The 54,796-nt window shown below is 56.9% G+C and carries 59 protein-coding genes, 1 tRNA gene, 1 other RNA gene and 1 other annotated feature (1 of these 62 only partly in view); of the genes, 26 read left to right on the top strand and 35 right to left on the bottom strand.

Annotated elements, in window-relative coordinates; genetic code table 11:
* Positions 1-76: 76 nt before the first annotated feature.
* Together glnK and amtB are read left to right on the top strand one after the other, a co-directional pair.
* Complete coding sequence (gene glnK / locus FKM52_RS15640) at positions 77-415, top strand: P-II family nitrogen regulator (protein ID WP_141177085.1); 339 nt, start codon at positions 77-79, stop codon at positions 413-415.
* 33 nt (positions 416-448) lie between these two features.
* Positions 449-1,732: an ammonium transporter AmtB gene (gene amtB / locus FKM52_RS15635; protein WP_141177084.1), complete on the top strand. Its 1,284-nt coding sequence runs from the start codon at positions 449-451 to the stop codon at positions 1,730-1,732.
* A 57-nt stretch (positions 1,733-1,789) separates the two neighbouring features.
* Here the strand turns inward: amtB and tesB are convergent, their stop codons facing one another.
* Entirely contained in the window at positions 1,790-2,650 is an 861-nt protein-coding gene (gene tesB / locus FKM52_RS15630) for an acyl-CoA thioesterase II (RefSeq protein ID WP_141177083.1), read from the bottom strand.
* A gap of 214 nt (positions 2,651-2,864) precedes the next feature.
* On the opposite strand from tesB, the gene FKM52_RS15625 reads away from it, so the two are divergent.
* Positions 2,865-3,425, top strand: a complete 561-nt coding sequence (locus tag FKM52_RS15625; RefSeq protein WP_141177082.1) for a YbaY family lipoprotein — start codon at positions 2,865-2,867, stop codon at positions 3,423-3,425.
* A 29-nt stretch (positions 3,426-3,454) separates the two neighbouring features.
* On the opposite strand, the gene FKM52_RS15620 is transcribed toward FKM52_RS15625, so the two are convergent.
* Positions 3,455-3,766, bottom strand: a complete 312-nt coding sequence (locus FKM52_RS15620; protein ID WP_160250596.1) for an MGMT family protein — start codon at positions 3,764-3,766, stop codon at positions 3,455-3,457.
* Positions 3,767-3,975: 209 nt separating this feature from the next.
* Here FKM52_RS15620 and ffs point away from each other — a divergent pair.
* An RNA gene (ffs, locus tag FKM52_RS15615) (signal recognition particle sRNA small type) lies at positions 3,976-4,072 on the top strand.
* 43 nt (positions 4,073-4,115) lie between these two features.
* Here ffs and FKM52_RS15610 read toward each other — a convergent pair.
* From FKM52_RS15610 to FKM52_RS15600, 3 genes are all read right to left on the bottom strand, one after another.
* The gene (locus FKM52_RS15610) at positions 4,116-4,334 is read right to left on the bottom strand and encodes an HHA domain-containing protein (RefSeq protein ID WP_141177081.1); all 219 of its coding nucleotides are present in this window, start codon (positions 4,332-4,334) and stop codon (positions 4,116-4,118) included.
* Positions 4,335-4,359: 25 nt separating this feature from the next.
* Positions 4,360-4,743 (bottom strand): Hha toxicity modulator TomB, encoded by a 384-nt coding sequence (tomB, locus tag FKM52_RS15605; protein ID WP_141177080.1) that lies wholly within the window; start codon positions 4,741-4,743, stop codon positions 4,360-4,362.
* A gap of 147 nt (positions 4,744-4,890) precedes the next feature.
* Positions 4,891-5,244, bottom strand: coding sequence for a hypothetical protein (locus FKM52_RS15600; protein WP_141177079.1), 354 nt, complete (start codon positions 5,242-5,244; stop codon positions 4,891-4,893).
* Positions 5,245-5,395: 151 nt separating this feature from the next.
* Between FKM52_RS15600 and FKM52_RS15595 the strand changes: the two genes are divergently transcribed.
* Positions 5,396-5,698, top strand: coding sequence for a hypothetical protein (locus FKM52_RS15595; protein WP_141177078.1), 303 nt, complete (start codon positions 5,396-5,398; stop codon positions 5,696-5,698).
* Positions 5,699-6,268: 570 nt separating this feature from the next.
* On the opposite strand, the gene FKM52_RS15590 is transcribed toward FKM52_RS15595, so the two are convergent.
* Together FKM52_RS15590 and FKM52_RS15585 are read right to left on the bottom strand one after the other, a co-directional pair.
* Positions 6,269-9,418, bottom strand: coding sequence for an efflux RND transporter permease subunit (locus FKM52_RS15590; RefSeq protein WP_141177077.1), 3,150 nt, complete (start codon positions 9,416-9,418; stop codon positions 6,269-6,271).
* Positions 9,419-9,435: 17 nt separating this feature from the next.
* Complete coding sequence (locus FKM52_RS15585) at positions 9,436-10,632, bottom strand: efflux RND transporter periplasmic adaptor subunit (RefSeq protein ID WP_141177076.1); 1,197 nt, start codon at positions 10,630-10,632, stop codon at positions 9,436-9,438.
* A 139-nt stretch (positions 10,633-10,771) separates the two neighbouring features.
* Between FKM52_RS15585 and acrR the strand changes: the two genes are divergently transcribed.
* Positions 10,772-11,416, top strand: coding sequence for a multidrug efflux transporter transcriptional repressor AcrR (acrR, locus tag FKM52_RS15580; RefSeq protein WP_141177075.1), 645 nt, complete (start codon positions 10,772-10,774; stop codon positions 11,414-11,416).
* On the opposite strand, the gene rsmS is transcribed toward acrR, so the two are convergent.
* Both rsmS and FKM52_RS15570 read right to left on the bottom strand, forming a co-directional pair.
* A complete protein-coding gene (gene rsmS / locus FKM52_RS15575; protein WP_141177074.1) occupies positions 11,409-11,564 on the bottom strand; it encodes a pleiotropic regulatory protein RsmS in 156 nt (51 codons plus the stop codon). The genes acrR and rsmS overlap by 8 nt on opposite strands.
* 11 nt (positions 11,565-11,575) lie before the next feature.
* Complete coding sequence (locus FKM52_RS15570) at positions 11,576-11,818, bottom strand: hypothetical protein (RefSeq protein ID WP_141177073.1); 243 nt, start codon at positions 11,816-11,818, stop codon at positions 11,576-11,578.
* 125 nt (positions 11,819-11,943) lie between these two features.
* Between FKM52_RS15570 and FKM52_RS15565 the strand changes: the two genes are divergently transcribed.
* From FKM52_RS15565 to FKM52_RS15525, 9 genes are all read left to right on the top strand, one after another.
* Positions 11,944-12,336, top strand: a complete 393-nt coding sequence (locus FKM52_RS15565) for a DUF454 family protein (protein WP_141177072.1) — start codon at positions 11,944-11,946, stop codon at positions 12,334-12,336.
* A 201-nt stretch (positions 12,337-12,537) separates the two neighbouring features.
* Positions 12,538-13,089, top strand: coding sequence for an adenine phosphoribosyltransferase (apt, locus tag FKM52_RS15560; RefSeq protein ID WP_141177071.1), 552 nt, complete (start codon positions 12,538-12,540; stop codon positions 13,087-13,089).
* A gap of 79 nt (positions 13,090-13,168) precedes the next feature.
* Positions 13,169-15,175 carry a DNA polymerase III subunit gamma/tau gene (gene dnaX, locus FKM52_RS15555; RefSeq protein ID WP_141177070.1) on the top strand — a complete coding sequence of 669 codons (2,007 nt, stop codon included), beginning with the start codon at positions 13,169-13,171 and terminating at the stop codon, positions 15,173-15,175.
* Positions 14,517-14,578, top strand: a sequence feature (DnaX frameshifting element). (Overlaps the previous gene by 62 nt.)
* Positions 15,176-15,227: 52 nt before the next feature.
* Positions 15,228-15,557: a YbaB/EbfC family nucleoid-associated protein gene (locus FKM52_RS15550; protein ID WP_141177069.1), complete on the top strand. Its 330-nt coding sequence runs from the start codon at positions 15,228-15,230 to the stop codon at positions 15,555-15,557.
* Positions 15,557-16,162 carry a recombination mediator RecR gene (gene recR / locus FKM52_RS15545; RefSeq protein ID WP_141177068.1) on the top strand — a complete coding sequence of 202 codons (606 nt, stop codon included), beginning with the start codon at positions 15,557-15,559 and terminating at the stop codon, positions 16,160-16,162. Before FKM52_RS15550 ends, recR begins: the two co-directional genes overlap by 1 nt.
* A 103-nt stretch (positions 16,163-16,265) precedes the next feature.
* Entirely contained in the window at positions 16,266-18,134 is a 1,869-nt protein-coding gene (htpG, locus tag FKM52_RS15540; RefSeq protein WP_141177067.1) for a molecular chaperone HtpG, read from the top strand.
* A gap of 241 nt (positions 18,135-18,375) precedes the next feature.
* On the top strand, positions 18,376-19,020 hold the full coding sequence (gene adk / locus FKM52_RS15535; protein WP_141177066.1) for an adenylate kinase: 645 nt from the start codon (positions 18,376-18,378) through the stop codon (positions 19,018-19,020).
* A 227-nt stretch (positions 19,021-19,247) separates the two neighbouring features.
* Positions 19,248-20,207 carry a ferrochelatase gene (gene hemH / locus FKM52_RS15530; protein ID WP_141177065.1) on the top strand — a complete coding sequence of 320 codons (960 nt, stop codon included), beginning with the start codon at positions 19,248-19,250 and terminating at the stop codon, positions 20,205-20,207.
* Between the two features lie 57 nt (positions 20,208-20,264).
* A complete protein-coding gene (locus tag FKM52_RS15525) occupies positions 20,265-21,569 on the top strand; it encodes an inosine/guanosine kinase (protein ID WP_141177064.1) in 1,305 nt (434 codons plus the stop codon).
* A gap of 27 nt (positions 21,570-21,596) precedes the next feature.
* Here the strand turns inward: FKM52_RS15525 and ybaL are convergent, their stop codons facing one another.
* The gene (gene ybaL, locus FKM52_RS15520; protein WP_141177063.1) at positions 21,597-23,294 is read right to left on the bottom strand and encodes a YbaL family putative K(+) efflux transporter; all 1,698 of its coding nucleotides are present in this window, start codon (positions 23,292-23,294) and stop codon (positions 21,597-21,599) included.
* 502 nt (positions 23,295-23,796) lie between these two features.
* Here ybaL and ushA point away from each other — a divergent pair.
* Positions 23,797-25,515 (top strand): bifunctional UDP-sugar hydrolase/5'-nucleotidase UshA, encoded by a 1,719-nt coding sequence (gene ushA / locus FKM52_RS15515; protein ID WP_141177104.1) that lies wholly within the window; start codon positions 23,797-23,799, stop codon positions 25,513-25,515.
* Between the two features lie 47 nt (positions 25,516-25,562).
* Here ushA and FKM52_RS15510 read toward each other — a convergent pair whose 3' ends face one another.
* Positions 25,563-25,997: a multidrug/biocide efflux PACE transporter gene (locus FKM52_RS15510; RefSeq protein ID WP_141177062.1), complete on the bottom strand. Its 435-nt coding sequence runs from the start codon at positions 25,995-25,997 to the stop codon at positions 25,563-25,565.
* Between the two features lie 87 nt (positions 25,998-26,084).
* Between FKM52_RS15510 and FKM52_RS15505 the strand changes: the two genes are divergently transcribed.
* On the top strand, positions 26,085-26,948 hold the full coding sequence (locus FKM52_RS15505; RefSeq protein WP_141177061.1) for a LysR family transcriptional regulator: 864 nt from the start codon (positions 26,085-26,087) through the stop codon (positions 26,946-26,948).
* On the opposite strand, the gene ybaK is transcribed toward FKM52_RS15505, so the two are convergent.
* The 4 genes from ybaK to FKM52_RS15485 form a co-directional block, all read right to left on the bottom strand.
* Positions 26,945-27,424 (bottom strand): Cys-tRNA(Pro)/Cys-tRNA(Cys) deacylase YbaK, encoded by a 480-nt coding sequence (gene ybaK / locus FKM52_RS15500; RefSeq protein WP_141177060.1) that lies wholly within the window; start codon positions 27,422-27,424, stop codon positions 26,945-26,947. The two genes, FKM52_RS15505 and ybaK, sit on opposite strands and share 4 nt — an antisense overlap.
* Before the next feature lie 170 nt (positions 27,425-27,594).
* Complete coding sequence (locus FKM52_RS15495; RefSeq protein WP_141177059.1) at positions 27,595-28,398, bottom strand: TraB/GumN family protein; 804 nt, start codon at positions 28,396-28,398, stop codon at positions 27,595-27,597.
* 77 nt (positions 28,399-28,475) lie between these two features.
* A complete protein-coding gene (gene copA, locus FKM52_RS15490) occupies positions 28,476-30,995 on the bottom strand; it encodes a copper-exporting P-type ATPase CopA (protein ID WP_141177058.1) in 2,520 nt (839 codons plus the stop codon).
* 311 nt (positions 30,996-31,306) lie between these two features.
* A complete protein-coding gene (locus tag FKM52_RS15485; protein WP_141177103.1) occupies positions 31,307-31,606 on the bottom strand; it encodes a TM2 domain-containing protein in 300 nt (99 codons plus the stop codon).
* A gap of 254 nt (positions 31,607-31,860) precedes the next feature.
* Between FKM52_RS15485 and cueR the strand changes: the two genes are divergently transcribed.
* Positions 31,861-32,268, top strand: a complete 408-nt coding sequence (cueR, locus tag FKM52_RS15480; protein WP_141177057.1) for a Cu(I)-responsive transcriptional regulator — start codon at positions 31,861-31,863, stop codon at positions 32,266-32,268.
* 19 nt (positions 32,269-32,287) lie between these two features.
* Here the strand turns inward: cueR and FKM52_RS15475 are convergent, their stop codons facing one another.
* From FKM52_RS15475 to tesA, 5 genes are all read right to left on the bottom strand, one after another.
* Positions 32,288-32,767, bottom strand: coding sequence for an NfeD family protein (locus tag FKM52_RS15475; protein WP_141177056.1), 480 nt, complete (start codon positions 32,765-32,767; stop codon positions 32,288-32,290).
* Positions 32,767-33,684 (bottom strand): SPFH domain-containing protein, encoded by a 918-nt coding sequence (locus tag FKM52_RS15470; RefSeq protein ID WP_141177055.1) that lies wholly within the window; start codon positions 33,682-33,684, stop codon positions 32,767-32,769. Before FKM52_RS15470 ends, FKM52_RS15475 begins: the two co-directional genes overlap by 1 nt.
* A gap of 54 nt (positions 33,685-33,738) precedes the next feature.
* The gene (locus FKM52_RS15465; RefSeq protein WP_141177054.1) at positions 33,739-34,596 is read right to left on the bottom strand and encodes a thioredoxin family protein; all 858 of its coding nucleotides are present in this window, start codon (positions 34,594-34,596) and stop codon (positions 33,739-33,741) included.
* An 80-nt stretch (positions 34,597-34,676) separates the two neighbouring features.
* Positions 34,677-35,450 carry an SDR family oxidoreductase gene (locus FKM52_RS15460; protein WP_141177053.1) on the bottom strand — a complete coding sequence of 258 codons (774 nt, stop codon included), beginning with the start codon at positions 35,448-35,450 and terminating at the stop codon, positions 34,677-34,679.
* A gap of 36 nt (positions 35,451-35,486) precedes the next feature.
* On the bottom strand, positions 35,487-36,110 hold the full coding sequence (gene tesA / locus FKM52_RS15455) for a multifunctional acyl-CoA thioesterase I/protease I/lysophospholipase L1 (RefSeq protein WP_141177102.1): 624 nt from the start codon (positions 36,108-36,110) through the stop codon (positions 35,487-35,489).
* Between tesA and ybbA the strand changes: the two genes are divergently transcribed.
* Entirely contained in the window at positions 36,081-36,767 is a 687-nt protein-coding gene (gene ybbA, locus FKM52_RS15450) for a putative ABC transporter ATP-binding protein YbbA (protein ID WP_141177052.1), read from the top strand. The genes tesA and ybbA overlap by 30 nt on opposite strands.
* Positions 36,764-39,172, top strand: a complete 2,409-nt coding sequence (ybbP, locus tag FKM52_RS15445; protein WP_141177051.1) for a putative ABC transporter permease subunit YbbP — start codon at positions 36,764-36,766, stop codon at positions 39,170-39,172. The genes ybbA and ybbP overlap by 4 nt, the downstream gene beginning before the upstream one ends.
* 33 nt (positions 39,173-39,205) lie before the next feature.
* On the opposite strand, the gene purK is transcribed toward ybbP, so the two are convergent.
* The 4 genes from purK to ppiB form a co-directional block, all read right to left on the bottom strand.
* Positions 39,206-40,273: a 5-(carboxyamino)imidazole ribonucleotide synthase gene (gene purK, locus FKM52_RS15440; RefSeq protein WP_141177050.1), complete on the bottom strand. Its 1,068-nt coding sequence runs from the start codon at positions 40,271-40,273 to the stop codon at positions 39,206-39,208.
* Entirely contained in the window at positions 40,270-40,779 is a 510-nt protein-coding gene (gene purE / locus FKM52_RS15435; RefSeq protein WP_141177049.1) for a 5-(carboxyamino)imidazole ribonucleotide mutase, read from the bottom strand. The genes purK and purE overlap by 4 nt, the downstream gene beginning before the upstream one ends.
* A 146-nt stretch (positions 40,780-40,925) precedes the next feature.
* On the bottom strand, positions 40,926-41,642 hold the full coding sequence (gene lpxH / locus FKM52_RS15430; RefSeq protein WP_141177048.1) for a UDP-2,3-diacylglucosamine diphosphatase: 717 nt from the start codon (positions 41,640-41,642) through the stop codon (positions 40,926-40,928).
* A complete protein-coding gene (ppiB, locus tag FKM52_RS15425) occupies positions 41,642-42,136 on the bottom strand; it encodes a peptidylprolyl isomerase B (RefSeq protein WP_141177047.1) in 495 nt (164 codons plus the stop codon). Before ppiB ends, lpxH begins: the two co-directional genes overlap by 1 nt.
* A 264-nt stretch (positions 42,137-42,400) precedes the next feature.
* On the opposite strand from ppiB, the gene cysS reads away from it, so the two are divergent.
* The 3 genes from cysS to FKM52_RS15410 all read left to right on the top strand — a co-directional run bounded on the left by cysS (position 42,401) and on the right by FKM52_RS15410 (position 45,834).
* The gene (gene cysS / locus FKM52_RS15420) at positions 42,401-43,783 is read left to right on the top strand and encodes a cysteine--tRNA ligase (RefSeq protein ID WP_141177046.1); all 1,383 of its coding nucleotides are present in this window, start codon (positions 42,401-42,403) and stop codon (positions 43,781-43,783) included.
* A 205-nt stretch (positions 43,784-43,988) separates the two neighbouring features.
* Positions 43,989-44,747, top strand: a complete 759-nt coding sequence (locus FKM52_RS15415) for a DeoR/GlpR family DNA-binding transcription regulator (protein ID WP_141177045.1) — start codon at positions 43,989-43,991, stop codon at positions 44,745-44,747.
* Positions 44,740-45,834, top strand: coding sequence for an oxidoreductase (locus FKM52_RS15410; protein WP_141177044.1), 1,095 nt, complete (start codon positions 44,740-44,742; stop codon positions 45,832-45,834). The genes FKM52_RS15415 and FKM52_RS15410 overlap by 8 nt, the downstream gene beginning before the upstream one ends.
* A gap of 46 nt (positions 45,835-45,880) precedes the next feature.
* Here FKM52_RS15410 and ybcJ read toward each other — a convergent pair whose 3' ends face one another.
* Together ybcJ and folD are read right to left on the bottom strand one after the other, a co-directional pair.
* Entirely contained in the window at positions 45,881-46,093 is a 213-nt protein-coding gene (gene ybcJ, locus FKM52_RS15405; protein ID WP_141177043.1) for a ribosome-associated protein YbcJ, read from the bottom strand.
* Complete coding sequence (gene folD, locus FKM52_RS15400) at positions 46,093-46,959, bottom strand: bifunctional methylenetetrahydrofolate dehydrogenase/methenyltetrahydrofolate cyclohydrolase FolD (protein WP_141177042.1); 867 nt, start codon at positions 46,957-46,959, stop codon at positions 46,093-46,095. The genes ybcJ and folD overlap by 1 nt, the downstream gene beginning before the upstream one ends.
* A 180-nt stretch (positions 46,960-47,139) precedes the next feature.
* On the opposite strand from folD, the gene FKM52_RS15395 reads away from it, so the two are divergent.
* Positions 47,140-47,216 (top strand) — tRNA-Arg (locus FKM52_RS15395).
* 175 nt (positions 47,217-47,391) lie between these two features.
* On the opposite strand, the gene FKM52_RS15390 is transcribed toward FKM52_RS15395, so the two are convergent.
* Positions 47,392-47,607, bottom strand: a complete 216-nt coding sequence (locus FKM52_RS15390) for a hypothetical protein (protein ID WP_141177041.1) — start codon at positions 47,605-47,607, stop codon at positions 47,392-47,394.
* Positions 47,608-48,749: 1,142 nt separating this feature from the next.
* Here FKM52_RS15390 and FKM52_RS15385 point away from each other — a divergent pair.
* Positions 48,750-49,037 carry a hypothetical protein gene (locus tag FKM52_RS15385; protein ID WP_141177040.1) on the top strand — a complete coding sequence of 96 codons (288 nt, stop codon included), beginning with the start codon at positions 48,750-48,752 and terminating at the stop codon, positions 49,035-49,037.
* A gap of 168 nt (positions 49,038-49,205) precedes the next feature.
* Here FKM52_RS15385 and FKM52_RS15380 read toward each other — a convergent pair whose 3' ends face one another.
* The 3 genes from FKM52_RS15380 to FKM52_RS15370 are packed head-to-tail and all read right to left on the bottom strand — an operon-like array spanning position 49,206 to position 50,269.
* Positions 49,206-49,562, bottom strand: coding sequence for a TehB family protein (locus tag FKM52_RS15380; protein ID WP_141177101.1), 357 nt, complete (start codon positions 49,560-49,562; stop codon positions 49,206-49,208).
* Between the two features lie 25 nt (positions 49,563-49,587).
* On the bottom strand, positions 49,588-49,926 hold the full coding sequence (locus FKM52_RS15375) for a DUF1869 domain-containing protein (RefSeq protein WP_141177039.1): 339 nt from the start codon (positions 49,924-49,926) through the stop codon (positions 49,588-49,590).
* A gap of 10 nt (positions 49,927-49,936) precedes the next feature.
* Complete coding sequence (locus FKM52_RS15370) at positions 49,937-50,269, bottom strand: TehB family protein (RefSeq protein WP_141177038.1); 333 nt, start codon at positions 50,267-50,269, stop codon at positions 49,937-49,939.
* Positions 50,270-50,990: 721 nt separating this feature from the next.
* Between FKM52_RS15370 and gspS the strand changes: the two genes are divergently transcribed.
* Positions 50,991-51,353, top strand: coding sequence for a type II secretion system pilot lipoprotein GspS (gene gspS / locus FKM52_RS15365; RefSeq protein ID WP_141177037.1), 363 nt, complete (start codon positions 50,991-50,993; stop codon positions 51,351-51,353).
* Here the strand turns inward: gspS and FKM52_RS15360 are convergent.
* The 5 genes in view from FKM52_RS15360 to gspL are tightly spaced (each overlapping or abutting the next) and all read right to left on the bottom strand, a layout consistent with a single transcriptional unit that may run on beyond the window.
* Positions 51,331-52,128: a prepilin peptidase gene (locus tag FKM52_RS15360; RefSeq protein WP_246085541.1), complete on the bottom strand. Its 798-nt coding sequence runs from the start codon at positions 52,126-52,128 to the stop codon at positions 51,331-51,333. The two genes, gspS and FKM52_RS15360, sit on opposite strands and share 23 nt — an antisense overlap.
* A complete protein-coding gene (locus FKM52_RS15355) occupies positions 52,115-52,570 on the bottom strand; it encodes a general secretion pathway protein GspB (RefSeq protein WP_141177035.1) in 456 nt (151 codons plus the stop codon). The genes FKM52_RS15360 and FKM52_RS15355 overlap by 14 nt, the downstream gene beginning before the upstream one ends.
* On the bottom strand, positions 52,555-53,289 hold the full coding sequence (gene gspN, locus FKM52_RS15350; protein ID WP_141177034.1) for a type II secretion system protein N: 735 nt from the start codon (positions 53,287-53,289) through the stop codon (positions 52,555-52,557). Before gspN ends, FKM52_RS15355 begins: the two co-directional genes overlap by 16 nt.
* Positions 53,289-53,729, bottom strand: a complete 441-nt coding sequence (gene gspM / locus FKM52_RS15345; RefSeq protein WP_141177033.1) for a type II secretion system protein GspM — start codon at positions 53,727-53,729, stop codon at positions 53,289-53,291. The genes gspN and gspM overlap by 1 nt, the downstream gene beginning before the upstream one ends.
* Positions 53,726-54,796: the 3' portion of a type II secretion system protein GspL gene (gene gspL / locus FKM52_RS15340; RefSeq protein WP_141177032.1), read on the bottom strand. It continues 66 nt past the right edge of the window; the window shows 1,071 of its 1,137 coding nt (coding positions 67-1,137); the start codon falls outside the window, past its right edge; the stop codon is at positions 53,726-53,728. The genes gspM and gspL overlap by 4 nt, the downstream gene beginning before the upstream one ends.

Raw genomic sequence — 54,796 nt, 5'->3', positions numbered from 1 at the left:
TTTTATACCTGGCACAGGCCTTGCTTTGCTCCCTGCGTACTGAGTGAGAAACCAATCAATTCGGTGAGGGGAGCGTATGAAGCTGGTTACCGTAGTTATCAAGCCGTTCAAGCTGGAGGATGTGCGCGAGGCGCTCTCTTCCGTGGGCATTCAGGGGCTGACCGTCACGGAGGTCAAAGGGTTTGGGCGCCAGAAAGGCCATGCGGAGCTTTATCGCGGCGCCGAGTACAGCGTGAATTTTCTGCCCAAGGTAAAAATTGATATCGCCATCGCCGACGATCAGCTGGATGAGGTAGTTGATGTGATCGGCAAGGCCGCCTGGACCGGCAAAATCGGCGACGGCAAGATCTTTGTTGCCGAGCTGCAGCGGGTTATCCGGATTCGCACCGGCGAAACCGACGAAGCTGCGCTTTAAGCCCCGTTTCTCTCTTATGATGGGATACTCACCATGAATAAATTAATCAGCAAAGTTGTCGCGGGGCTGGCGCTGTCACCCTCATTAGCGATGGCGGCGCCGGCCGTTGCGGACAAAGCGGATAACGCTTTTATGATGATCTGCACCGCGCTGGTGCTGTTTATGACCATTCCAGGCATTGCGCTGTTTTATGGCGGTCTGATTCGCGGGAAAAACGTATTGTCGCTGCTGACGCAGGTGGCGGTGACCTTTGCTATGGTGTGCGTGCTGTGGGTGGTTTATGGCTATTCCCTTGCCTTTAGCGAAGGCAATGCGTTTTTCGGCGGGTTTAGCTGGGTTATGCTGAAAAATATCAGCCTGACCGCGTTGAGCGGCACCTTCTATCAATATATCCACGTGGTTTTTCAGGCCTCGTTCGCCTGTATTACCGTTGGGCTGATCGTTGGTTCAATTGCGGAACGCATCCGTTTTTCCGCGGTGCTGATTTTCGTGCTGATTTGGCTTACGTTCGCCTATCTGCCGATTGCCCATATGGTCTGGGCAGGCGGCTTCCTGGCGCAGGATGGCGCGCTGGATTTTGCCGGCGGCACCGTGGTGCATATTAACGCGGCGGTAGCCGGGCTGGTTGGCGCATGGCTGGTGGGCAAACGCGCCGGCTTCGGCAAAGAGGCGTTCAAACCGCATAACCTGCCGATGGTGTTTACCGGCACGGCAATTCTCTACGTAGGCTGGTTTGGCTTTAATGCCGGCTCAGCGGCGGCGGCCAACGAGATCGCCGCGCTGGCGTTTCTCAACACTGTGGTGGCGACCGCAGGCGCGGTATTAGCCTGGACTTTCGGCGAATGGACGCTGCGCGGCAAGCCTTCCCTGCTGGGCGCCAGCTCAGGATTTATCGCCGGCCTGGTTGCGATTACCCCTGCCTGTGGCTACGTTGGCGTTGGCGGCGCGTTGATTATCGGCCTGGCTGGCGGGCTGGCCGGCCTGTGGGGCGTAAGCTCGCTGAAAAAATGGTTGCGCGTTGACGATCCCTGCGACGTGTTTGGCGTTCATGGCGTCTGCGGCATTATCGGCTGTATCCTGACCGGCATTTTTGCTTCAGCTTCGCTGGGCGGCGTCGGTTATGCCGAGGGGGTGACGATGGGCCATCAGCTATGGGTACAGCTGGTTAGCGTGCTGCTGACGATTATCTGGACCGGCGTAGTGGCGGCGATCGGCTTTAAGGTAGCGGACCTGCTGGTTGGGCTGCGCGTGCCGGAAGATCACGAGCGCGAAGGGCTTGACGTTAACAGCCACGGCGAGAATGCCTATAACCAATAATGCTAAAGAAGTATTAAACAAAAAGGACGATGCCAGGCACCGTCCTTTTTTATACTATCAACTACGCTGACGCATGACGCCTTCCTGAACGGTTGAGGCGACCAGCACGCCATCCTGGGTATAAAATTCGCCGCGAACAAAGCCGCGGGCGCCGGAAGCTGAAGTGCTTTCCACGCTGTAAAGCAGCCACTGGTTCAGATCAACCTTGCGGTGAAACCACATCGAGTGGTCGATGGTCGCTACCTGCATTCCGGGTTCAAGAAACCCCTTACCGTGCGGCTGCAGCGCAACCGGCAGAAAGTTAAGATCGGAAGCGTAACCCAGCAGATATTGATGAAGGCGGGCGTCGTCCGGCATCGGGCCGTTAGCCCGTATCCAGACCTGGCGCGTTGGCTTATCCGTATGACCCTTTAGCGGATTGTGAAAGGTGACAGGTCGCACTTCCAGCGGCCTTTCGGCAAGAAACTTCGCGCGGATTTTTTCCGGAAGCATTGCTGCCAGCCGCTGTGCAATCTCAGTTTCACTGGGCAATCCGTCCGGACCCGGCGCGTCAGGCATCGCTTTTTGATGTTCAAAACCGGGTTCGGGCGCCTGAAAAGAGGCGGTCATATAGAAGATAGGCTGACCATTCTGGATAGCCGAGACGCGGCGCGCGCTGAAGCTGTAGCCGTCGCGCAGCGTTTCGACATCATAAATAATGGCCTTCTGGCTGTCGCCGGGCCGAAGGAAGTAGCTGTGGAAAGAGTGGATATCGCGATCTGCCTGAACGGTTTGTTTGGCTGCGAATAGCGCCTGGCCAACAACCTGGCCGCCGAAAACCTGGCGCAGGCCGAGGTCTTCACTCTGGCCGCGAAACAGGCCTTCCTCAAGTTTTTCCAGCTGTAGCAGGTTAAGCAAACTTTGTAATGCCTGACTCATGGGGTATTCCTCAATAACGTTACCGGCTTAGTTTGCGAGATCGGACCAGCTCCTGCAACCGCTGTGATTTGTTAAAGGAAACACTGTAGGAAATGAAAGTGGTGGGCCAGGCAAAAAGACGCAACCTGTGCCAGAATTAAGCACATACAGCGTTTTTAAGCTGTTTCGGCCAACTTTTCGCCGATACCACATTGATTAAAAGGAGAAGATATCAATGAAATTCTGGCATGTAATGAGTGGAGTGGCGCTGGCCGTTACTCTTGCAGGTTGTGCAGATAAAAGCGCGAATATTCCCGTACCGACGCCGGGCGCCGAATCGACCGGGCAATCCGTTATCGCCCAGCCGAACGTTAGCGGTTCAGTTTATATCCGCGGCAACCTGACCTTACCTGCGGATGCGGCATTAACGGTAACCTTGTCGGACGCTTCTCTGTCCAACGCACCGGCTAAAGTGCTGGCGCAGCGTGTTGAGCGCACCGAAGGTAAACCGGGGCCGTATCGCTTTGTGCTGCCTTTTAACCCGGCAGATATTCAACCAGACGCACGTATTCTCCTTAGTGCGGCGATCACCATTGATAACAAAGTCGTGCTGGTGACGGATTCGGTAAAACCAGTCATTAACGGCGGCGGAACCCGCGTTGATTTAACTCTGGTTCCCGTGCCTTCAGTCGCGGTGCCGGTAACCAACAGCAGCAACGCCGGCTCTGCCATTCCTTCTACTTCACCTACGCAGGTGACGCCATATTCATCCGCTCCGGCGCCGATAAAATATTAAGCATCCGTGGGCCAGCCCAGCTGGCCCCGTTACCACTGCCAACGATAGCGCGCCAGATCCACCTTGCCATCATCGCTAATCTCAATGCCTTCCGCCTCCAGCGCATCGCGCTGACGCAGCAGATCGTCCCCCTGTAATGAAATTTGACCGTAACGGTTAATAATGCGGTGCCAGGGCAGGCGGCTATCGGCCGGCAAACGTTTCAACAGCCCGCCAACCTGACGCGCGGCGCGAGGCGATCCCGCCAGCCGCGCCACATCGCCATAGGTCGTGACGCTGCCGGCAGGAATAGCTGCAATCACCTGCAGCACGCGTTGGGTAAAGGAATCGTTTTCCACTATCTTCTCCTGCGTTATCAAACTTTTGCATCCTGGCAAAAATGGCGCAAGGAAGAAACAGGAAAGATTATCTGCTGTAATAAAGAGGTAAGGGACCGGAAAAAGCAGCTGTTTGCTTAATAAAACATCGGTTGCCAGCCCGCGGCTTGCATTTACCGCAGGCATCATTGATAATGCCTGCGCTCTGTAACGGAGCGCGTCAATGGGGGCCCTGTTGGTTCTCCCGCAACGCTAACTTGTGAACTCGGTCAGGTCCGGAAGGAAGCAGCCGCAGCAGGTGACGCGTGTGCCGGGATGTAGCTGGCAGGGCCCCCACCATTTCCGCTCCATCCTGACTTTTCCTGACATATTCCTAACGTACAAATTTCCACACGGAAACCGGTACTTTGTCGTACAGCTTATTCATGGTTAATTCAGCCAGACGGTGATCGGCGGCTGAATAAAAAACTGCCAGCTCATCGTCAGGTAATTCATACTTATTTTTTTCAATCACACGTTCAAGCGTATCGATAGATCGGCAACGTCTTAAACGCATCAGGTAGTCAGTTTTAGTCATAAGTTTTTCTGTCATGGTTAAACCGTAATAAAAAGATCGGTTATGAAAACGAATGGCTTGGCTGTAAAGGAAGCTGGGCACATTCTTCAGCAAAAAGGTTAAACAAACGCCTGGCAGAGCGCTGCCAGCGCTGTAGATCCTGAACGTTAATGCCGTAATTACTAAACAACATAAAAGTATCGTCAAGGTAATCATCAATCTGAACGATGAGATCCTCGTCTTCAGCATGCTTTAATTTATAATTCATGGTGAAGGAAGCAATATGTTCAATAAGCTCATTCAGCTGTAAGTTGGTCGCGGAGGTAGGATCGTTAACCCAGCCATGATGGCTGTCGCCCAGCGTAGCCAAACTTTCATCGTACAGATTTTCACACAAGAAATTCAATTGGGCAATATCATGCCGTTTCGGTGAATATTCGTCCATCTTTTTTCCCTCCATACATCGACCAGTGTCTGCATGCGAAACAGCGAAAAAAGCAATTTGACTTACATTTAATATTAAAAGCCGTTAGATTATCAAACAAGTTAAATATGATGTATGTTTGTAATTTTCGGATTAGGTATTACTCAATTATAGCTCATCGGCAGTGGAAGGGCGTGTATTATCAATAACGTTAAAGGCCAAAGCGCCAGCTATTACCTCAAAATCGATCGTTTCCTGGCGGCTTTCTGTCTGGTTAATGTCAAGGCAAGCATTGAATACATTCCAGTCAAACTGGTAAAGCATTTTATATTGATGCTGGCCCTGCGCTTCCACAGAAATAACTTTTATCGATCCGGGAACTAAAAGTGCATTTTGCGCATACCACTGAAGATCCCCGACTAGTGATTTTTCTATTTTGGGAATATTCTGGATAATTATAGATTTTAATTTTAGCGTATTTTCTTCAGCTTGCAAAATATCGCAGGGTACAATTTTGCGCATTCGCCCTCCGCAACGTCTGTCATGCTCTGCGCCAGAGATGAGGCCAGTATGACAGAAGGCAGATAAAAAGAATTAAGCTATTCCCTGTTGATATGATTGGCAAACGAGCGACATAAAGGCATCAGCGTGCCGAGCAGTCTGAATTAGCTGGTTGAATTTTCTTGTATTCCTGCTCTTTAAGCAACAGAAAGTTTGCGCCGCGATTGTCATAAAAGGATACAATTTTTCATCCGCCAGCGCTGTTTTTGACGCGTTCAGGCTTAGCGTACAGCCCGACGGACGACGTTCAGGGCGCCGGATATGGGGAGGAAAGGCCGTGGCAAAACGGGCGCTGAATGCGTCTGGCGCCTTTTATACCCGTCTGGAGCGCTTTACGACACTTACAAATATTCCGAATATGGCCATGCCTGCGCGCTATTCCGTAAACTTAATGGCGCATTTCGGCAGCGCATAATGCGCTAAGTACCGGCCTGAAATTTCCCTAATTCTCCGCTTTAAAAAATGGCTATATGCTGAGTGAAAAGTGCCGCCTGTTTCCCTGGCCCTAATCCGCCTGGCCCTGCAGCAGAGCGGCGGGGAGGAAGGAATAACGAGCGCGGTATAGCAGGGAAAAAGTCCAGAGATGGCCAGGAAATCCGCAGAGTCATAACCGGGGATGGCGCAGGAGAAAGACAGAAGAGTTAACAGGGATGGCGCAGGGGGAAAGACCGGGGGCTAACAGGATGGCGCAGGGGCTAACAGAAAAGTTGCCAGGAGAAGGGCAGAAAGAGAAGTAAGACGCCGGGGCGGGGCAAGAGTAGCAGAAAAGAGGTAAAGACAGGCGGCGTCAGGGAAAAAGCAAGAAAATACGGGGCAGTAAAGCAGGCCGTCAGAAAGCGCAAAGCAGTAGAGTAATGGCTGATGAAAAAGATGGGCCGGCGGGCAAAGCTAAAACCTGAATCAGCTGCGAAAAACCGCCGCTACCGCCAATCAGATGGCGATAAAAAAGAGGCCACGTAACGTGGCCTCTGTTAAAAACGGCTAATTAATGCTGATGTTCGACAGGATGTCCCTGCTCAAGATCCTCTTTATGCTTGCTGAAGCGGCGGCGTACCACCACAAAGAAGACCGGCACGAAGAAGATAGCCAGCACGGTAGCGGTGACCATCCCGCCCATTACGCCCGTACCTACTGCGTTCTGAGCGCCGGAGCCTGCCCCGGTGCTGATAGCCAGCGGCAGTACGCCGAGAATAAAGGCCAGCGAGGTCATCAGAATCGGACGCAGACGCATACGCGTTGCTTCCAGCGTCGCTTCCACCAGGCCTTTGCCTTCTTTCTCCATCAGGTCTTTGGCGAACTCGACGATCAGAATGGCGTTCTTCGCCGACAGACCAATGGTTGTCAGCAGGCCCACCACAAAGTAAACGTCGTTGCTCAGACCACGCAGGGTAGTAAAGATCAGCGCGCCGATAACGCCCAGCGGCACCACCAGCATAACTGCGAATGGAATCGACCAGCTCTCATAGAGCGCCGCCAGACACAGGAATACCACGATCAGCGAGATGGCATAGAGCGCCGGCGCCTGGTTGCCGGAGAGGCGTTCCTGGTAGGACATACCGGTCCAGTCATAGCCAATACCCTGCGGCAGCTTAGCCGCCATCTCTTCCATCAACGCCATCGCATCGCCGGAACTGCGCCCCGGCGCCGCCTGACCGAGGATCTCCATGGAAGGCAGACCGTTATAGCGTTCCAGACGCGGCGAGCCATACTGCCAGTGCGCGGTTGAGAAGGCGGAGAAGGGCACCATGTTGCCGTTGGCGGCGCGTACATACCATTTATTGATATCGTCCGGCAGCATACGTGAATCAGCTTTACCCATCACATACACTTTTTTCACACGGCCGCGATCGATAAAGTCGTTCACGTACGATCCGCCCCAGGCAGCGCCCAGCGTGGTATTGATATCGGAAATCGATACGCCCAGCGCGCGCGCTTTTTCCTGATCGACGGTCAGCTTGTACTGCGGCGTATCTTCCAGGCCGTTGGGACGCACGCCCACTACGGTATCCGGACGCTGCGCCAGCATGCCCAGCAGCTGGTTACGCGCCTGCGTCAGCTTCTCGTGACCCAGGTTCGCCTGATCGATCAGCTCAAAGTCGAAGCCGGTAGCGTTACCCAACTCGATAATCGCTGGCAGGTTAAACGGAATCACCATGGCGTCTTTAATCGTGCTCAGCGCGCCCATGGCTCGTCCCGCAATGGCCGGGACCTTGTTTTCCTCGCCGCTACGCTCTTCCCAGGGTTTCAGACTGACGAAGGCAATACCGGTATTCTGACCGCGGCCGGCAAAGCCGAAGCCGTTAACCGTAAATACTGACTTAACGTTCTCTTTTTCCTGGTTCAGATAGTAATCGCTAATCTGATCGAGCACTTTCTGCGTACGCTCCTGCGTCGCGCCCGCTGGCAGCACGGCCTGCGTCAGCAGCAGACCCTGATCCTCTTCCGGCAGGAAGGAGGTGGGCAGACGCATAAACAGTACCGCCATACCGATAACGATTAGCAGATAGATTAAGAGATAGCGCCCGGTGCTGCGAACAATGTGTCCTACGCTGTCAACATAGTGGTCGGTACTCTTATCGAACAGGCGGTTAAACCAGCCGAAGAAGCCGGTGGTTTTGCCATGATCGCCCTGTTTGATCGGTTTCAGCATCGTGGCGCAGAGCGCCGGAGTCAGCACCAGCGCGACAATCACCGACAGCACCATTGCCGAAACGATGGTAATCGAGAACTGACGATAGATAACGCCGGTTGAACCGCCGAAGAACGCCATCGGGATAAATACCGCGGAGAGCACCAGCGCAATCCCCACCAGAGCGCCCTGAATCTGATCCATCGATTTACGCGTCGCTTCTTTCGGCGGCAAACCTTCTTCCGCCATAACGCGCTCGACGTTTTCTACCACAACGATGGCGTCATCCACCAGCAGGCCGATAGCCAACACCATGCCGAACATCGTCAGGGTATTTATTGAGTAACCGAATACACTGATAATGGCGAAAGTACCTAACAGCACTACCGGCACCGCGATCGTTGGGATCAGCGTCGCGCGGAAGTTTTGCAGGAACAGATACATTACCAGGAACACCAGCACGATCGCTTCGAACAGCGTTTTCACCACCTCAAAGATGGAGATTTTAACAAACGGCGTGGTGTCGTAGGGATAAACCACTTTCAGTCCGGCCGGGAAGGTAGGCGAGAGTTTATCCAGCGCGGCTTTCACCGCCGTCGCCGTATCAAGGGCGTTGGCGCCGGTAGCCAGCTTAATCCCCAGACCGGAGGAGGGCTGACCGTTAAAACGAGCGATGATTTCGTAGTTTTCCCCGCCCAGTTCGATGGTAGCGACGTCACGCAGCCGCACCTGTGAGCCGTCCGGATTAACCTTCAGCAAAATTTTGCCGAACTCTTCCGTCGAGGTCAGACGCGTTTGTGCAATGATCGAGGCGTTAAGCTGCTGCCCCTTCACCGGCGGCGTGCCGCCCAGCTGACCCGCCGCGACCTGGGCGTTCTGCGTGGAGATGGCGCTAATCACATCAACCGGCGTCAGCTGATAGTTATTCAGCTTGTGCGGGTCCATCCAGATACGCATCGCATACTGCGCGCCGAACAGCTGAGTGTCGCCCACGCCTGGCGTACGGCTGATGGGATCTTTAATGGTAGAGGACACAAAATCGGAAATATCGTTTTGCGTCATGCTGCCGTCTTCACTCACGAAGCCCGCCACCATCAGGAAGCTGCTGGAGGATTTTTGTACCTGGATACCCTGCTGCTGTACTTCCTGCGGCAGCAACGGCATCGCCAGCTGCAGTTTGTTCTGCACCTGCACCTGGGCGATATCCGCATCGGTACCAGACTGGAAAGAGAGCGTCAGCTGCAGGGAGCCGGAAGAATCACTGCTTGAGGACATATACATCAGTCCGTCAATGCCGTTCATATTCTGTTCGATAACCTGCGTTACCGAATCCTGCAGCGTTTTCGCATCTGCGCCAGGGTAGTTCGCATTAATCTGTACCGCTACAGGAGCAACGTTAGGATATTGCTCAATCGGCAGCTTAAGGATCGATAGCGCACCCGCCAGCATGATAATGATGGCGATAACCCAGGCGAAAATGGGGCGATCGATAAAGAACTTAGCCATGTATCAGTGGCTCCTGTTTAAGACTGAGATGATTCAGAGTGCGGCTGCGACTGCTGTTGATCTTTCGCATCCTCTGTCACTTCCTGCGGCTTAACCTGAGCGCCAGGTTTTGCCCGCTGGATACCGACAGAGATCACGCGATCGCCAGCCTGCACGCCCTGCGTAATCAGCCACTTATCGCCAATTGCCTGTTTCGCGGTCACATTGCGTACGGCAACTTTGTTATCCTGACCGACTACCATTACCGTCGCCTGGCCGGTAGGCGTACGGGTTACCGCCTGCTGCGGCACCAGAATCGCATTCGGGTTGATGCCTTCTTCCAGACGCGCGCGAACGAACATGCCTGGCAGCAGGCGATGGTCCGGGTTGGGGAAAACCGCTCTCAGCGTGATAGAGCCGGTCGTCTCGTCAACGGTAACGTCGGAAAATTCCAGCGTACCCGGCTGCTGATATGGGCTGCCGTCCGGCATCAGCAGGGTAACGTTAGCTTTGCCGTCGTTCTGTTTGATTTGACCAGACTCCAGTTCCTGTCGCAGGCGCAGGTACTCGTCGCTGGACTGCGTGACGTCCACATACATCGGATCGAGCTGCTGTACGGTCGCCATCGCCGTGGTTTGGCCGGTTTGCACCAGCGCGCCTTCGGTTACCGCGGATTTACCGATACGTCCGCTGATAGGCGACGTCACTTTGGTATAGGCGAGGTTGATGCGTGCGGTTTCTACATTGGCTTTCGCTACTTCTACCGCCGCCGCCGTCTGGCTTTGCGTGGCTACTGCCTGATCGTAGTCCTGCTGGCTGATATATTTCGTGCCCAGCAGCGGCTGATAGCGTTTAACCGTCAGGGCGGCAATGCGCGCGTTGGCCTGCGCCTGCGCTAAATCGCCTTTGGCGCTGTTGTAGGTTGCCTGATAGGGCGCCGGATCGATCTGATAGAGCGATTCGCCCGCTTTAATATCGCTGCCTTCAACAAAGTTGCGTTTCAGAATAATGCCGGAAACCTGCGGCCGCACCTCCGCTACGCGGTAGGCTGAAGTACGCCCCGGCAGCTCGGTGGTAATTTTCAACGGTTCGCTTTTTAGCGTGACCACGCCAACTTCAGGCGCCTGTTGCTGTTGACCACCCTGCTGGGATTTATCATCACATCCTGTTAGCACAAAGCTGCCTGAAAGCATCAGGACGGCAGCCAGAGGCGTTAACCCTCTGTTATTTTTCATAAATCAACCTCGATTGTTCGATATCGATTGGCCAATGGATCACAAACCGTTGAGCCATTGCTGCGTTTATATTGTGGTCATGCTATGGTACATACATTCGCAAATGTATGTAAATCCGCCGCTTGGTAAAAGCGTTACTATGGCACGAAAAACCAAACAGCAAGCTCTTGAAACACGGAATCAAATTCTTGATGCCGCCATTGCGCGTTTCTCTGAATTCGGCGTTTCGGCAACGTCTCTGGCTGATATCGCCAGGGAGGCCGGCGTAACGCGCGGCGCTATCTATTGGCACTTTAAAAACAAGACCGATCTGCTTAATGAGATCTGGGCGCAGTCTGAGTCCGGGCTGGAAGACGTTGAGCAAGAGTATCAGTCAAAATATCCTGACGATCCACTTTCCGTCATGCGTGCGGTGCTTTGCTATGTTTTTTCCGCTACCGCGCGCGATCGGCGGCGTCGCTCCCTGCTGGAAATTATTTTTCATAAGTGCGAATTTGTCGGTGAAATGCTGCCGCTGCAGATTGTGCAGCAGAACCTGTACCTTGAATGTTACGAGAAAATAGAAGAAGTGCTGGCAGCCTGTATTAAGGCGGGCCAATTACCCGCCAGGTTAAATATGCGCCGTGCGGCGATCATCATGCGCGGCTATATTACCGGCATTATGGAAAACTGGCTGTTTATGCCGGAAAGTTTTGATATTGAACAGGATGCGCCGGTACTGGTAGATGCGCTGATAGAAATGCTGAAAAACAGCCCCAGCCTGCTGACGGAGGCCACTAGCTAGCGGCGCGCAGCCGCTGCTTGTTCTCGTAGTCGCGGCGCACGATCTCCAGCGCCGCCAGGACGGTTTCAGGCGCGACATCGCTCTGCTCCAGCAGCATAATTAAATCGACGGCCAGTTTGATCTCATCAGATGCGCTTTCCAGCGACATAGGTCTGCTCCTTAACGTCGTATTATGCGCGCTACCGCAACCAGCAGCAGCGCGCCCGCCAGCGCCAGCAGCAACGCGCGTAAATGCAGGCTGGCCAGCGTACCCCAGTTAAAATAGACGCTAATATAGCCGCCCACCAGCGCGCCAATCATAGCCAGAATCAGCACCGGCAGCCAGCTGCCGCGCCCGCCCGGCCATTTGCCCGCCGCCAGGCCCACCAGTACGCCAGTGATTAGCCAGGATATTAAACCCATCGCTAGATCCTCAAACAGGTTGCTTTCAGGTAAAGGTTCTGTTGATAAAATAGCCCGCTACCGGCTGCAGCACAGCCCGTCAGCTGTGATAAAGTGATCCGGACGGCTCTTCGGCAGGATATTTCATGCGGCGCATTATATTATTAACTCTCGGCTGGTTGGCTATTTTATTGGGATCGCTGGGCGTAGTCTTGCCGCTGCTGCCCACTACGCCCTTTATTTTATTAGCCGCCTGGTGTTTTGCCCGCTCATCGCCGCGCTTTCATCACTGGCTGCTCTGGCGTTCCTGGTTCGGCGGCTATCTGCGCCACTGGCAGCGGCATCGCGCCTTGCCGCCGGGAGTAAAAGGGCGCGCCATGCTGCTGATGATTGGCACCTTTACGCTGTCGATCTGGCTGGTAAAGCTGCTCTGGCTGCGGATTATGCTGCTTGTTATGCTGGGCGCGCTGCTGTTAATGATGTGGCGCATGCCGGTCGTCGCCGGCGAAAAGCGGAAAGAAAGCGTGGACGGTGACTAAGTTTGTCCGCCGGACGTAACGATTTTTGTCCGCCTGAGCGCGCAGAGCGGCGAACGGTGTTGCATTTATCCTGTGGTTTGCTTAGATTTGTTCGTTTTCGTGCGCGGTTTCCCCGCTATCACTCTTTTCCGTCTGCGGCGCAGCCGTTCAGCGTAAGGCGAAGCTGCGCGAGTCAGTTTAGTATTTACCAGGCATCATATTATGACCGCGACTGCACAGCAGCTTGAATTTCTGAAAGACAGTATTAAAAGCGTTCCGGACTATCCGAAGCCGGGTATCCTGTTTCGTGATGTCACCAGCCTGCTGGAAGATCCGCGCGCTTTCGCTACCACCATCGACCTGTTTGTTGCGCGCTTCCGCGATCGGGGCATCACGAAAGTCGTCGGCACCGAGGCGCGCGGCTTTTTGTTTGGCGCGCCGGTCGCGCTGGGGCTTGGCGTCGGCTTTGTACCGGTACGTAAGCCGGGCAAGCTGCCGCGTGCCACCTGGAGCGAAAGCTACGATCTGGAATATGGCAGCGACCAGCTGGAGCTGCATCGCGATGCGATTAAGCCAGGCGATGTCGTGCTGGTGGTCGACGATCTGCTGGCGACCGGCGGCACCATCGAAGCCACGGTAAAACTGATCCGTCGCGCCGGCGGCGAAGTTAAAGACGCGGCATTCGTTATTAATCTGTTTGATTTAAATGGCGAAGCCCGCCTCAACGCGCTGGGCATCGAATGCTACAGCCTGGTCTCTTTCCCGGGCCACTGAGTTTCCCGCCTTCAGCCTCGCCGTAGCGGCGGGGCTGTGTTAGCATGTTCCACTGGTTTACAACACATCTCGTGAACGAATGAGTTATCAGGTCCTTGCCCGCAAGTGGCGTCCACAAGCGTTTTCCGATGTCGTTGGTCAGGAGCATGTACTGACTGCGCTGGCTAACGGCCTGTCGCTGGGACGAATCCACCACGCTTACCTTTTTTCCGGCACCCGCGGCGTCGGAAAGACCACCATTGCGCGCCTGTTGGCTAAAGGGCTCAATTGCGAAACCGGCATCACCGCCACGCCGTGCGGCGTCTGCGATAACTGCCGCGAAATCGAACAGGGGCGCTTTGTCGATCTGATCGAGATTGACGCCGCCTCGCGCACCAAAGTTGAAGATACGCGCGATCTGCTGGATAACGTGCAGTACGCGCCCGCGCGCGGACGTTTTAAAGTCTATCTGATAGACGAAGTGCATATGCTGTCGCGTCACAGTTTCAACGCCCTGTTGAAAACGCTGGAAGAGCCGCCGGCGCACGTTAAATTTCTGCTGGCGACCACCGATCCGCAAAAGCTGCCGGTTACCATTCTCTCGCGCTGCCTGCAGTTCCACCTGAAAGCGCTGGAGGTCGATCAGATCCGCCAGCAGCTGGAGTATGTGCTGCAGCAGGAAGATATCGCTGCCGAGCCGCGCGCGCTGCAGCTGCTGGCGCGCGCGGCGGATGGCAGCATGCGCGATGCGCTGAGCCTCGCCGATCAGGCGATTGCCAGCGGTGAGGGGCAGGTGACTACCGCCAGCGTCGCCGCGATGCTGGGCACGCTGGATGACGATCAGCCGCTGGCGTTAATCGAGGCGCTGGCCGCCGCCGACGGCCAGCAAACCATGACGCTGCTGCAGCAGGCGGCAAGCCGCGGCGTGGAGTGGGAAGCGCTGCTGGTGGAAATGTTGCGCTTGCTGCACCGCGTTGCGATGATTCAGCTGTTGCCTTCCGCGCTCGGCGATGAATACGCCGGCGTCGGGCAGCGGCTGCGCGAACTGGCGCGCCTTGTTCCGCCGGCGGATGTTCAACTCTATTATCAAACCATCCTGATGGGGCGCAAAGAGCTGCCGCTGGCGCCGGATCGCCGCATGGGCGTCGAGATGACGCTGCTGCGCGCGCTGGCGTTTCATCCGCAGGTAGAGATCGCCGAGCCGGTTACCCGGCCGATAATGACGCCGCAGCCGAACGTTCAGGCGCCGCCTTCCGCCGCCGCGGCATTTTCAGCGGCGGAAGCGCCGCGTGCTGCGCCCGCCGCCACGGCTGCGTCCACTGCCACGACTGCGCCCGCCGCTGGCACGGCTGCGGCCGCCACGGCTGCTGCTCCTGCCGCTGCGCCGGAAGTCGCGCTGCCGGACGCAACCAGCCAGCTGTTACAGGCGCGTACCCAGCTGCTGCGTCAGCAGGGAGCGAATAAAACAAAAAAGAGTGAGCCGGCGGCGCTAAGCGCGCGGCCGGCTGGCTCGGCGCTGGAACGGCTCGCTCAGGTTACCGAGCGCGCCAGTAAAAAACCGGCGGCGGAAAAAGCCGCGCCGTCAAAAAAAGAGGCCTATCGCTGGAAAGCGCAAAATAAGGTAGTGGAAAGCGAGGCGCGACCTGTCGCCACGCCGAAAGCGCTGCGTTCGGCGCTGGAGCATGAGAAAACGCCGGAACTGGCGGCGCGGCTGGCTGAAGAGTCGCTGCAGCGCGACGCCTGGGCGGCAGAGATCGCCGCCCTGACGCTGCCGAAGCTGGTGCAGCAGCTGGCGCTCAACGCCTGGAAAGAGCAAACGCCGCAGGGTATCGTGCTGCATCTGCGCAGCAGCCAGCGCCACCTGAACTCCGCCTCGGCGCAGCAGGTATTAACCGCAGCGTTAAGCGAGGCTGGCGGGAAGCCGGTTGAACTCTCTATCATTGAAGATGATAATCCCGCGGTGTTGACGCCGCTGGAATGGCGTCAGAAGATTTATGAAGAAAAACTGGCGCAGGCGCGTCAGTCCATCATTGCGGATAGCCATATTCAGACTCTGTGTCGCTTTTTTGATGCCGATCTGGATGAGGAAAGTATCCGCCCCGTTTGAATCGCCGCATAACGGTTAAACGCTTACGCGGCCTGAGCAAAGAGAGAAAATTATGTTTGGTAAAGGCGGTTTGGGTAACCTGATGAAACAGGCCCAGCAGATGCAGGACAAAATGCAGCAGGTACAGCAAGAGATCGCTGAAATGGAAGTTACCGGCGAATCTGGCGCGGGCCTGGTGAAAGTCACCATCAACGGCGCGCACAACTGCCGTCGCGTAGAAGTAGACCCAAGCCTGCTGGAAGATGACAAAGAGATGCTGGAAGATCTGGTTGCGGCGGCGTTTAACGATGCGGCGCGCCGTATCGCCGAAGCGCAGCAGGAAAAAATGGCTTCCGTCTCCGCCGGCATGCAGCTGCCGCCGGGCTTTAAGATGCCGTTCTGATGCAAACCAGTCCTTTGCTGGAGTCGTTAATGGAAGCGCTGCGCTGCCTGCCGGGCGTAGGCCCGAAATCGGCGCAGCGTATGGCGTTCCAGCTATTGCAGCGCGATCGCAGCGGAGGCATGCGCCTGGCTCAGGCGCTGACGCGCGCCATGTCGGAAATTGGCCACTGCGCCGACTGCCGCACCTTTACCGAGCAGGAGATCTGCACCATCTGCGCGAATCCGCGTCGCCGGCAGAACGGGCAAATCTGCGTGGTGGAGAGCCCGGCCGATATTCACGCCATTGAACAAACCGGACAGTTCGCCGGGCGCTATTTTGTGCTGATGGGGCACCTCTCCCCGCTGGACGGCATCGGTCCGCAGGATATCGGGCTGGATCGTCTTGAACAGCGGCTGGAGCAGGAAACCATTCAGGAAGTGATCCTCGCCACCAACCCCACGGTAGAAGGCGAAGCGACCGCCAACTATATCGCCGGGCTGTGCGCGCAGTCCGGCGTTGAAGCCAGCCGCATCGCACACGGCGTGCCGGTTGGCGGCGAGCTGGAAATGGTAGACGGCACCACGCTGTCTCACTCGCTGGCCGGACGGCACAAGATTAAATATTAATCACTTGCTGGCACATTCGCTTGTGCCAGCTTGAAAAAGCTTTTCCCATCCCCATCTCTTCCTCAACGTTCGATAAACCTGTTTCAGTTGAGGTAGCCAAACCATGAAAGGACAAGAGACGCGTGGTTTCCAGTCAGAGGTAAAACAACTTCTGCACCTGATGATCCATTCCCTCTATTCGAATAAAGAGATCTTCCTGCGCGAGCTGATTTCCAACGCCTCCGATGCGGCGGATAAGCTGCGTTTCCGCGCGCTGTCAACGCCCGATCTGTATGAAGGCGACGGCGAGCTGCGCGTCAGGGTTTCTGTCGATAAGGAGAACCGTACGCTGACGCTGAGCGATAACGGCATCGGTATGCGTCGCGATGAGGTAATTGAAAACCTCGGCACCATTGCGAAATCAGGCACCAAAGCCTTCCTCGAATCGCTCGGCTCCGATCAGGCGAAAGACAGTCAGCTAATCGGTCAGTTCGGCGTTGGCTTCTACTCAGCGTTTATCGTTGCCGATAAGGTTACCGTACGCACCCGTGCAGCAGGCGCGGCGCCGGAAGAGGGCGTATTCTGGGAATCCGCCGGCGAAGGCGAATATACCATTGACGATCTGACCAAAGCCGATCGCGGCACTGAAATTACCCTGCACCTGCGCGAAGGCGAAGATGAATTCCTCGACAGCTGGCGCGTGCGCAATATCATCAGCAAATATTCCGATCACATCGCGCTGCCGGTAGAGATCGAAAGCAAAGATGAAGAGAGCGATACCACCAGCTGGGAAAAAATTAACAAGGCGCAGGCGCTCTGGACCCGCAACAAATCAGAAGTCAGCGACGAAGAGTACAACGAGTTTTACAAGCATATCGCCCATGACTTTAGCGATCCGCTGATCTGGAGCCACAACCGCGTTGAAGGCAAGCAGGAGTACACCAGCCTGCTCTATATTCCGGCGCGCGCGCCCTGGGATATGTGGAACCGCGATCATAAGCACGGCCTGAAGCTCTACGTGCAGCGCGTCTTTATTATGGACGATGCCGAACAGTTTATGCCGAACTACCTGCGCTTCGTGCGCGGCCTGATTGACTCCAACGATCTGCCGCTCAACGTGTCGCGTGAAATCCTGCAGGACAACCGCATTACGCAGAACCTGCGCAGCGCGCTGACCAAACGCGTCCTGCAAATGCTCGATAAGCTGGCGAAAGATGACGCGGAGAAATACCAGCAGTTCTGGCGCGAATTTGGTCTGGTGCTGAAAGAAGGCCCGGCGGAAGATCACGCCAATCAGCAGGCGATCGCTAAGCTGCTGCGCTTTGCCTCTACCAGCAGCGAAGGTTCGGCGCAGACCGTTGCGCTGGAAGATTACGTCAGCCGTATGGTGGAAGGTCAGGAAAAAATTTACTACATCACCGCCGACAGCTATGCCGCCGCGAAAAGCAGCCCGCACCTGGAGCTGTTCCGTAAGAAAGGCATTGAGGTGCTGCTGCTCTCCGATCGCATCGACGAGTGGATGATGAGCTATCTCACCGAGTTCGATGGCAAAACCTTCCAGTCGGTCAGCAAAGCGGATGAAACGCTGGATAAGCTGGCGGATGAAGAGAACGAGGCGCAGAAAGAAGCGGAAAAAGCGCTGGAGCCGTTTGTTGAGCGCGTGAAAACGTTGCTGGGCGAGCGGGTGAAAGAGGTGCGCCTGACGCATCGTCTTACCGATACGCCAGCAATTGTTACCACTGACGCCAATGAAATCAGCACCCAGATGGCTAAGCTGTTCGCTGCGGCCGGCCAGGACGTGCCGGAGGTCAAATATATCTTTGAGCTGAACCCGGATCATGCGCTGGTGAAACGCACCGCTGATACCGAAGATGAAGCGCGCTTTGCCGAATGGGTCGAACTGCTGCTCGATCAGGCGCTGTTCGCCGAGCGCGGCACGCTGGAAGATCCGAACCAGTTTATCCGCCGCATGAACCAGCTGCTGCTGGCGTAACGCAAATGCCTTACTCAGGCCGGCCATCGCGCCGGCCTTTTGCATTTACGGATTGTCTGAAAAATGCGGCGTATGGTCTGTATCGCGCTGGTATTTGCTGATAAAGCGGTTGATGATAACCGCTGGTAACTTTTTACAGGTCGGAACGGCTTCCGGGCCGGTTTTCTTGTGGTAGCGGGGCCTTAGTGGTATGTTCTTGGCCTTCTGTTAGATCAAAGCAATTCTCAAGGGGATTTACGCAATGCGTATTATTCTGCTCGGCGCTCCGGGCGCAGGTAAGGGCACTCAGGCTCAGTTCATTATGGAGAAGTACGGCATTCCGCAAATCTCCACGGGCGATATGTTGCGTGCGGCGGTAAAAGCCGGCACGGAGCTGGGCAAGCAGGCGAAAGCCATTATGGATGAAGGCAAACTGGTGACCGATGAGCTGGTTATCGCGCTGGTAAAAGAGCGTATTGCGCAGGACGACTGCCGTAACGGTTTCCTGCTCGATGGCTTTCCGCGTACCATCCCACAGGCGGATGCGATGAAAGAAGCCGGCATCAAAATCGACTGCGTTCTGGAGTTCGACGTGCCTGACGAGCTGATCGTCGAGCGTATCGTCGGCCGCCGCGTTCATGCGCCTTCTGGCCGCGTTTATCACGTTAAATTCAATCCGCCGCAGGTGGAAGGCAAAGATGACGTGACCGGCGAAGAGCTGACCACGCGTAAAGACGATCAGGAAGAGACCGTGCGTAAGCGCCTGGTCGAGTACCATGAAATGACCGAGCCGCTGGTGGCCTACTACCAGCAGGAAGCGCAGGCTGGCAATACGCAGTACCACAAAATTGACGGCACGCGTAAAGTGACCGAAGTCAGCGCTGAGCTGGCAACCATCCTCGGTTAATAGCTGCCCCAGCTAATGGCCAGGCGTATCGTATCGATATTCCTGGCTTTTTTATTTCTTCCGCCGCATCGGCGCGCCGTCTTCCTCTTGCTCCGCTTTCCTCTATACTTTGCCGCTAAGCGCTTTCCTCTCTTGCTGGCAGCGGTGCTACCGATGAGCCAATCCGCGCCGGACAGGATAAAATAGCGGTGAGAAAGCAGTTAATCTAATTAAAACAGGGCCATACCATGAGGCAAGATAAACCCGGCGTCCTGCTGGTGAATCTGGGGACGCCAGATGCGCCAACCGCGCCGGCGGTGAAACGCTATCTGAAACAGTTCCTTAGCGACAGGCGCGTGGTCGATACGCCGCGCTGGCTGTGGTGGCCGATCCTCAACGGCATTATTCTGCCGATCCGCTCACCGCGCGTGGCGAAACTTTACGCTTCGGTCTGGATGGCGGAAGGATCGCCGCTGCTGGTTTACAGCAAACGCCAGCGTAACGCGCTGGCCGCGCAGCTTGATATCCCGGTGGAGCTGGGCATGAGCTACGGCACGCCCAGCCTGAAAAGCGCGCTGGATAGCCTGATGGCGCAGGGGGTGACCCGGCTGATCGTACTGCCGCTCTATCCGCAGTTTTCCTGTTCCACCGTCGCCGCGGTCTGGGATGGGCTAAGCGCGGTGTTTGCCGGCTATCGTTCGATGCCCGACGTTCATTTTATCCGCGACTATGCCGAACATCCGGCCTATATCGCCGCGCTGAAGGCTTCGGTGGAGCGCTCATTCGCGCAGCATGGCCAGCCGGATCTGCTGGTGCTCTCTTTCCACGGCATTCCGCAGCGCTTCGCCAATGAAGGCGATGACTATCCGCAGCGCTGCCGCGATACCACCGCTGCGCTGACGCGCGCGCTTGGTCTGAGTGAGAATAAAGTAATGATGACCTTTCAGTCGCGCTTTGGCCGCGAGCCATGGCTAACGCCCTACACCGATGAGACTCTGCGCGGCCTGCCGGCGCAAGGGGTGCGCCATATTCAAATTATGAGCCCAGGCTTTTCCGCCGACTGCCTGGAGACGCTGGAGGAGATTAGCGAGCAGAACCGGGAGTTCTTCCTGCACGCCGGCGGCGAAAAGTTTGAGTATATTCCGGCGTTGAATGACGATGCTGAACACATCGCTATGATGCTGGCGCTGGTGAACGCTCACCGCTGAGTAACGGCGGGGAGTGTGCTATCATTCTCCGCCTGTTTCATTCTGAAGCCAACAATCATGAAATTTCCCGGCCAACGCAAATCCAAACACTATTTTCCCGTCAGCGCCCGCGATCCGCTTCTGCAGCCCGTCCAGCCCGAAAGTGAAACCGGCACCAGCTGGGTAGTCGGCATCGATCAAACGCTGGTCGATATTGAGGCCAGGGTCGACAACGCCTTTGTGGCGCGCTATGGGCTCAGCGTTGGCCACTCGCTGGTGATTGAAGATGACGTTGCCGATGCGCTCTATGCCGAGCTGATGCGTGAGAATCTGATCACCCACCAGTTTGCCGGCGGCACCATCGGCAATACCATGCACAACTATTCGGTGCTGGCGGACGATCGCTCCGTGCTGCTCGGCGTGATGTGTAATAACGTGCAGATCGGCGGTTACGCCTACCGTTATCTCTGTAATACCTCCAGCCGCACCGATCTTAACTATCTGCAGGGCGTTGACGGCGCCATCGGCCGCTGTTTTACGCTGATTGGCGATAACGGCGAGCGCACCTTCGCCATCAGTCCCGGCATGATGAACCAGCTGCGCCCGGAAAGCATCCCGGAAGCGGTAATTGCCGGCGCCTCGGCGCTGGTGCTGACCTCCTATCTGGTACGCTGCAAGCCCGGCGAGCCGATGCCGGAGGCGACCATGCAGGCGGTTGCCTGGGCGAAACAGTACAACGTACCGGTAGTATTGACGCTGGGCACCAAACATGTGATCGCAGAAAATCCGCAGTTCTGGCGCGATTTCCTGCGCGAGCATGTTTCCATCCTGGCGATGAACGAAGAGGAAGGGTTCGAGCTGACCGGCTATGCCGATCCGCTACAGGCGGCGGATAAAGCGCTGGAATGGGTCGATCTGGTGCTCTGCACCGCCGGGCCTAACGGTCTGTACATGGCGGGCTATACCGAAGAGAGCGCGAAGCGCCAGACCAATCACCCGCTGCTGCCCGGCGCCATTGCGGAATTTAATCAGTATGAGTTCAGCCGCGCCATGCGCCATCAGGATTGTCAGCAGCCGCGCCGCATCTATTCGCATATCGCCCCTTATATGGGCGGGCCGGAGAAGATCATGAACACTAACGGGGCAGGGGATGGCGCGCTGGCGGCGCTGCTGCACGATATTACCGCCAACAGCTATCACCGTAATAAGGTGCCCAACTCCAGCAAGCATCAGCGCAGCTACCTGACCTACTCTTCGCTGGCGCAGGTGTGCAAATATGCCAACCGCGTCAGCTATCAGGTGCTGAATCAGCATTCGCCGCGCCTGACGCGCGGCCTGCCGGAGCGGGAAGACAGCCTCGAAGAGGCCTACTGGGAACGCTAAGCCCCAGGCGCGGCGGAGGCCGCGCCGTTATCCATGCTGGTGCTGCGGCCGCTGGATAACAGGCTGCGCTTCCAGCCCCGCTTTCAGCGTCGCCAGCATACTGTTGGCGATCTCGCGCTCGCCCATAATCACGTTATCAGCGCCGCGCTCAAGGATATAGTGCACCTCGTCGTCGTAGTGAGCGCGGGCGATAATTTCCAGATGAGGATGTTTTTCGCGCGCCGCCGCGATAATTTCACCGGCCTCGTAGCCGTTAGGAATACTCATCAGCAGCCAGCGGGCGCAGTCCAGACGCGCCAGCTCCATGGTTTCAACGCGCGCCGCGTTGCCCAGCACCGCGCGGATGCCCTGTTCGCGTAACGTCTCAACGCGATTACGCGCGTTTTCCACCACCACGATCGGCACTTCCGCCTCCATCAGCAGCTTGCTCACCAGGCTGCCTACGCGGCCGTAGCCGACGATCACCGCATGATTGCAGATATTAACCGGGATCTGCTTCTCTTCTTCCGTCGCCTCTTCCAGGCTCTGCTCTTCGAAGTTTTCGTTCTTCTCCAGGTAGCGCTCCAGCAGGGTAAACAGAATCGGGTTGAGCATAATTGACAGGATAGCGCCCGCCAGCACCAGATTACGCCCCTCATCACTGAGCAGATTAAGCGCGATGCCGAGGCCGGCAAGAATAAAGGCGAACTCGCCGATTTGCGCCAGGCTGACGGAAATCGTCAGCGCGGTGCGGCGCGAATGACCGAGCAGGCTTACCAGCAGCCATGCCGCCAGCGATTTGCCCAGCACGATAATCGTCAACACGCCCAGTACCGCCAGCGGCTGCTGCACCATAATCATCGGATCGAACAGCATCCCGACCGACACAAAAAACAGTACGGCAAACGCATCGCGCAGCGGCAGGGTGTCATGGGCGGCGCGATGGCTCAGTTCCGATTCGTTCAGCACCATACCGGCGAAAAAGGCGCCCAGCGCAAAGGAGACATCAAAAAACTCAACGGCGCCGAAGGCGATGCCGAGCGCCAGCGCCAGCACCGATAGCGTAAAGAGTTCACGTGAACCGGTCGCGGCGCTGCGCGCCAGAATCCATGGCACCACGCGGCGGCCTACCACCATCATCAGTACCATAAAGGCGGCGACTTTGCCGATAGTCAGCAGCAGATCCCACGCCAGCAGCGTCAGGCTGGCGTTGCCTTTTTCCAGCATCCCGGCGATGGCGGGCAGCAGCACCAGCGTCAACACCATCACCAGGTCTTCAACAATCAGCCAGCCGATAGCGATTTGCCCGCGCTGGGTATCAATCAGCTGTCGCTCTTCCAGCGCGCGCAGCAGCACCACGGTACTGGCGGTGGAAAGACAGAGGCCGAACACCAGACCGCTCATCCAGCCCCAGCCCAGCGCCAGGCTTAGACCCATACCTAACAGTGTCGCCACGGTAATTTGCGCAATGGCGCCAGGAATGGCGATCGCTTTTACCGCCATTAAATCTTTCAGCGAGAAATGCAGACCGACGCCGAACATCAGCAGAATCACGCCCAGCTCCGCCAGTTCCGGCGCCAGCTTGGTATCGGCGACAAAACCGGGCGTAAAGGGACCCGCCAGCACGCCCGCCAGTAAATAGCCCACCAGCGGGGAAATTCGCAGGCGGTTGGCGAGCATTCCCAAAAGGAAGGCGAGAACAAGGCCTCCGACAATGGTGGTAATCAGCGGGGTGGTGTGGTGCATGCTGTCTCCTTCTGTGTGCAACTGTGTCCGGTTGTAAACAGTGTAAAGCAAAATGGGGACGTTTGCGTGACTATCAACGGAGAAAAATTGAAAAAAGTGCGGTAAATCTAAAAAATTGAATCTGACAGCCATTTTTTTTACTTATGACCCTGTGCCCTTGATATTTACTGCCGACAGGTTTCTTTTTTTTACAAAAATAGCAGGATAAACATGGCTGCCTGAGCGGTTAAGGACCTTAAAAGGAAGGCAAGCGTAGCAAAAAAGCGAAATGCCCGCCGTTTTGCAGCTATCTTTGCCGCAATGGAAAAACTTTTCCTACTTGCGGCGCAGAAGATTGCGGCAGCGTTCCGCTTCAGGCATAACTAGCGCTAACAGGACCGCTTTTTTACGCGATGGCGGACAATTTTATCAGCAGGGCGCCGCTTCCCCGCTACGGCGGCATAACGCGCCTCAAAGCGAGTCGACAAGGAGAACAACGTTGCGCTTTATCAATACCTTAATTATGGGCGGGATCCTCTCCCTGTCTTTGTGTTCTGCGCCGACGCTGGCCTGGGAAAAGGGGCGCGTCTATAAATTTACCGTATTGCACACTAACGATCATCACGGGCGCTTCTGGCAGAATGAGCAGGGCGAGTATGGTCTGGCGGCGCAAAAAACGCTGGTGGATACCATCCGCTATGATGTGCAGGCGCATGGCGGCGCGGTGTTAATCCTTTCCGGCGGTGATATTAATACCGGCGTCCCTGAATCGGACCTACAGGATGCGGAACCAGACTTTCGCGGCATGAACCTCGTAGGTTACGATGCGATGGCGATCGGCAATCATGAGTTTGATAACCCGCTTTCCGTGCTGCGTCAGCAGCAAAAATGGGCGAAGTTTCCGTTACTTTCAGCCAATATCTATCAAAAAAGCAGCGGACAGCGTCTTTTCCAGCCTTATGCGCTGTTTAACCGCATGGGTCTGAAAATTGCGGTGATCGGTCTGACCACCGATGACACGGCGAAAATCGGCAATCCGGAATACCTGACCGACATTGAATTTCGTCCGCCTGCGGACGAGGCGAAAAGCGTGGTGGAAGCGCTACGCGCGACGGAAAAGCCGGATGTCATTATCGCCGCTACCCATATGGGGCATTACGATGACGGCAAACATGGCTCTAACGCGCCCGGCGATGTGGAAATGGCGCGTGCGCTGCCGATGGGCTATCTCGATCTGATCGTCGGCGGCCATTCACAGGATGCGGTATGCATGGCGCAGGATAATCAGAAACAGGTGGATTATGTGCCGGGATCGCCCTGCAGGCCCGATCGCCAAAATGGAACCTGGATCGTGCAGGCGCATGAGTGGGGCAAATATGTGGGCCGCGCCGATTTCACCTTCAGAGACGGCGTGCTGACGCTGGAAAATTATCAGCTGATACCGGTTAATCTGAAGCACAAGGTTAAAAACAGCGAAGGTAAAGAAGAGTGGATTAATTATCAGCCTGAAATTGCGCCTAACAGCGCGATGCTGAAGCTGCTGATGCCTTTCCAGAAAAAAGGCGAGGCGCAGCTGAATGTGCAGGTGGGCAGCGTTGATGAGCGGCTGGAAGGCGATCGTCACAAGGTGCGCTTTGTCCAGACCAACCTGGCGCGGCTGATGCTGATGGCGCAGATTGAGCGGACAAAGGCTGATTTTGCCGTGATGAGCGGCGGCGGCGTGCGTGATTCTATCGCCGCCGGGCCGATTAGCTATAAAGATGTGCTGAAGGTGCAGCCGTTCGGTAATACGCTGTGCCATGTAGAGATGAAGGGCAGCGAGGTGGAAAAATATCTCGCCGTGGTGGCGAACAAACAGGTTGATTCCGGCGCTTACGCGCAGTTTGCCAACGTCAGCCTGGTGGCGGATGGCGCAGGCGTCAGTGAAATAAAAATCAACGGCGAACCGCTGCAGGCAGATAAAGTGTATCGTATGGCGACGTTGAGCTTTAACGCCAGCGGCGGTGATGGCTATCCGGCTATCGATAAGCTGCCGGGCTTTGTTAATACCGGCTTTGTCGATGCGGAAGTGCTGAAGCAATATATTGAGCAGCATTCGCCGCTGAAGGCGGCAGATTATATGCCGCGCGGGGAGATCGTTTATCTTAGCGCGCAACAGAAGCAGGAGCGCCAGCAACAGCAGGAAAAACGCCGGCGCAGCTATCCGCAGATGATCCTGGCCTGGCTGACCGGCGAAGAGTAAGCCCTGAATCCCTCGCCGTGCCGGGCGGCGAGGGCTGGCGTTCAGCTTCAGCCCGGCGCGCCGGCGCGCTGGCCCAGCCATTTTTCCCGCAGCTTATCCCATAACCAGTTATAAAGCATGGTATAGGGCAGAAAAAAGATGAAGAAGCCGATTTCCAGCATAAACGCCTGCAACAGACTGATATCTAACATAAAGGCGGCAATCGGCAGGCCGATAATGATAAAACCGCCTTCAAAACCGAGCGCGTGCAGCGTACGTAATCCCAGCCGTCGCGGCTTGCCCGGCGGGAAGAGGCGATCAAACAGCGCGTTATAGATGATATTCCACAGCATCGCCACCGTTGAGAGCATTAGCGCCACCGCGCCCATCTGAAACAGCGGCTTATTCATGATTAACGCCGCTACGGGCGACGCCGTTAAAATAGCCAGCGCTTCAAAGCCAACGGCATGTAACAGGCGTTCTTTAAACGAACGGGTACGCATAACCCCTCCTTATTTAACAGAAGGCATATTTTCTTTATCTCTTCCGTTAAAATGAAATCACCACCCATCGATAAAAGCGATAGAAAGATGCGTTATTCACCGGAATCATTGCAGGCGTTCGTGCAAACGGTAGAAAGCGGCTCTTTTTCCGCCGCGGCGCGTGCGCTGGGAAAAAGCCAGTCCACCATCAGCGCGGCGGTAGCCAATCTGGAAGCTGACCTGGGGTTTCAACTGTTTCATCGGGAGGGGCGCGCGCCGCTCTTAACCGAGGCGGGCGTACGGGCGCTGCGTCAGGTCGAAGATATTCTCGCGGCCAGCCAGCGGCTGGATGAACTGGCGGTACGGCTGTCGACAGACGTTGAGCCGCGCCTTAGCATGGCGGTGTCCGATTTCTGGCAGGCCGATCATCATGAACAGCTGCTGAAAGAGTTTGCGGCGCGTTATCCCCATATTGAACTGGAATGTATGCTTGCTGAGGACGAAGATGTCATCGAGCTGCTGCAAAGCGGACGCAGCCACCTCGGCGTAATCCGCGCGCAGCAACGGCTACCCGTGCCGATCGTCGCCTCACGCTTACAGGTACAGGCGCAGATGGCGATTTTTATTCACCGCCGTCATCCGCTGGCTCGTCAGGCGTCGGTTAGCCAGGCGGAGCTGGAGCGGGTGCGTCAGCTAAAGCTCAACACCTGGGCGGGCAGGGAAAATATGTCGCGCGGGCAGGTCTGGACCGCTCCTTCTTATCTACTGCTGCTGGAAATGGCGGAGCTGGAGTTCGGCTGGTCGATTCTGCCGCGCTGGCTGGTGGAGCAGTTTGGACATGGCGTACTGGTGGCGCTGCCGGTAGCGGGCTGGCCGCAGAACATCGCGGTGGATGCGGTATGGTCAACGCGCACCCCGCCGGGGCCGGCAGGGCGCTGGATGATTGACCGGCTGTGCGCCCAGCGCGCCTAATCGCAGCGGGCGATATCAGCCAGGCTGGCGTTGAGCAGCGCGGCCAGATCGCTGGCGGCCAGCTCAATGTCCAGACCGCGCTTGCCGCCGGAGATAAAAATAGTAGGAAAGGCGTTTGCCTGGTTATCGATCACCGTCGGCAGACGCTTTTTTTGCCCCAGCGGGCTGATGCCGCCAACCAGATAACCGGTTACGCGCTGCGCCAGCTGCGGATCGGCCATCTCCGCTTTTTTCGCTCCCAGCGCCTTTGCCACTTTTTTTAAATCCAGCTGGCTGGCTACCGGCGTCACTGCGACGGCAAGATGTTTTTCATCGCCGTTCAGCGCTACCAGCAGGGTTTTATACACCTGCTGCGGATTGAGATTGAGTTTGCGCACCACCTCATCGCCGAAGTTGGTCTCATGGCTGTCATGTTCGTAAGGGTGGAGAGTAAAAGGAATGTTGTTTTTTTCCAGCAGTTTTATCGCGGGCGTCATCGCTTGTTCCTGACAGTGTAAACTTACAAATTGGTGAAAAATAGCGCTGGCGAAACGCCAGACTTTGAGAGAAAATTGCTCACGCATTGGCAGTTCATCTGCCGATGAATAACCAAAATCATAAAAACTAATTCCTCTTTGACGGGCCGATAGCAATATTGGCCTTTTTTTTATTTACGTTTCAGCAGCGCAGGTAGATTGTTTTCGCCGTACAGATGCAGCGCGCCGACCGCCACTACGTAACGGCCCGGCGGCAGGGCGCGCAGCTGGCTGTCCCAGCGCTGGTTGCGCTGGTTCATTAGCACATCGTTCAGTTCTGAGCAGAAGGTGGTTGGCAGCGCCGGATGCTGCTGCTGCGGCGGTTTATCCAGCCACCAGCCGATCATCGTCTGCAACAGGCGGGCGTTGGTGTGCCAGTGCTCCAGCGTATCGGCCAGCAGCGAGCCGCCGTTGTCCGGCAGCATTTTCAACAGGTCGAGCTGTTCTCCGGCGCCTTCAAGCTCAATAACGCGCCGCCCGCGGCTGTGCGCAGCCTGCAACAGCTGATAATCAACGCCGTAATCGGGACGCAGGCCCAGCCGTTGCGCCTGCTGGGCCTGCAGCATCAGGGCGATTTGCCAGGCGGGCAGCGGATCGAGCTGGGCGAGCGTAAGTTGAAACTCATCGCACAGGCGGCTCAGACGCTGCAGGGTATCCGCATCAAGCCTTTCCGTCAGCGGCGGCTGGGGTTCGCTGTAGCTAAACGGCGAGGCGCTGCCGGTAATATCCGCCTCGACAATCAGGGCGTCGGCCGTTTCCAGCTTCTGCAGCAGCGCCGGCGGCAGCGGCATCATATTGCGCGTTCCCATGTGGATGCTGCCCACCAGATGCAGCTGCCGCTGCCCCGGCAGCCAGATATCGGAAGCAGGCCAGCGGTAGTGCGTTGGCAATAGCCGGTGGAACAGCGCCTTCAGGTTATACAGCCAGTTCTCCATCTATTCACCCGTTTCCGCCCGTAAACGCCCCATGCTAGCGGTTTCATTTACAGATGAACAGGCGAAAGCGCGGAAGGTTACGCTTTTGGCGGCTGGTAACGCAGCAGGCGATTCGCATTGCTGACCACGGTTATGGAAGAGAGCGCCATCGCCGCTCCGGCAATCACCGGGCTGAGCAGCATTCCCGTCAGCGGCCACAGTACGCCGGCCGCAATGGGAATACCCAATGAGTTATAAATAAATGCACCCAGCAGATTCTGCCGCATATTACGCAGCGTGGCTTTAGCAATAGCTAACGCATCGACCACGCTGTGCAAATCGTGACGCATCAGGGTCATGGCGGCGGTTTCGATCGCCACATCGCTGCCTCCGCCCATGGCGATTCCGACGTCGGCCTGAGCCAGCGCGGGCGCGTCATTAATACCGTCGCCGATCATCGCGACCTTATGCCCCGCCTGCTGCAGACGCACAATCGCCTGCGCCTTGCCGTCCGGCAGCACGCCGGCGATAACTTGATCCAACCCGGCTTCGCGAGCAATCGCCTGGGCGGTGATTTCGTTATCGCCGGTCAGCATAATCAAGCGGTAGCCCAGCCCGTGCAGGCGCTGTAGCGCCGCGACGCTTTCCGCGCGCAGCGGATCGCGAATGGCCAGCAGCCCCGCCAGCTTGCCATCAACGGCAAGAAAAACCGGCGTAGCGCCCTGGGCGGCCTGTTCGTTGGCAAGGGCCATCGCCTGCTGCGCCTCTGTCTGCTGTTGCGCCAGCAGAGCGGCGTTGCCCAGCAGCATCGTTCTGCCTTCCAGCATCGCGCTCAGCCCCAGCCCGCGTAGGGTACGTAACCGATCGCTGGCCGGTAAGTTAGCGTTCTCGCCGGCGCGATCGCGAATCGCTTTCGCCAGCGGATGATTCGATCCCTGCTCCAGCGCCGCCGCCCAGCGCAGCACCTGCGCTTCGCTAAAATCGTTAAAGGCGACGATCTGCGTTACCTGCGGCGCGCCTTTGGTCAGGGTGCCGGTTTTATCAAAAACCAGCGTATCCAGCTCGCTGGCGCGCTGCAGGGCGTCCGCATCGCGCACCAGCACGCCGAACTCCGCCGCGCGTCCCACGCCGGCGATAATCGACATCGGGGTGGCCAGCCCCAGCGCGCAGGGGCAGGCGATAATCAGTACCGTCGTCGCGATCACCAGCATATAAACCAGCGAGGGCTGCGGGCCGAAGAAATACCAGACGGCAGCGCTGAACAGGGCGATCAGCACTACCGCAGGGACAAAAATGCTGGAAATACGATCGGCCAGCTGCCCAATGGCGGGCTTGCTGCTTTGCGCCTGACGCACCAGCTGGATAATGCGCGACAGCGTCGTATTTTTGCCGATGGCGCTGGCCTGAAACAGCAGCGTGCCATCCTGCACCAGCGTACCGGCATGGATCGCCTCGCCCGCCGATCGGTTTTGCGGCAGCGGTTCGCCGGTGAGCATCGATTCATCAATCCAGGCTTCGCCCTCGCTCACCGTGCCATCTACCGGGACGCGATCGCCGGCCGTCAGCCGTAAGGTCATGCCCAGCTGAACCTCGCTGAGCGGTACGCTGCGCTCGCCCTGTTGCGTGACCACGCGAGCGGTGGCCGGAGTCAGATCCAGCAGGCGCTCCAGCGCGCGCGAAGAGCGCTGGCGCGCGCGTTGCTCCAGCGCATGGCCCAGATTAATCAGGCCGATAATCATGGCGCTGGCTTCATAATAGAGATGGCGCGCCGCCGCCGGGAAGAAATCTGGCCACAGGTTGACGCTGATGGAGTAGAGCCAGGCCGCCAGCGTGCCCAGCGCCACCAGGGTATCCATGGTGGCGGAGCCGTTGCGCAAGCTGCGCCAGGCGCTGCGATAGAAATGGCCGCCCGCCGCGATCATCACCAGCAGCGTCAGGACGCCCACCACCAGCCAGCCGCTGCGGTTGCTGGCGGTCAGCATCATATTGTCGCCGAACAGGCCATAAATCATTAACGGTACGCCCAGCGCCAGCGCCAGCGCGGACTGCCAGCTAAAGCGGCGCATCGCCTGCTGCGCGCTGAGCTGCTGTTTTTCGCGCCGTTCGCTTTCGTCGCCGATCACTTCCGCGCCGTAGCCGGCGTTAACCACGGCGGCGACCAGCGCCTCCGGCTGCGGAGAACCGATAATCAGCGCGCTGCGCTCGGCAAGGTTGACGCGCGCCTGTCGCACGCCTTCAACCTGCGCCAGCGCCTTTTCCACCCGGCTGACGCAGCTGGCGCAGCTCATGCCGTCGATCAGCAGCTGATAGTTTTCCGCTGCGGCATCAGCCTGTGCCGGAAGCTGTGAACGATCCGCTGTCAGCGCTTCCGGCGCGGCATCTGATGCTGTCAGCGGTTCAGGCTTTGGGCGCGAGCCTTGCTGGAGGCTGGCCGTATAGCCGGCCTGCTCAACGGTGGCGATCAGATCTTCCGCGCTGGCTTCACCCGTTACCTGCGCTTCGTTTAACGTCACTTCAGCCTGCTGAACGTCTGCGCGCTGTTCCAGCGCCTCTTTGACGCGCTTAACGCAGTGGCCGCATGACAGGCCGTCCAGCGCCAGATTGATGGTTTGTGGCATAAACTATCTCCTTTCTGCCTGAGCAAAATACTGTTTTGATGAGATCTAAGGGTAAACCTTCCTTCAAGGGGAAGGTCAAGTTTTCCCGCGAAGTTTTCAGGATGCAGGCAGGGCGGCGCTTTATCCTTCTTCATCCACAGGGGAAAAGAGCGGCGAACCGACAGGACAGAAGGGCGTCTGATAGCGCGGCGGCGAGAAAAACCGTGGCCGTCGTGAAGGCCAGCTACAGCAAGGACAGAGCGCAGATGGCTGCTGCGCTTATCAGTTAAGGTTACGCCGGTTAGCGTCACGCAGTCGTTGATTTATTCGCCTTAGTCATACTTGCGGGCAAAATCTTCATCGGTAGTACAGAGATAGATAATAAATTCAACGAAAGCGACGAGGGAAGGTATAAACGTCCAGCAAAAGAGCAGGTATAAGATGCCCTGACCAGGTTTACCCAGATAAAACTTGTGCGCGCCAATAGTGCCGAGGAAAAGGGCGAAAAGCGCCGCCGAGATACGACTTTTCCCCTGGCCGGCCGCAGATTGCGTAGCGCCGCAGCCGGGACAAGCTTTTGCGCTATTGTGAATTTGTTTACCGCAGCCACGACAAAAAACCATCTCTGACATAACCATTCCTGATTTATTCATAATTACAAGGAGCGGCATTTTATATTTGTTAGCTGTTGCGTTGACTTGATCAATATCACTCTGCACGTTAAGCCATGCCAGGATATCAGGCGGCGGCTCTTTTTGTAAAAGCGCTGTTGTGACGCTTTTGAACGCGTAGATTTTTTGTAGGATGAGCGCTATAAGCGTCGGTGGAAAAGCATACCGATAACGGCCGGCGTCAGGCTGTCCATAATCAACCTAAGGGGAAGACCATGAATATCAGCGATGTGGCAAAAAAAACCGGCCTGACCAGCAAGGCGATCCGCTTTTACGAAGAAAAAGGACTGGTTACGCCGCCGCTGCGCAGTGAAAACGGCTACCGCAGCTATACGGCTCGCCACCTTGAAGAGCTAACGCTGCTGCGCCAGGCGCGTCAGGTTGGCTTTAATCTGGATGAGTGCCGGGAACTGGTACAGCTGTTTAACAATCCCGCTCGTCACAGCGCCGATGTCAAAGCCCGCACCTTGCGAAAAGTAAAGGAGATTGAAGCGCATATTAATGAGCTGAACCTGATGCGCGAACGGCTGCTGGCGCTGGCGGAAATCTGCCCTGGCGATGAGAGCGCAGATTGTCCGATTATTAATAATCTGGCGGGCTGCTGTCACAGCGAACAGAATTGATATAACGTCGAAAAAGCGCTTAGCGTTCGCCCTGCTGGCGTGCCGGATGCTCAGATATTTGCGGGGCAATACGCAACGTAACGCCTTCCATACTTACCACTACCACACGCGTTCCGGCAGGCAGATCCTGCTGCGCCTGTACGCGCCAGCTGCCGTCTCCAATACGAACGTGTCCCAGTCCGTTAACCAGGTCCTCGGTGAGCGTCAGCGTCATGCCGACCATCTGTAGCGCACGCTGATTCAGTAACGCGTCCGGGCGGCGCTGACGTTTCGTTAGCCAGCGATACCAGAGGAAAACGGCAATCAGGGTCAACAGGGCGAAGAGCACACCCTGCGTTTCCCATGAAAGCGGAAGCGTCCAGCATAACAGCCCGACGCTAAGCGCAGCGATGCCGCTCCACAGTAAGTAACCGTTAGTGCCCAGCATCTCAGCGATTAACAGCAGGCCGCCCAGCGTTAGCCAGAACCAGTGCGGATGGCTTACCAAAGCGGCCAGCATTAACTGTCGCTCCGTGTTGTCCTGGTTTCATTCAGCAGTTCGCTGATGCCGGCAATGGAACCCATAATGCTGGTGGCATCCAGCGGCATCAGCACCACTTTACTGTTATTGGCGGCGCCGATCGCCTGCAGGGCGTCAGTATATTTCTGGGCGACAAAGTAGTTCACCGCCTGCACGTTACCTACCGAAATCGCTTCCGAAACCATCTGCGTTGCGCGCGCTTCCGCTTCCGCCTCGCGTTCGCGCGCTTCAGCCTGCAGAAAGGCCGCCTGACGATCGCCTTCCGCCTTCAGTATTTCAGACTGCTTTTCACCTTCGGCGCGTAAAATGGCCGCCTGACGGATACCTTCCGCCGCCAGAATATCGGCGCGCTTGGTGCGTTCCGCTTTCATCTGGGCATTCATGGCGGCGATCAGCTCCTGCGGCGGGCGCACATCGCGAATTTCAATACGCGTTACCTTTACGCCCCAGGGATTAGTGGCTTCATCAACGATATGCAGCAGACGGGTATTAATGCTGTCGCGCTGTGACAGCATCTCATCCAGCTCCATAGAACCAAGCACGGTACGAATATTAGTCATCGTCAGATTAATGATCGCCAGCTCTAAATTACTGACTTCATAGGCGGCACGCGCCGGATCGATCACCTGAATAAAACAGACGGCATCGATAGTGACATTGGCGTTATCTTTCGAAATAACTTCCTGCGAAGGTACGTCCAGTACCTGCTCCATCATATTGATTTTGCGACCAACGCGATCCATGAAGGGAACGACAAGATTAAGGCCGGGCTGCAGCGTTTTGGTATAGCGTCCAAAGCGCTCAACGGTCCACTGATAGCCCTGGGGTACGATCTTTACCCCTGACCAGACAATAATTAATGCGACAACAATAAGCACGGGGATAACGGCGAACATATAACCTCCAGACTGTTGAAAAACGGGCCCTTCCCCGGCCCGTTCTGCTGCTGATTAGTAGAGCAGGGAGTATAACAGGCGGCGGTATTTAGCTGCTAATGCGTCGCCGGTGCCCAGCGCCGCCAGAATTTCCTGCAGCATTTTACGCGCCTGGCCGTCCGCCGCATTTAAATCGGTTTTCAGATGGGTATACAGCAGTTCCAGCGCCTCTTCGTTGCGCCCCACCTGATGCAGCTGTAAAGCCAGCTGACTGGCCAGTTCGGCATTGCCCGGATCGCTTTCCAGCTGCTGCTGCAGTTGCTGAATTTCCGGCGTATCCGCCGCCTGTTTCAACAGATCGATCTGCGCCATCAGCCCCTGGTAACGGGTATCCTGATCCTGCAACGGCACTGCTTTTAATACCGTTTCCGCTTCGTCGCTGCGGTTGAGATGAATTAACGCTTCGGCCAGCAGAAAACCAGTTTCGCTTGACTGGTTGCTGAGCTGCCAGGCCTCTTTCAGCAGCGGCAGCGCTTCCAGATGTTTATCCTGCTGCATCAGTTCCAGCGCCTGTTGCGCTTTTAGCTCTTCTTCACGCGGCAGCACTTTCTGCAGCAGCGCGCGGATGGCCTCTTCCGGCTGCGGCCCCTGGAAGCCATCTACCGGCTGGCCGTTCTGGAACAGATAAACGGTGGGGATGGCGCGCAGGCCAAACTGTGAAGCCACCATCGGCTCGTTATCGCAATCGAGCTTCGCCAGCACGAACTGCCCGGCATACTCCTGCGCCAGCCGCTCCAGAACCGGCGTCAGTTGCTGGCAGTGCTGGCTGCGATCGGACCAGAAATAGAACAGCACCGGCACCGTCATGGATTGTTCCAGCGCCTGCTGCAGGTTGGATTCGTTGATATCAATAATCGAAGCTTGTAATGACATGTCTGGGTCTCTTTGTCTGATGACGTTGTTACGATATTGGGGCGTTGTACCTGGCTTCAAGCTAAATTTGCCTTGCTGCGCTAGTTACCGCGTAAAATGCGATCCAGCATCCAGCCGGGCAGCAAACGACGCAGCCAGCTCATAAGGTGCGCGACCAGCGTCACAGGGTAACGCAGCCGTGGATGTCGGCTTTCCAGCGCGTGGCGTAGCTTAGGCAGAATCGCTTCCGGCGGCAGGGTGAAACGCGCCGCGATGCCGGGGTTTTTTACCGGTTTATCGCGCTGCGTCTGATTGACGTTGGCGGTGAAATGAGTATGGATCGGGCCGGGCTCAATCAGGCTGACCTTAACGCCGCTGCCGTGCAGCTCCATGCGCAAGGCATCGCTCCAGGCCTCCAGCGCATATTTACTGGCGGCGTAGGCGCCGCGTCCGGGCGTGGCGATCAGCCCCATCACCGAACTGGTGTTAATAATTCTTGCCTCGCCGCTGGCGCGCAGCGCAGGCAGCAGCAGCATCGTCAGCTGGTGGGCGCCGAACAAATTGCTGGCGAACTGCTGTTCCAGCTGCCGGCGCGAAATGGTGGTTAGCGGGCCATACAGGCCGTAACCGGCATTGTTGAACAGCCCATAGAGGCGGTTTCCGGTTAGTGAAATTACCTGTTGCGCCGCCTGTATCACGCTCTCCTCATCGTCTAAATCGAGCTGAATGCCGCAAAAGCCCAGCGCATTCATCCGCTCCACGTCCGCTGTTTTACGACAGGCGGCCAGCACGCGATAGCCGCGCATCAGCAGATCCTGCGCGGCGACCAGCCCGATACCGCTGGAGCAACCGGTAATTAACACGTTTTTTTGCATAACTTTACGTCTCTGGCTTGTTTGCCGTTTATGATGCTAGGAGCCGCGCTTAACGGCAGGCGCCAGCGCCTGATCCATCAGCTCGGTAATAAAGGCCTGCGCGTCGGGCGCAGGGTGGATGCCGTCCTGCTGCATCCATTGAGGCTTTAAGTAAACCTGCTCCATAAAAAAAGGCACCAGCGGTATAGCGTACTGCTGAGCCAGTTTGGGATAGATGGCGCTGAATGATTCGGTATAGCGGCGGCCATAGTTGGCGGGCAGGCGAATCTGCATCAGCAGCGGCTCTGCGTTAGCGGCCTGCACCGTAGTGATGATTTTGCGTAAATCCTGTTCAATATTTTGCGGCGGGAAGCCGCGCAGCCCGTCATTGCCACCCAGCTCGATCAGCACCCAGCGCGGCTTATGCTGTTGCAGCAGCGCCGGCAGGCGCGCCAGCCCCTGGGCCGTGGTGTCGCCGCTGATGCTGCCGTTTATCACCCGCGGCTGTTGCTGCCATTTTTTATCCAGCAGCGCAGGCCAGGCCGCAGCGGCGGACATACGATAGCCGGCGCTCAGACTGTCGCCCAGCACCAGTAAAGTATCTGCCGAGGCTACGCGCGTCAGCAGCAGCAATAACAACAGGAAGGGATAATGCCAGCGGAAAACATTGTTGAAGTTCATCATCTTACTAAATCCGTCGGTGAAGGAGAGCATCAGCTGTTCATCCTTACCGGAGTTGAGCTGGTTGTCAAACCGGGAGAGAGCATCGCCCTGATCGGCGAGTCCGGCTCCGGCAAATCCACGCTGCTGGGGATTCTGGCCGGGCTGGACGACGGCAGCAGCGGCGAAGTACGGCTGTGCGGCCAGCCGCTACGGCAAATGAACGAAGAGCAGCGCGCCGCGCTGCGCGCGCGCCATGTCGGCTTTGTCTTTCAGTCATTTATGCTGGTGCCGACTCTGAACGCGCTGGAGAACGTGCAGCTGCCGGCGCTGCTGCGCGGCGAGCCGGAAAAGCAGAGCCGCGAGCAGGCGCAGGCCTTACTGGCAGAGCTTGGCCTGGGAAAACGTCTGCATCATTTGCCGGGGCAGCTTTCCGGCGGCGAACAGCAGCGGGTGGCGCTGGCGCGCGCCTTTAACGGGCGTCCCGACGTGCTGTTTGCCGATGAGCCGACCGGCAATCTCGATCGTCAAACCGGCGATCGCATTGCCGATCTGCTGTTTTCAATGAATCGCGACAGCGCGACCACCCTGATACTGGTCACTCATGATGCGCAGCTGGCGGCGCGCTGCGATCGACGCCTGCGCGTGCGCGACGGCAAGCTGTGGGAGGAAGCATGATTTGGCGCTGGTTCTGGCGCGAGTGGCGTTCGCCCTCGCTGCTGATTGTCTGGCTGGCGCTAACCCTTTCCGTCGCCTGCGTGCTGGCATTGGGTACGCTTGGCGATCGGATGGAGAAAGGCCTGTCGCAGCAGAGCCGCGAATTTATGGCGGGCGATCGCACCCTGCGCAGCACCTATCCCGCTCCGCAGGCGTGGCTGGATGAGGCGCAGCGGCTTGGGCTGAAAATCTCCGCTCAGCTTAGCTTTATGACCATGACCTTTGCCGGCGATACGCCGCAGCTGGCGTCGATCAAGGCGGTAGACGGCGCCTGGCCGATGTTCGGCGCGCTGCGCAGCGATCCGCCGGATCTGAAGCCGGCGCCGGGCAGCGTACTGCTGGCGCCGCGGCTGATGGCGCTGCTCGGCGTGAAGCCTGGCGATAAACTGGAGGTGGGCGACGCCACGCTGCGCATTGCCGGGACGATTCTGCAGGAGCCGGATGCCGGGTTTAATCCGTTTCAAACCGCGCCCCGGCTGTTAATGAATCTGGCGGATATCAGTCAAACCGGCGCGGTACAGCCCGGCAGCCGAACCACCTGGTTTTATAAGTTTGCCGGTGACGCTGAAGCGCTGGAGCGCTATGACGCCTGGATAACGCCCCGGCTGAAAACCGATCAGCGCTGGCTCAGCGTGGAAAACTCGGAGGATGCGCCCGCGCGGGCGATGCAGCGCGCGCAGCAGTTTTTATTGCTGTCGGCGCTGTTAACGCTGCTGCTGGCAATAGCGGCGGTAGCGGTAGCAATGAGCCACTACTGCCGCAGCCGCTACGATTTGGTGGCGGTGCTGAAAACGTTGGGAGCCGGACGCCATGCGCTGCGCAGGCTGATTATCGGGCAGTGGCTGGCGGTGCTGCTGTTGGCTGCGCTGGCGGGCGGCGCGCTGGGGGCGGGCTTCGAGGCGCTGCTGCTGAAAATGTTGCGCCCGATCCTGCCCGGCGAGTTGCCGGATGCCGGCATCTGGCCGTGGCTGTGGGCGCTGGGAACGCTGTTTATCATTTCGCTGCTGGTGGGATTGCGTCCTTATCGCCTGCTGCTGGCGACGCAGCCGCTGCGGGTGCTGCGCCAGGACGCCGTCGCGCCCGTCTGGCCGCTGCGCTACTACCTGCCGGCGATAGCGCTGGCGGTGACGGCGTTGCTGTTGTTGCTGGTGGGTAACAGTAAGCTGCTCTGGATACTGCTCGGCGGTATTGTACTGCTGGCGCTGCTGCTGGCTGCGTTAGGCTGGGGGGCGTTACAGCTGCTGGCGCGCCTCAGGCCGCGCGGACTGGCGCTGCGGCTGGCGGTAAATCGCCTGCTGCGCCAGCCCTGGACCACGTTGAGCCAGCTGGCTGCCTTTTCGCTCTCTTTTATGCTGCTGGCTTTGCTGCTGGTACTGCGCGGCGATCTGCTGGATCGCTGGCAACAGCAATTACCTGCCGACAGCCCTAACTACTTTTTGCTGAATATCAGCCGTGAGCAGGTGCCGCAGGTAGAACGTTTTCTCCAGCAGCATCAGATATCGCCCGGCACCTTTTACCCGGTTGCACGCGTACGCCTGACGGAGATCGATCACCAGGCGGTCGATCCGCGGATGGATAACGCGCTTAACCGCGAGCTGAATTTAACCTCGCTGGCGCAGCGCCCTGAACATAACCCGTTAGTTAAAGGAAGCTGGCCGCCGCAGATGGGCGAAGTATCTATGGAAGTTGAGCTGGCGGGGCGGCTGGGCGTGAAGCTGGGCGATACGCTGACCTTTACCGGCGATACGCAGCAGTTCAGCGCTAAAATCAGCAGCCTGCGCAAGGTTGACTGGGAAAGCTTACGGCCTAACTTCTTTTTTATTTTTCCGCCGGGAGCGCTGGATGAGCAGCCGCAAACCTGGCTGACCAGTTTCCGCTTTGATGGACACAACGAGGTGCTGGCGCAGCTCAACCGGACGTTTCCTACCCTCAGCCTGCTGGATATCGGCGCAATGCTGCGTCAGGTCGGCGAGATACTGACGCAGGTCAGCCAGGCGCTGGAGATTATGGTGGCGCTGGTCACCGTCTGCGGTTTATTGCTGCTGCTGGCGCAGATTCAGGTGGGTATGCGCCAGCGCCGCCAGGAGCTGATCGTCTACCGTACGCTGGGGGCCGGCAAAAAGCTGTTGCGTACCACCCTGTGGTGTGAATTTGCGCTGCTGGGGATAGTGGCCGGAACGGCGGCGGCGTTGGGCGCGGAAGCGGCGCTGTGGGGACTGCAGCGTAAAGTGTTCGATTTCCCCTGGCAGCCCGATTATCGGTTATGGCTGACGTTGCCGCTGAGCGGGGCGCTACTGCTTTCCCTGTGCGGCGGCTGGCTGGGAATCCGGCTGCTGCGCGGCAGGGCGCTGTTCCGCAGCTTTTGAAAGCTGTCCGCCGGGGGCGGACAGCCAAAGCCGCTAGCGCAGCGTATTCTGTGCCCAGGCGATGCCGCCGGCATAATCCGGCGGCAGCATGGGCGCTAACGCCGCCAGCGCTGCGATAAGGCGTGAGCTGTCCGTATCGCTCAGGTTGAGATGACCGACTTTGCGTCCGGGGCGCACCTCTTTTTCATACCAGTGCAGATGAACCAGCGGCTCGCTGAGCCACTGTGAATTCACCTCTGTGCCGATCAGATTAACCATTACCGCGGGGGCGTTTACTACCGGCGTCGGCAATGGCAGCTTGAGAATGGCGCGCAGATGCAGTTCAAACTGACTGATGGAGGCGCCGTTTTGCGTCCAGTGCCCGCTGTTATGCACCCGTGGCGCCAGTTCATTAATCAGCAGGCCTTCCGCTACGATAAAGCACTCCATCGCCATTACGCCGACATAGTTCAGCTGGTGCATAATGGCGCTGAGCATCTGCTCCGCCTGCTGCTGCAGAGCGCGATCTGGCTGCGGCAGCGCCACGCTGGTGCGTAAAATTCCTTCCTGATGCAGGTTGTGCGTCAGCGGATAAAATACCGTGGCGCCGTCATGTCCGCGAGCGCCGACCAGCGAAACTTCGCCGGAAAAATTAATACCCTGTTCAACAATACACTCGCCGTAGCATTCTGCCGGGAGCGTGGCGGTATCCGCCGCGCGCAGGCGCCACTGGCCGCGCCCGTCATAGCCGCCGGTACGACGCTTAACGATCGCCAGCTCGCCCAGGCGGGTAAAGATCTGCGGCCACTCGTCAGCAGCGGCAAGCAGCTGCCAGGGCGCGGTCGCCAGGCCCAGCCGATCGAGCAGCTGCTTTTGCGTCAGCCGATCGGCCAGCAGCGGAAAAACGTCGCGGTTGACAAAGGCGGCATGACGCGCCAGCTCGCGCGTCAGCGCCGTTTCCGGCCAGCGTTCGATTTCGGCGGTGATCACGCTTTGCTGAATCGGCAGCGCCTCCGGTTCGGCGTCAAGACCCACCGGATAAACCGCGATTCCCAGCGGCTCGCCTGCCTGGCGCAGCATCCGCCCCAGCTGTCCGTTTCCTAATACGCAAACCGGCTTCATGCTTCCTCCCGCGGATCGGGATGATTTAAAACTTCATCGCTCTGCGCCTGGCGCCAGGCAGCGAGACGCGCCGCCAGCTGCGCATCGTGAATCGCCAGAATCTGCGCCGCCAGCAGAGCGGCGTTGGCCGCGCCCGCTTTACCAATCGCCAGCGTCCCCACCGGAATGCCGCGCGGCATCTGCACAATAGAATAGAGGCTGTCGACGCCGCTTAGCGCCGCGCTTTGCACCGGCACGCCCAGCACCGGCACCAGGGTTTTCGCCGCCAGCATGCCCGGCAGATGCGCCGCGCCGCCAGCGCCGGCGATAATTACCTGCAAGCCGTTCTCCGCCGCGCCTTCGGCAAAGCTGAACAGCTTATCGGGCGTGCGGTGCGCGGAAACAATCTCAACATGAAAGGGAACGGATAACGCGGTGAGGATTTCCGCAGCGAACTGCATAGTGGCCCAGTCACTTTTCGAACCCATGACGATGGCGATGCGGATCGGGGCGGCGTTAAGAGACATGCGGATCTGACTCCTGTGATTGTGCAAAGGTCACCGGCGTGGTTGCCACGCGGTTGGGAAGGGCACAGAGAATAGCATGTCTGAACAGCAAGGAAAACGGTTGCGTCGCCGAAACAGCGGGAAGAAGGCGGCGCTGTTTCGCCGCTTCAGAAGGGGAAATGAATCAGGGTTAGCGCCTCTGGCGTCACTTCAATCATCGAGCCTGCATGGTGCCAGGCGCCGAGCACCAGCCGCTCCGCAGGCTGGCCGTTTACCAGCAGCGGATGCGTAGCGGGGCGATGCGTATGCCCGTGAATCAGCCACTGCACCTGATGGCGCTGCATCACGGCGCTCACCGCCTGCGCGTTAACATCCATAATGGCGGCGGATTTATGCTGATTGGCGTCTTTGCTGCCGTCGCGCATCCGTGCGGCAATACGCTGGCGTAAACGAAGCGGCAGCGCCAGAAACAGCCTTTGCAGCCAGCGTTGATGCACCTTGCGGCGGAAACGCTGGTAGCCTGCGTCATCGGTACAGAGCGTATCGCCATGCATAATCAGTACCGCTTTGCCGTAGAGCTGTACCACCTGCTCTTCCGGCAGCAGCGTCATGCCGCAGGCGCGGGCGTAGCGTTGACCCAGCAGGAAATCGCGGTTGCCGTGGATAAAGTAGACCGGCAGCGGCAGGGCGCGCAGCGCCGCGGCGATCTGCTGATGCAGCGGGTTGGGATCGTCATCGCCGATCCACGCCTCGAACAGATCGCCCAGAATATAGAGCGCGTCGGCCGTCTGCGCTTCGCGCTGTAAAAAATGCAGAAAACCGGCAGTAATTGCCGGTTCTTCCTGACACAGATGCAGATCTGCAATAAACAGCGTGCGTGACATTACTCGCTAACGGTCACTTTCTGGATCACGACATCTTCTTTCGGCACATCCTGATGCATGCCGCTGCGGCCGGTAGCAACCGCTTTGATTTTATCTACCACGTCCATGCCTTCCACTACTTCGGCGAAGACGCAGTAGCCCCAGCCCTGCAGGCTTTCGTCGCGGAAGTTGAGGAAGTCGTTATCCGCCACGTTGATGAAGAACTGCGCGGTAGCAGAGTGCGGAGCCGAGGTGCGCGCCATCGCCAGCGTGCCGCGGGTGTTTTTCAGGCCGTTATTGGCTTCGTTGCGGATTTCCGCTTTGGTCGCTTTCTGTTTCATGCCCGGCTCAAAACCGCCGCCCTGAATCATAAAGCCGTTGATCACCCGATGGAAAATGGTGTTGTCATAAAAACCTTCGCGGCAATAGTTCAGGAAGTTCTGCACGGTTTCAGGCGCTTTGTCATCAAATGTTTTGATCACGATATCGCCATGATTGGTCTGGAAAGTAACCATAATCTCGTCCTGTAACGGTTGGAGTTCTTAAGATACTGCTCCCGCGCTACTTTATTGCGCCAGGGCAGTTTTAACAGAGGCTTCTTATAACATAATTTCCCTCCTGACGTCAGCAGGGCGTGATGGTTATTCCCGTGCGCTTTAACGCCGGCGGCGGCCAGTGCGCTGCGTCCTTTCTTGCATTGCGCGGCGCTTACGTGAAAAATAGACTTCTCGTTCTGAAACCAGTTTCGTTTATCCGCACACGCTTATACGGAAAGTTCAATGCTTAAAATTTTTAATACCCTGACGCGTCAAAAAGAGGAATTTAAACCGATCCATGCCGGCGAAGTAGGCATGTACGTGTGCGGCATCACCGTTTATGACCTGAGCCATATCGGCCATGGACGTACTTTTGTCGCCTTTGATATCGTGGCGCGCTATCTGCGCTACTGCGGCTACCGGCTGAAATATGTGCGCAATATCACCGATATTGACGATAAAATCATCAGACGCGCCAATGAGAACCGCGAGTCGGTAGAAGATCTGACCAACCGGATGATTGCTGAAATGCACGCCGATTTTGCGGCGCTGAATATCCTGCCGCCCGATCTGGAGCCGCGCGCTACGCGTCATATCAGCGAAATTATCGAACTGGTGCAGCAGCTGATCGATCGCGGGCACGCCTATGTGGCGAGCAACGGCGATGTGATGTTCGCCGTCGACAGCGATCCTGAATATGGCTGCCTTTCCCGTCAGGATCTGGAGCAGCTGCAGGCGGGCGCGCGCGTCGAGGTCGCGGACGTTAAGCGTAACCCGATGGATTTCGTGCTGTGGAAAATGTCGAAGGCGGATGAGCCAAGCTGGCCGTCGCCGTGGGGCGCGGGGCGTCCCGGCTGGCACATCGAATGTTCCGCCATGAACTGCAAACAGCTGGGCGAACATTTCGATATCCACGGCGGCGGTTCCGATCTGATGTTCCCGCATCATGAAAATGAAATTGCGCAGTCCACCTGCGCCCATGACGGCCCCTACGTGAACTACTGGATGCACTCCGGCATGGTAATGGTGGATCGCGAGAAAATGTCGAAATCTCTCGGCAACTTCTTCACCATTCGCGATGTGTTGCAGCATTTTGATGCGGAAACGGTGCGCTACTTCCTGATGTCCGGCCACTATCGCAGCCAGCTAAACTATGGCGAAGAGAATTTGAAGCAGGCGCGGGCGGCGCTGGAGCGGCTCTATACCGCGCTGCGCCACACCGATGCCGACGCGCAGCCGGCAGGCGGCGAAGAGTTTGTCACCCGCTTCCGCGCGGCGATGGATGATGATTTTAATACGCCGGAAGCCTATTCGGTGCTGTTCGATTTAGCGCGTGAGGTCAACCGGCTGAAGGCGGAAGACAAGGACGCGGCGGACGGCATGGCGGCGCGCCTGCGCGAGCTGGCGGGCGTGCTTGGCCTGCTGGAGCAGGACCCGGAACTCTTCCTGCAGGGCGGCGCCCAGGATAATGATGAAGTGGCGGAAATCGAAGCGTTGATCAAAATGCGCAACGATGCTCGTCAGGCGAAAGATTGGGCGCAGGCCGATATCGCACGCGACAGGCTGAACGCGCTCGGCATCGTGCTGGAGGATGGACCGCAGGGCACCACCTGGCGCCGTAAATAAGTCACTAAGGCCGGTTCTGACCGGCCTTTTTTTCGCTGGCGCGCCAGCCACGAATTGCCACGCCGCTTTAAATCTGCTTTTTCCCCCGCCATCAGCTATATCTTTTTTACATTCTCTGGTCGATACCCGTCTTTTGGCGCCCGCGACGTGCTTTTGCTGTTTTTTGCATTATTTTGCCGTATATTGCTTTTCAGGAGGATTCATTATGCATAAAGCGGCTCGTCAACAAGCGCTGCTGGCGCTGCTGAGCGAACAGGGGCAGTCAAGCGTGGCGCAGCTTTCCCAGGCGCTGCGGGTATCGGTGGATACCGTGCGCCGCGATCTTAACGATCTGCAGCAGCAGGGGCTGGCGCAGAAAAACCACGGCGGGGCGATTGCGCTGGATGTGCCGGTGATGTCGCGCGCTGCCCGCAGCACATTGTTGAATGCGACGAAACAGCGGCTGGGGCGCGCCGTGGCGGCGCAGATCCCGCCGGGCGCTACGTTGATGCTGGATGCAGGCAGCACCCTGCTGGCGGTGGCTGAAGCGCTGACGGTTCCTGCCAGGGTGATTACCGCGTCGCTGGATATCGCCGTGGTCTTAAGCCAGCGCCCGCAGATTGAACTGATTTTACTGGGCGGCCAGTGGGACAGCGCTCAGCGCCTGTTTGCCGGCGCGGCCACGCTGGCGATGCTGCAACGCTATCGCGCTGATATCGCCATACTGGGCGCCTGCGCGGTGCATGCCGGGTTGGGGATCAGCGCTAGCCAGGAAGCCGATGCGGAAATCAAACGCGCCATGCTGGCCCTCAGTGCGCAACGCTGGCTGGTGGTCGATCATCTGAAATTAGACTGCTGCCAGCCGCACCAGGTTGCGGATTTGGCGGCAATGCAACGCCTGTTTATCGATCGTCCGTGGGATGCGCTGCCAGCCATGCCTGCCACCGACGTTTCTGTTATCCCTGAAGGAGAACACCATGAGTGACATCGCGACCGCAGGTAAAACGATCAATGTAGCGCTGACGGGCTACGGTTTTGCCGGGAAAACCTTTCATGCGCCGCTGCTTGCCGCGACGCCGGGAATTAATTTGTATGCTATCGTCTCCAGCGATGCGGCTAAAGTTCACGCGGACTTTCCACAGATAACGGTTTTTGCCGACGCACAGCAGGCGATCGCGCATCCTGAAGTGGATCTAATCGTCATCGCGTCGCCTAATGCTACCCATGCGCCGCTTGCGCGGCAGGCGCTGGAAGCGGGCAAGCATGTGGTGGTAGATAAGCCTTTTACCCTGGATATGCAGGAGGCGCGCGAGCTGATCGCGCTGGCGCAGGAGAAAGGGCTGCTGCTTTCCGTATTCCATAACCGCCGCTGGGACAGCGATTATCTGGGCGTGCGTCAGGCGATAGAGCAGGGCGCGGTGGGAAAAGTGGCGCAGTTTGAATCGCATATTGACCGCTTCCGCCCGCAGGTGCGCGTGCGCTGGCGCGAACAAAACGTGCCGGGCAGCGGCCTGTGGTTCGACTTAGGGCCGCATCTGATCGATCAGGCGCTGCAGCTGTTCGGGCTGCCGGAGAGCGTGCAGGGCAATATCGCCACGCTGCGTGAACAGGCAGAGGTGAATGACTGGGCGCATGTGGTTCTGAATTATCCGACACATCGGGCGATCCTGCATTGCAGTATGCTGGTGGCGGGCGGCGTTTCGCGCTTTAGCGTGCACGGTAATAAAGGCAGCCTGATTAAAGCGCGCGCCGACCAACAGGAGAGCCAGCTGCTGGCTGGCCTGACGCCCGGCAGCGCCGGCTGGGGCGCAGATAAGGATGCGATGACGCTCTATAGCGGCGAAGAAGCGCCGCGTCAGTTACCGACGCCGGCAGGCGATCAGCGTCAGTATTATATCCAGATCGCCAGAGCGCTAAACGGGCAGCAGGAGAATCCGGTGCCGCCTTTACAGGCGCTGGCGGTGATGGCGGTACTGGAGGCGGCGGTTAAGGCTTCTGCAAACGGCCAGGCACAGCGACCTGAGCTGAGCGCTGAGGAAATAGCTGCGCTGCGCTTCCCACAAATTCAGTAAGCTTCCAGCCAGGTAAAAAAACAGCCGGATTAACCGGCTGTTTTTATCAGGCAACCACCGTGACGCGCTGCCCGTCAAATTCTACCGTTTGACCGGCAACGATCTTGCAGCGCTTGCGCGTCTCTGTTTGTCCATCCACGGTGACCAGTCCGTCGGCGATCAGGTTCTTCGCTACCGCGCCGCTCTCTACCCAGCCTTCAAGCTTCAGTAGATCGCAGAGATCGACATGCGCATGTTTACCCAGGGAAAATGTAGCCATCAGGCAGCTCCTTTATCATGATACTCTTCACACGCCTGCAGCGTATTCTGAATGAGCGTGGCTACAGTCATCGGCCCTACGCCGCCCGGAACCGGCGTAATCCAGGCTGCACGCTCGGCAGCAGCGTCAAACTCGACGTCACCCACCACTTTACCGCTGTCGAGGCGGTTAATGCCGACATCGATAACAATCGCGCCGGGTTTGATCCAGTCGCCGGGTATAAAACCGGGTTTACCCACCGCAACCACCAGCAGATCGGCATGTGCAATATGGTGGCGCAGATCTTTAGTAAAGCGATGGGTGACGGTAGTGGTGCAGCCCGCCAGCAGCAGCTCCAGGCCCATCGGGCGGCCAACGATATTGGAAGCGCCAACGACTACCGCATTTAAACCGTAGGTATCGATCTGATAGCGTTCCAGCAGGGTGATGATGCCGCGCGGCGTGCAGGGACGCAGCAGCGGCGCGCGCTGACAAAGGCGGCCAACGTTATAAGGATGAAAACCATCGACATCTTTATCCGGGACGATGCGCTCCAGCACCTTAACGTTATCGATACCCGCCGGTAGCGGCAGCTGAACCAGAATGCCATCAATATCGGTGTCGTTATTCAGCCTGTCGATCAGCGCTAACAGCTCGCTTTCGCTGGTGCTGGCCGGCAGATCGTAAGAGCGCGAGATAAAACCAACTTCTTCACAAGCGCGGCGTTTGCTGCCGACATAAATCTGCGATGCGGGATCTTCACCTACCAGCACTACCGCCAGGCCGGGCGCGCGTTTGCCATCGGCCAGTCGCTGTTTTACCTTTGCAGCAACCTCAAGGCGCACCTGCTGCGCAATCGTTTTACCATCAATAATTTTTGCTGCCATCAGGAAAAGAATCCATCACTATGAGTCAATCGGGGAAATAGCGCATATTTTGGCAGAAGCGCGTCCCGCTGTCAGTCTGAATCACGCGGGCTGGTTACATCTTCACCGAAGAAGAGGGCATGGCGGTAAAAACGTTGACTCACTCTCTCTGCGCCGTATAATTCGACTCGACTCACCAAAGCGCCCTTAGCTCAGCTGGATAGAGCACCGGCCTTCTAAGCCGTAGGTCACAGGTTCGAATCCTGTAGGGCGTGCCATTAGTTTTCAATTAGTTACGCAACTCTTAATCCTGTCTGATTTCCTCCTTGTGTCGTATTTGCGTCGTTGTCATCCCAAATTGAGTCAATTTTGCGCGCAATCAGAAAGGCGTGATAAACACCTGGTGGAAAAAACACATTGTTTAAGGCCACACCGTGCAGCCTTTGTAAACATTTACAGATCTGCCCCGGCAATCTTGAGAACATCTTCGAGAACGGCATAGGGAATTTTACAGCAGGTGAGAGTTTCCGTTATATTCAGCATTTCCATCTCACTGGCGGTCACAAAGACATAGTTTCCAAAAGAGGTAACGCGCGTGGTTTCGTAGTCATCCCGAAACATTTCAAAAAAACTAACGCTTAATGCGGTGGAATTTATTACCAGGGTCATGTTTACCTCTTACTTTTTTGGTGATTGATTATCATACCTGCGTCATTAGCTTCAGCAAAGTCCCCTGTGGCTTACACAGTATTATTCCTGATGGTCAGCATTGCCTGCAACGTGCCTGCGCTCAGGAGAAGCGCTATATCATTTATACGTTTCCTGATTTTTCTGAGATTAAAATCTGCTTATCCGCTAAATGGTCAGCGCCAGATAAAGGTAATGCTGCACCATTTCGATACTTTACCAGCCGCCCATTTCGCACAGCGATAATTACTTCCGCTCAACAAGCCGGTATGTCGGATGAAGCGCTCTGCGTGAAACGGGAAACTCTCCTTGCTTATTTACCTGCGTCATCCCCTACGCTGATTATCTGAATTGATATTTTTATTGCAGGAAAATTCTTATATCAAGGCGGGGGGGTAAGCCTGTAACGTGTTTAATATGGTTGCAAGTGATTGTAAAATAGAAATGTTTTCTCTCTTTAATTGAATTGATAACCCTCGTTTGAGGTCTGTTTATTCAGGAGCTTTGTTTTGCCTGCGATGAACAAATGCCCCGAACTGGCTGCGGCATAATAAAAATTTTATTAAAGCAGGGCGGACCGGAAAATGAAGTTCGCGGTAATTCTTTTTTTATTTATACAGGATACACACGCCATGTCTGATACTGATTTAACAGCTGTAACGGGTTCGTTTTAATGGGCGACGCTGCAAGTTAAAGCGGGAAAACGTGCTTTACGAGCATTATGGAAAGATAAGAAAATGTATATTGTTCGTAATCCAGACAAGAAAAATCAGGTGGTCACAAAAAATGATTATCTTGCTAATGCTGGTATAGCTATTGGTAAATCATTTGATTATTTACCTTGTGTTGAAATATGCACGACTGATGGAGGCTACCGGGACAAGTTGATCTGGAGGCAACAGACTGGATTTTAGGTGAAGAAGCGCCAGAACAATCAGAACATATGCTTATTTTGGATATTAAAAACGGTTACAAATATCTTAACAAAGAACTTGATGAGGAAATTTGGTGCTTTCATTACAGGAATGTAAATAGTGGAGACAAGGTTTATTGTGGTGAGGCTGAAGTTATTGAAGATAATGTTAATTTAGCGTCTTATGTCCCAGTGACATGTTTTTATTATCATGAGGCAATACATATATAATGTTCAATGTGGCGATATAAGACTAAGCCTTTCTATTTCTAAAGAACATTGGCTGCAGGCAAAGGAAATATTAGTCAATAAAGCTTTAAAAATAACAGTTGATAATGAAGTTATTTATTTAGGAGAGCCATCATCCGTTGAAGTAATCGAGGGTGATTTTATGATAAATTTCATTTATAATTCATCCGTTCTCAAGATGAGATTAAAAGAAAAAATGCAGAAAAAAGATATATTAAAAAGATATTGTATTGACTGGTATGATATTTAATTTATATTAAAATATAAATTTAGACCGCCTTTGGGCGGTTTTTACAGGAGTTATAGCAATAGTTGCACAACGTTGTCACAGAAAAAGCAATATTAACTGTTTTCAGTGGCAGGTTTTCGCCTGCCAGCATATCAGTATGAGGATAAATAACCAGAATATGTACTACTCTCAGCTATGCTGCGGGTTAACTACCTGACCGATCCCTTTGCCTTCTAAAATTTCATTCGGATCGGCAAAAAAATCGAGATTAAAATAAGTATCTTCCGTCAGCAGTTCGATGCGATGCCAGTACTGCGGCGGGCTGATGCCAAAATGCCCGGCTTCAATCACCACTTCCATTTCCGGTGTAGTATCATGTTCACTGGCAAAACCGAAATATTTTACTGCCCCCTGCATGACCGACAGCCGACCATAAACACCCTGTTTAGTGTTGTGATTTGTCAGTAAGGCCTGTGGCACCGTTTCTCTGGTCCAGAACGGCGTTGAGCGCGTATGACGAAAATGAACGGGGATGGGTAAAGCCATTATAATTCTCTCCGACAGTCGATTTTTACCAGCCGCACACGTTGGTTTCTTCATCAGATTCATAGCCGCGCACGATATTAATCAGCTCTTTAACCGAATCGGCAGCGCTCAACGGATCTTTTAACTCTTCAAGACTGGTGAAATCTTTATCCACGGAAACGCCGTTATTATTGTTGGTCACCGTCAGGATAAATTTCCCTGAATCATTGCCTGCTGTTGAAAGCCCGCTGACCAGTTCCGCCACCGCCTGCGCCGCAATATCCGGGATATAGAGCGACATCGGTTTCAGATACACTTTGCTGGCGGTTTCATTATTGTTACGGTTAGATACCGCTAAGGAATAACCTTTATTTTCAGGAGTCATGATGAATACCTTAACCTTCAATTAATATTTTAGGATCAACGTAAAAATCAACGCTGAATATCGTATCGTCGGATAATGCTTCAATGTTGTGCCATGTTTCTGGTGGAAATACGGCAAATTCACCGGCGTTGATAACCATCTTTTGTATAGGGTCTGGACTGGTTTCGTCAGCATAGCCATAGTAGCAAATAGTGCCTTGCAGAACGCTTAAACGTGGATAAACGCCCTGGCGGGTTCCGGCATCAAGATGGCGCTTCCAGATAGAGGCCGGAGCCGTTTCCTTCGTCCAGAATGGCGTAGAGCGGGTGTGGATATAATTTGCTGGTATTACAATACGTTGCATGTTTCATCCTTATTGTTATCAATTAACCCCGGCTGGCGGCAAGGTTAAAAGCATATGTTGCATATCATATACCTGTTTTAAGATTTATCAGCTACTCTTTTAGAGGGTAATATTCCGTGGCTCCTGATACTCAGAAAGTATTATTAACAATGTAGCAGCAGAGAAGAAAACTGAGATTAATTTTAGCAAAGCAGACGAATATAGCCTTTTCAGCACCGCTTTTCTGGCAGCGGTTAGCTGAAGAAAACTTTTATAAAAGCGGAGTAAATTACCGGAGGGTTTTATCTGCCGGTTATACAGCATTTGTAAAATAAGACGCCGAATATCCCTTTTGTTAAATTCTGGCTCTGATATTTTGATCGGGAGGCACTGGCCTTAAGGCAGGTGCAGAGCTGGCGGCAGGGTAAAGATTTAATGTACCGGACATGATAATTTATTAATTGGCGTTTTTTGGCCTGCCGCGAAAAATCGCCAGGAAGCAGCGCCATTTTTAACTGGATGTTTAGTTGCTTATCCCGCAGGCCGGCGTCGACGGATGATTAACCGCTGAGGGTTGGCAATATGTAACTTAGGGGATGGCCGTTGCCTTTGAAGGCTCTGCAAAACTGACGTGGGATGTTAATATCAGGGAAAATGATGGCAGGGCGCGGCCAACGCGTTGCTGTAACAGGGAAAGTTAATTAAAAGCGGACGGCGATCGCTTTACTCAGGGAGGGAGGTTATGCGAGGGATGATTTTACTGGCTGCCGTTGCGTCACTGCTGCCTGCTGCCTGTCGGCAGCAAACCGCACCCGTTACGCCGCAGACGCAGGCGTCGCAGGTCTATCAAATAGCGGCGCTGATTGCCGGTACGCGCTATCTGAAAAACCAGTGCGCCTATGCCGGCCTGCCTGCGGATGGTCAGATCGAGCTGGCCGCCTATCAGGCCGCCGATCGACGCGGCTGGCAGTTAACTTCCGGGGTTGCCGGGCAGAGCGAGCAGCTTTACCAGCAGCTGCTGCATGACGCGACGCCTCAGGCGACGCAGTGTCAGGAGTTTCGTCAGCTGCTGCAGCCGTTCCTTACCACATTGCCAAAGGCGTAACCATCTGCCACCAGCCTGCGATAGCGAGGCATGGACCAAAAGGGAAAGCGCCATCCTCCCGGAGCCTCCCCGTCAGACGCAGCAGCAGAAACAGGCCGATGCCCGCCAGCGAGGCCGCTGTTAATAATATGGGCAGCCGTTGCCAGCCGCACCAGGCGCCCAGCGCGGCAAGCAGCTTAAAATCACCGTAGCCGAGGCCCTCTTTCCCGCTGAGCAGCAGGAAACTCCAGTAGAAGATCCAGAGAAACAGATAGCCCGTAACGGCGCCTACTACGGCGTCGGCGAGTGGCGCGATCGCGCCATGCAGGTTTGCCAGCAGCCCCAGCCAGAGCAACGGCAGCGTTAGCACATCAGGCAGCAGCATCTGCTCCAGATCGATCGCTAAAAGCGCGATCAGCAGCCAGCTGCCTGACGCCAGGCAAAGCGCGTACCACCCAGGCGGCCAGCACCAGGCTATCCAGCCGGTACAAAGCGCCGTGGTCAGTTCGATCAGCGGGTAACGCAGGCTAATCGAAACGCGGCAATGATGACAGCGCCCGCGCAGCAGCAGCCAGCTCAGCAGCGGAATGTTGTGGTAAAACGGGATGGTTTGCAGGCAGCAGGGGCAGCATGAGCGGGGCAGGAACAAATTAAAGCGCTCAGGAAAACCATCCTCCTTTGTATTGCTGTCGGCTCGTCGCATCATCACGGGAAGACGCCAGATCACGCAGTTAAGCACGCTGCCGGCGACCAGGCCCGTCAGCAGCATACACGCCAGCCATTCATTCGCGCTCATTGACATTCTCCCTGTTCGGGGCGCTGCCGATCCAGTCCTCCAGCGCATCCAGGATAATCACCCGCTCGCCGCGCTCAAGAATAACCAGCGACGGCTGAATTTGCGCCACGACTTCGCCGCAGGGCAGCCGATCGCCCTCCAGATAGCGCTGGCCGTTAAACGTGACGCTGCGGCGGCGCGGCTCATCGGCGTAAACGTGCGCGCTGTAGCGCAGCGGCGCCAGTTCGCCATCAATACAGACGTGCGGCGATAGCGCTGCCGGGGCGAGAGCTGGCGCCGGCAAGGCGGTGGAAGATTCCGCTGAAACAGCGGACGGCGGTGGATAGCGATAGGCTGCCCAGATGCCGGAAGCGGACCAGCCCAACAGGGTGAAGAGGATGGCGTAAACGATCAGCAGCCAGCCCGGAATACGGTAACCGCCTAATGTTAAAGCGTTGCCCATCTGCCTGATACCTCCATAAATCGTTGTCCGTTATCGCCCGCCCGCGTGGCAAGCTCCGTCAGCCGTCGCCACTGCGGCGGCAAATCAGCCGGTACACGTAGCCGCATGCGAAAATGGTAGCCTCCTGCGCGATCGATATTTCCCTGTCCGGCGGCGTGCAGCCTGTGCGGTTCCTGTAACGCAATAAGCAGCCGCTGCGGCTGGCAGCTGAAGGTCAGCTTCGGTTCGCCGGCAATCGCGCGCTGATGATTCATTATCAGCGCCGCATCGCGCCAGACGAGGGTCGCCTGTAGCCGCCGGCAGCCCGCGTCGTCCAGATGCAGCTGCTGCAGCGTCAGCGTCAGTTCGCCTGCGCTGCTAAACGGCGGCGATGCGTCGATCAGCGCCAACGCCTCCTGCGCGGATATCTGCCAGCGTCCGTTGGCGAGCCGCCAGCCGTCCTTCCAGCCCAGGGTTACCGCGCCGTGACCACTATTCCCCTGCGCCGTCAGGCGGATAGTCGGCAGGCCGTAGCGCCATTGCCAGCGCCACGTCAGCTGCTGTAGATCCAGCTGGCGCCAGCGCAGCTGCCGCAGGCTGCCGGACCAGAGGGAACCCTCTGCGCCAGCCGTCTGAATTTGTGCCGGCAGCGCCCAGGCAATTAACGCCGCGGGAGCGGTGATGATTAGCGCGATAACGTACGCCAGCAGGAAAAATATCGCGTAACGGCAATGCTTCATCAACGCCTCTCCAGCTGCAGGGTATCGACGTCAACCTGACCGTTTACCGCGGCGGCATGTAGCCCGATCTCGGTTATCCGCAGCGCCTGCCTGGTTTCCAGCTCTGCTATCCATTGCAGCAGCTTGTCGCCATCCACCGGCGCCAGCCGTAGCGTTATCTTCCCGTTCTGCACCTCTACCTGCGTGAGCGAGATGCTGCTGGCGCTGGCGCTTTGTCGCAGCAGCAGCGGAAGATCCTGTACCTTTACCGCGCGAGTCGGCAGTTGACGAAGCTGCTGCGTCAGCCGCCGCTGACGCTGTTGCTCATGCGCGATGGATTCCTCCAGCGGGCGCCATACGCCCAGCCACAGAAAAGCGGTAAGCAGTACCAGCGCGAGAGCGATCAGCAGTAAGCGCTCACGCTGAGTTTGTTGTCGCCATCGGGTTTTTATTCGCTTCATGGCTGATGCTCCCGTAGCGCCAGTATCAGTTCGCCATTTTCCGCCGCCTGCAGTCGAAAGCTGTGTGCAAGACGTTGGCGCGCCTGGCTGAGGTCTTCCGGTTGCCCGCGCAGCCTGAGCCGCAGGCGTGGCGAGGCGGCGAGGTAGTGCAGGCGCTCAATCGTGACGCCCTGCGGCAGAGCGGGGAGCTGCGCCAGCAGCGAAGAGAAGGTGGGATTGCTCTCCTGTTGGGCGGCAAGGCGTAGCGCCGCCTGACGTTCAGCTGCGCTTTTGCCCGGAAAGCGCCGCTGAAGCTGCTGTTCCAGCGCTTCGGTCCGCTGCGTCGTCTGCCGCCAGAGCAGCCCCTGCTGAATAAACAGCAGGCCGAGCGCCGCGCAGGCGGCGATCAGCGGCCGGCGCCACGGCGCGGCGCGTAAGGGGGAAGGCGCCGGCAACAGGGACAGGGTTTGTTGAGGAATAGCACTGGCCAGCAGGGTTAACCCATCCTGCGCCGGACGCGCGCGCCAGCGCGCCAGGTTTTCCGGCAGGGGGCCATAGCAATCGACATGGCCCGGCGTGGCCTGCTCACGCTGCCAGGCCGTATGCCAGAGCGCCAGCCAGCTGGCATCCACTCCGGCGCCCTGCCAGCGTCCGGTACGCAGCAGCCAGCGATCCTGCCAGTAGAGCGCGCTGGCCCCGGCGGGATTCAGCGGCAGCAGCAGCGCATCCGGCGTTATGTGCGATAAACGTATGCCCGCCGCGCGGAACGGCGCCGTCCACTCGGCCAGCCGCGCGCTTGCTACGGTCGCTACCCACAGGTCTTGCCCTTCCGACGCCAGTGGAATAAAGGTGACGTCTGTGGGCGGAAGAGCCAGCTTTTCCTCCAGCAGCCAGGGCAGCGTCCGCATTCCCGCAGCGTCATGCTTGCCGGGCAGGTTTACGCAGTGAATGACCACATCGCACATCGGCACCAGCAGATGCCAGGCGTCGGCGGGAAAACGGGCGGCCAGCGTAGCCAGCTCTGCGCCAGCCAGCTCGCCCCGCTGGCCGTCCGCTTCGCCGCGTTCGTTTATCCGCAGCCATAAGAA

Origin of the sequence: Mixta tenebrionis (assembly GCF_006517625.1) — a bacterium.
In the GTDB taxonomy this organism is placed as follows: domain Bacteria; phylum Pseudomonadota; class Gammaproteobacteria; order Enterobacterales; family Enterobacteriaceae; genus Mixta; species Mixta tenebrionis.
This window is presented reverse-complemented; position numbering and strand designations above follow the sequence as displayed.

Coding starts and splice junctions, on each gene's coding strand:
- FKM52_RS15475 (WP_141177056.1), bottom strand. CDS start 32,767: ATGCTGGCCGCTTTGGTAAGCCATCCGCACTGGTTCTGGCTAACGCTG.
- gspN (WP_141177034.1), bottom strand. CDS start 53,289: ATGAAGCATTGCCGTTACGCGATATTTTTCCTGCTGGCGTACGTTATC.
- FKM52_RS15585 (WP_141177076.1), bottom strand. CDS start 10,632: ATGAAAAATAACAGAGGGTTAACGCCTCTGGCTGCCGTCCTGATGCTT.
- FKM52_RS15570 (WP_141177073.1), bottom strand. CDS start 11,818: ATGGGTTTAATATCCTGGCTAATCACTGGCGTACTGGTGGGCCTGGCG.
- cueR (WP_141177057.1), top strand. CDS start 31,861: ATGAATATCAGCGATGTGGCAAAAAAAACCGGCCTGACCAGCAAGGCG.
- ybbA (WP_141177052.1), top strand. CDS start 36,081: ATGCCAGCGGAAAACATTGTTGAAGTTCATCATCTTACTAAATCCGTC.
- cysS (WP_141177046.1), top strand. CDS start 42,401: ATGCTTAAAATTTTTAATACCCTGACGCGTCAAAAAGAGGAATTTAAA.
- ushA (WP_141177104.1), top strand. CDS start 23,797: ATGGGCGGGATCCTCTCCCTGTCTTTGTGTTCTGCGCCGACGCTGGCC.
- glnK (WP_141177085.1), top strand. CDS start 77: ATGAAGCTGGTTACCGTAGTTATCAAGCCGTTCAAGCTGGAGGATGTG.
- FKM52_RS15525 (WP_141177064.1), top strand. CDS start 20,265: ATGAAATTTCCCGGCCAACGCAAATCCAAACACTATTTTCCCGTCAGC.
- FKM52_RS15460 (WP_141177053.1), bottom strand. CDS start 35,450: ATGCAAAAAAACGTGTTAATTACCGGTTGCTCCAGCGGTATCGGGCTG.
- FKM52_RS15370 (WP_141177038.1), bottom strand. CDS start 50,269: ATGCAACGTATTGTAATACCAGCAAATTATATCCACACCCGCTCTACG.
- copA (WP_141177058.1), bottom strand. CDS start 30,995: ATGCCACAAACCATCAATCTGGCGCTGGACGGCCTGTCATGCGGCCAC.
- purE (WP_141177049.1), bottom strand. CDS start 40,779: ATGTCTCTTAACGCCGCCCCGATCCGCATCGCCATCGTCATGGGTTCG.
- FKM52_RS15415 (WP_141177045.1), top strand. CDS start 43,989: ATGCATAAAGCGGCTCGTCAACAAGCGCTGCTGGCGCTGCTGAGCGAA.
- hemH (WP_141177065.1), top strand. CDS start 19,248: ATGAGGCAAGATAAACCCGGCGTCCTGCTGGTGAATCTGGGGACGCCA.
- tomB (WP_141177080.1), bottom strand. CDS start 4,743: ATGGACGAATATTCACCGAAACGGCATGATATTGCCCAATTGAATTTC.
- amtB (WP_141177084.1), top strand. CDS start 449: ATGAATAAATTAATCAGCAAAGTTGTCGCGGGGCTGGCGCTGTCACCC.
- purK (WP_141177050.1), bottom strand. CDS start 40,273: ATGAAGCCGGTTTGCGTATTAGGAAACGGACAGCTGGGGCGGATGCTG.
- FKM52_RS15590 (WP_141177077.1), bottom strand. CDS start 9,418: ATGGCTAAGTTCTTTATCGATCGCCCCATTTTCGCCTGGGTTATCGCC.
- dnaX (WP_141177070.1), top strand. CDS start 13,169: ATGAGTTATCAGGTCCTTGCCCGCAAGTGGCGTCCACAAGCGTTTTCC.
- ybbP (WP_141177051.1), top strand. CDS start 36,764: ATGATTTGGCGCTGGTTCTGGCGCGAGTGGCGTTCGCCCTCGCTGCTG.
- tesA (WP_141177102.1), bottom strand. CDS start 36,110: ATGAACTTCAACAATGTTTTCCGCTGGCATTATCCCTTCCTGTTGTTA.
- adk (WP_141177066.1), top strand. CDS start 18,376: ATGCGTATTATTCTGCTCGGCGCTCCGGGCGCAGGTAAGGGCACTCAG.
- apt (WP_141177071.1), top strand. CDS start 12,538: ATGACCGCGACTGCACAGCAGCTTGAATTTCTGAAAGACAGTATTAAA.
- htpG (WP_141177067.1), top strand. CDS start 16,266: ATGAAAGGACAAGAGACGCGTGGTTTCCAGTCAGAGGTAAAACAACTT.
- recR (WP_141177068.1), top strand. CDS start 15,557: ATGCAAACCAGTCCTTTGCTGGAGTCGTTAATGGAAGCGCTGCGCTGC.
- FKM52_RS15390 (WP_141177041.1), bottom strand. CDS start 47,607: ATGACCCTGGTAATAAATTCCACCGCATTAAGCGTTAGTTTTTTTGAA.
- FKM52_RS15550 (WP_141177069.1), top strand. CDS start 15,228: ATGTTTGGTAAAGGCGGTTTGGGTAACCTGATGAAACAGGCCCAGCAG.
- FKM52_RS15465 (WP_141177054.1), bottom strand. CDS start 34,596: ATGTCATTACAAGCTTCGATTATTGATATCAACGAATCCAACCTGCAG.
- FKM52_RS15510 (WP_141177062.1), bottom strand. CDS start 25,997: ATGCGTACCCGTTCGTTTAAAGAACGCCTGTTACATGCCGTTGGCTTT.
- FKM52_RS15565 (WP_141177072.1), top strand. CDS start 11,944: ATGCGGCGCATTATATTATTAACTCTCGGCTGGTTGGCTATTTTATTG.
- FKM52_RS15600 (WP_141177079.1), bottom strand. CDS start 5,244: ATGCGCAAAATTGTACCCTGCGATATTTTGCAAGCTGAAGAAAATACG.
- lpxH (WP_141177048.1), bottom strand. CDS start 41,642: ATGTCACGCACGCTGTTTATTGCAGATCTGCATCTGTGTCAGGAAGAA.
- FKM52_RS15485 (WP_141177103.1), bottom strand. CDS start 31,606: ATGTCAGAGATGGTTTTTTGTCGTGGCTGCGGTAAACAAATTCACAAT.
- tesB (WP_141177083.1), bottom strand. CDS start 2,650: ATGAGTCAGGCATTACAAAGTTTGCTTAACCTGCTACAGCTGGAAAAA.
- FKM52_RS15385 (WP_141177040.1), top strand. CDS start 48,750: ATGAGGCAATACATATATAATGTTCAATGTGGCGATATAAGACTAAGC.
- FKM52_RS15505 (WP_141177061.1), top strand. CDS start 26,085: ATGCGTTATTCACCGGAATCATTGCAGGCGTTCGTGCAAACGGTAGAA.
- FKM52_RS15495 (WP_141177059.1), bottom strand. CDS start 28,398: ATGGAGAACTGGCTGTATAACCTGAAGGCGCTGTTCCACCGGCTATTG.
- ppiB (WP_141177047.1), bottom strand. CDS start 42,136: ATGGTTACTTTCCAGACCAATCATGGCGATATCGTGATCAAAACATTT.
- FKM52_RS15355 (WP_141177035.1), bottom strand. CDS start 52,570: ATGGGCAACGCTTTAACATTAGGCGGTTACCGTATTCCGGGCTGGCTG.
- gspS (WP_141177037.1), top strand. CDS start 50,991: ATGCGAGGGATGATTTTACTGGCTGCCGTTGCGTCACTGCTGCCTGCT.
- folD (WP_141177042.1), bottom strand. CDS start 46,959: ATGGCAGCAAAAATTATTGATGGTAAAACGATTGCGCAGCAGGTGCGC.
- ybaL (WP_141177063.1), bottom strand. CDS start 23,294: ATGCACCACACCACCCCGCTGATTACCACCATTGTCGGAGGCCTTGTT.
- rsmS (WP_141177074.1), bottom strand. CDS start 11,564: ATGTCGCTGGAAAGCGCATCTGATGAGATCAAACTGGCCGTCGATTTA.
- ybaK (WP_141177060.1), bottom strand. CDS start 27,424: ATGACGCCCGCGATAAAACTGCTGGAAAAAAACAACATTCCTTTTACT.
- FKM52_RS15610 (WP_141177081.1), bottom strand. CDS start 4,334: ATGACAGAAAAACTTATGACTAAAACTGACTACCTGATGCGTTTAAGA.
- gspM (WP_141177033.1), bottom strand. CDS start 53,729: ATGAAGCGAATAAAAACCCGATGGCGACAACAAACTCAGCGTGAGCGC.
- FKM52_RS15380 (WP_141177101.1), bottom strand. CDS start 49,562: ATGGCTTTACCCATCCCCGTTCATTTTCGTCATACGCGCTCAACGCCG.
- ybcJ (WP_141177043.1), bottom strand. CDS start 46,093: ATGGCTACATTTTCCCTGGGTAAACATGCGCATGTCGATCTCTGCGAT.
- FKM52_RS15360 (WP_246085541.1), bottom strand. CDS start 52,128: ATGAGCGCGAATGAATGGCTGGCGTGTATGCTGCTGACGGGCCTGGTC.
- FKM52_RS15410 (WP_141177044.1), top strand. CDS start 44,740: ATGAGTGACATCGCGACCGCAGGTAAAACGATCAATGTAGCGCTGACG.
- FKM52_RS15470 (WP_141177055.1), bottom strand. CDS start 33,684: ATGTTCGCCGTTATCCCCGTGCTTATTGTTGTCGCATTAATTATTGTC.
- FKM52_RS15375 (WP_141177039.1), bottom strand. CDS start 49,926: ATGACTCCTGAAAATAAAGGTTATTCCTTAGCGGTATCTAACCGTAAC.
- acrR (WP_141177075.1), top strand. CDS start 10,772: ATGGCACGAAAAACCAAACAGCAAGCTCTTGAAACACGGAATCAAATT.
- FKM52_RS15625 (WP_141177082.1), top strand. CDS start 2,865: ATGAAATTCTGGCATGTAATGAGTGGAGTGGCGCTGGCCGTTACTCTT.